53 protein-coding genes and 2 tRNA genes (1 of these 55 running past the window's edge) are annotated in these 57,671 nt (G+C 36.4%); 31 read left to right on the top strand and 24 right to left on the bottom strand.

Annotation, left to right across the window (positions count from 1 at the left end; genetic code table 11):
- Positions 1 to 121: 121 nt before the first annotated feature.
- Complete coding sequence (locus QZU83_RS03490) at positions 122 to 1,258, bottom strand: aldo/keto reductase (RefSeq protein WP_295609698.1); 1,137 nt, start codon at positions 1,256 to 1,258, stop codon at positions 122 to 124.
- A 175-nt stretch (positions 1,259 to 1,433) separates the two neighbouring features.
- Here QZU83_RS03490 and QZU83_RS03495 point away from each other — a divergent pair, with 175 nt between their 5' ends.
- Positions 1,434 to 1,970, top strand: a complete 537-nt coding sequence (locus QZU83_RS03495; protein ID WP_295609700.1) for a DNA-3-methyladenine glycosylase I — start codon at positions 1,434 to 1,436, stop codon at positions 1,968 to 1,970.
- Between the two features lie 172 nt (positions 1,971 to 2,142).
- Here QZU83_RS03495 and QZU83_RS03500 read toward each other — a convergent pair whose 3' ends face one another.
- The 9 genes from QZU83_RS03500 to QZU83_RS03535 form a co-directional block, all read right to left on the bottom strand.
- On the bottom strand, positions 2,143 to 3,177 hold the full coding sequence (locus tag QZU83_RS03500) for a sulfate/molybdate ABC transporter ATP-binding protein (protein WP_295609701.1): 1,035 nt from the start codon (positions 3,175 to 3,177) through the stop codon (positions 2,143 to 2,145).
- Between the two features lie 254 nt (positions 3,178 to 3,431).
- On the bottom strand, positions 3,432 to 4,469 hold the full coding sequence (locus QZU83_RS03505; protein ID WP_295609703.1) for a sulfate/molybdate ABC transporter ATP-binding protein: 1,038 nt from the start codon (positions 4,467 to 4,469) through the stop codon (positions 3,432 to 3,434).
- Between the two features lie 36 nt (positions 4,470 to 4,505).
- The gene (gene modB / locus QZU83_RS03510; protein ID WP_295609705.1) at positions 4,506 to 5,183 is read right to left on the bottom strand and encodes a molybdate ABC transporter permease subunit; all 678 of its coding nucleotides are present in this window, start codon (positions 5,181 to 5,183) and stop codon (positions 4,506 to 4,508) included.
- Between the two features lie 46 nt (positions 5,184 to 5,229).
- On the bottom strand, positions 5,230 to 6,063 hold the full coding sequence (gene modA, locus QZU83_RS03515) for a molybdate ABC transporter substrate-binding protein (protein ID WP_295609707.1): 834 nt from the start codon (positions 6,061 to 6,063) through the stop codon (positions 5,230 to 5,232).
- A 714-nt stretch (positions 6,064 to 6,777) separates the two neighbouring features.
- Positions 6,778 to 8,160: a glutamate synthase-related protein gene (locus QZU83_RS03520; protein ID WP_295609709.1), complete on the bottom strand. Its 1,383-nt coding sequence runs from the start codon at positions 8,158 to 8,160 to the stop codon at positions 6,778 to 6,780.
- Between the two features lie 42 nt (positions 8,161 to 8,202).
- Positions 8,203 to 8,922 (bottom strand): carboxymuconolactone decarboxylase family protein, encoded by a 720-nt coding sequence (locus tag QZU83_RS03525; protein ID WP_295609710.1) that lies wholly within the window; start codon positions 8,920 to 8,922, stop codon positions 8,203 to 8,205.
- A 64-nt stretch (positions 8,923 to 8,986) separates the two neighbouring features.
- The gene (locus tag QZU83_RS10770; RefSeq protein WP_366925377.1) at positions 8,987 to 9,100 is read right to left on the bottom strand and encodes a symporter small accessory protein; all 114 of its coding nucleotides are present in this window, start codon (positions 9,098 to 9,100) and stop codon (positions 8,987 to 8,989) included.
- Positions 9,100 to 10,710 (bottom strand): sodium:solute symporter, encoded by a 1,611-nt coding sequence (locus QZU83_RS03530; protein WP_295609712.1) that lies wholly within the window; start codon positions 10,708 to 10,710, stop codon positions 9,100 to 9,102. Before QZU83_RS03530 ends, QZU83_RS10770 begins: the two co-directional genes overlap by 1 nt.
- Positions 10,711 to 10,818: 108 nt before the next feature.
- Entirely contained in the window at positions 10,819 to 11,613 is a 795-nt protein-coding gene (locus tag QZU83_RS03535; RefSeq protein WP_295609713.1) for a tetratricopeptide repeat protein, read from the bottom strand.
- A gap of 228 nt (positions 11,614 to 11,841) precedes the next feature.
- Here QZU83_RS03535 and QZU83_RS03540 point away from each other — a divergent pair, with 228 nt between their 5' ends.
- Positions 11,842 to 13,143 (top strand): phenylacetate--CoA ligase family protein, encoded by a 1,302-nt coding sequence (locus QZU83_RS03540; protein WP_295609715.1) that lies wholly within the window; start codon positions 11,842 to 11,844, stop codon positions 13,141 to 13,143.
- Between the two features lie 8 nt (positions 13,144 to 13,151).
- Complete coding sequence (locus QZU83_RS03545; RefSeq protein WP_295609717.1) at positions 13,152 to 13,583, top strand: amino acid-binding protein; 432 nt, start codon at positions 13,152 to 13,154, stop codon at positions 13,581 to 13,583.
- A 71-nt stretch (positions 13,584 to 13,654) separates the two neighbouring features.
- Here QZU83_RS03545 and QZU83_RS03550 read toward each other — a convergent pair whose 3' ends face one another.
- The 3 genes from QZU83_RS03550 to iorA are packed head-to-tail and all read right to left on the bottom strand — an operon-like array spanning position 13,655 to position 16,469.
- The gene (locus tag QZU83_RS03550) at positions 13,655 to 13,933 is read right to left on the bottom strand and encodes a hypothetical protein (RefSeq protein ID WP_295609718.1); all 279 of its coding nucleotides are present in this window, start codon (positions 13,931 to 13,933) and stop codon (positions 13,655 to 13,657) included.
- A gap of 54 nt (positions 13,934 to 13,987) precedes the next feature.
- On the bottom strand, positions 13,988 to 14,572 hold the full coding sequence (locus tag QZU83_RS03555; protein WP_295609720.1) for an indolepyruvate oxidoreductase subunit beta: 585 nt from the start codon (positions 14,570 to 14,572) through the stop codon (positions 13,988 to 13,990).
- Positions 14,573 to 14,576: 4 nt separating this feature from the next.
- Positions 14,577 to 16,469, bottom strand: coding sequence for an indolepyruvate ferredoxin oxidoreductase subunit alpha (gene iorA / locus QZU83_RS03560; RefSeq protein ID WP_295609722.1), 1,893 nt, complete (start codon positions 16,467 to 16,469; stop codon positions 14,577 to 14,579).
- Between the two features lie 109 nt (positions 16,470 to 16,578).
- Between iorA and tfrB the strand changes: the two genes are divergently transcribed.
- The 5 genes from tfrB to glyS are packed head-to-tail and all read left to right on the top strand — an operon-like array spanning position 16,579 to position 22,126.
- Complete coding sequence (tfrB, locus tag QZU83_RS03565) at positions 16,579 to 18,054, top strand: fumarate reductase (CoM/CoB) subunit TfrB (RefSeq protein ID WP_295609785.1); 1,476 nt, start codon at positions 16,579 to 16,581, stop codon at positions 18,052 to 18,054.
- 14 nt (positions 18,055 to 18,068) lie between these two features.
- The gene (locus QZU83_RS03570) at positions 18,069 to 18,977 is read left to right on the top strand and encodes a TrmJ/YjtD family RNA methyltransferase (protein WP_295609723.1); all 909 of its coding nucleotides are present in this window, start codon (positions 18,069 to 18,071) and stop codon (positions 18,975 to 18,977) included.
- Positions 18,974 to 19,804, top strand: coding sequence for a DUF362 domain-containing protein (locus QZU83_RS03575; protein WP_295609725.1), 831 nt, complete (start codon positions 18,974 to 18,976; stop codon positions 19,802 to 19,804). The genes QZU83_RS03570 and QZU83_RS03575 overlap by 4 nt, the downstream gene beginning before the upstream one ends.
- A gap of 27 nt (positions 19,805 to 19,831) precedes the next feature.
- Positions 19,832 to 20,416, top strand: a complete 585-nt coding sequence (dcd, locus tag QZU83_RS03580) for a dCTP deaminase (RefSeq protein WP_295609727.1) — start codon at positions 19,832 to 19,834, stop codon at positions 20,414 to 20,416.
- A gap of 15 nt (positions 20,417 to 20,431) precedes the next feature.
- Entirely contained in the window at positions 20,432 to 22,126 is a 1,695-nt protein-coding gene (glyS, locus tag QZU83_RS03585; protein WP_295609729.1) for a glycine--tRNA ligase, read from the top strand.
- A 9-nt stretch (positions 22,127 to 22,135) separates the two neighbouring features.
- Here the strand turns inward: glyS and QZU83_RS03590 are convergent, their stop codons facing one another.
- Entirely contained in the window at positions 22,136 to 22,912 is a 777-nt protein-coding gene (locus QZU83_RS03590) for a winged helix-turn-helix domain-containing protein (RefSeq protein ID WP_295609730.1), read from the bottom strand.
- Between the two features lie 185 nt (positions 22,913 to 23,097).
- Here QZU83_RS03590 and QZU83_RS03595 point away from each other — a divergent pair, with 185 nt between their 5' ends.
- Genes QZU83_RS03595 through QZU83_RS03605 form a run of 3 tightly spaced genes read left to right on the top strand, consistent with a single transcriptional unit; the run spans position 23,098 to position 25,428 of the window.
- Positions 23,098 to 23,856: a TatD family hydrolase gene (locus QZU83_RS03595; protein WP_295609732.1), complete on the top strand. Its 759-nt coding sequence runs from the start codon at positions 23,098 to 23,100 to the stop codon at positions 23,854 to 23,856.
- 9 nt (positions 23,857 to 23,865) lie between these two features.
- Positions 23,866 to 24,504, top strand: coding sequence for a carboxypeptidase-like regulatory domain-containing protein (locus tag QZU83_RS03600; RefSeq protein WP_295609734.1), 639 nt, complete (start codon positions 23,866 to 23,868; stop codon positions 24,502 to 24,504).
- 9 nt (positions 24,505 to 24,513) lie between these two features.
- A complete protein-coding gene (locus tag QZU83_RS03605; protein WP_295609735.1) occupies positions 24,514 to 25,428 on the top strand; it encodes a TDT family transporter in 915 nt (304 codons plus the stop codon).
- Positions 25,429 to 25,433: 5 nt separating this feature from the next.
- Here the strand turns inward: QZU83_RS03605 and QZU83_RS03610 are convergent, their stop codons facing one another.
- Together QZU83_RS03610 and QZU83_RS03615 are read right to left on the bottom strand one after the other, a co-directional pair.
- Positions 25,434 to 25,970, bottom strand: a complete 537-nt coding sequence (locus QZU83_RS03610) for a cell division protein SepF (protein WP_295609737.1) — start codon at positions 25,968 to 25,970, stop codon at positions 25,434 to 25,436.
- Positions 25,971 to 25,975: 5 nt separating this feature from the next.
- The gene (locus tag QZU83_RS03615) at positions 25,976 to 27,028 is read right to left on the bottom strand and encodes a DUF1611 domain-containing protein (RefSeq protein ID WP_295609738.1); all 1,053 of its coding nucleotides are present in this window, start codon (positions 27,026 to 27,028) and stop codon (positions 25,976 to 25,978) included.
- 194 nt (positions 27,029 to 27,222) lie between these two features.
- On the opposite strand from QZU83_RS03615, the gene QZU83_RS03620 reads away from it, so the two are divergent.
- Both QZU83_RS03620 and QZU83_RS03625 read left to right on the top strand, forming a co-directional pair.
- On the top strand, positions 27,223 to 28,167 hold the full coding sequence (locus tag QZU83_RS03620) for a 3H domain-containing protein (RefSeq protein WP_295609739.1): 945 nt from the start codon (positions 27,223 to 27,225) through the stop codon (positions 28,165 to 28,167).
- Entirely contained in the window at positions 28,160 to 28,738 is a 579-nt protein-coding gene (locus tag QZU83_RS03625) for a ZPR1 zinc finger domain-containing protein (RefSeq protein ID WP_295609741.1), read from the top strand. Before QZU83_RS03620 ends, QZU83_RS03625 begins: the two co-directional genes overlap by 8 nt.
- Before the next feature lie 209 nt (positions 28,739 to 28,947).
- Here the strand turns inward: QZU83_RS03625 and QZU83_RS03630 are convergent, their stop codons facing one another.
- Positions 28,948 to 29,388 (bottom strand): hypothetical protein, encoded by a 441-nt coding sequence (locus tag QZU83_RS03630; protein ID WP_295609743.1) that lies wholly within the window; start codon positions 29,386 to 29,388, stop codon positions 28,948 to 28,950.
- 265 nt (positions 29,389 to 29,653) lie between these two features.
- Positions 29,654 to 36,028 carry a hypothetical protein gene (locus QZU83_RS03635; RefSeq protein ID WP_295609744.1) on the bottom strand — a complete coding sequence of 2,125 codons (6,375 nt, stop codon included), beginning with the start codon at positions 36,026 to 36,028 and terminating at the stop codon, positions 29,654 to 29,656.
- A 464-nt stretch (positions 36,029 to 36,492) separates the two neighbouring features.
- Between QZU83_RS03635 and QZU83_RS03640 the strand changes: the two genes are divergently transcribed.
- The 10 genes from QZU83_RS03640 (at position 36,493) to QZU83_RS03685 (ending at position 44,974) form a co-directional block, all read left to right on the top strand.
- Positions 36,493 to 37,632: an adhesin gene (locus QZU83_RS03640; RefSeq protein WP_295609746.1), complete on the top strand. Its 1,140-nt coding sequence runs from the start codon at positions 36,493 to 36,495 to the stop codon at positions 37,630 to 37,632.
- Between the two features lie 17 nt (positions 37,633 to 37,649).
- Entirely contained in the window at positions 37,650 to 38,333 is a 684-nt protein-coding gene (locus tag QZU83_RS03645; RefSeq protein WP_295609747.1) for an MIP family channel protein, read from the top strand.
- A gap of 133 nt (positions 38,334 to 38,466) precedes the next feature.
- The gene (pyrH, locus tag QZU83_RS03650; RefSeq protein ID WP_295609748.1) at positions 38,467 to 39,144 is read left to right on the top strand and encodes a UMP kinase; all 678 of its coding nucleotides are present in this window, start codon (positions 38,467 to 38,469) and stop codon (positions 39,142 to 39,144) included.
- A gap of 9 nt (positions 39,145 to 39,153) precedes the next feature.
- Positions 39,154 to 39,942: a TatD family hydrolase gene (locus QZU83_RS03655; RefSeq protein ID WP_295609750.1), complete on the top strand. Its 789-nt coding sequence runs from the start codon at positions 39,154 to 39,156 to the stop codon at positions 39,940 to 39,942.
- Positions 39,943 to 39,954: 12 nt separating this feature from the next.
- Positions 39,955 to 40,146, top strand: a complete 192-nt coding sequence (locus tag QZU83_RS03660; RefSeq protein WP_295609752.1) for a DUF2116 family Zn-ribbon domain-containing protein — start codon at positions 39,955 to 39,957, stop codon at positions 40,144 to 40,146.
- An 8-nt stretch (positions 40,147 to 40,154) separates the two neighbouring features.
- A complete protein-coding gene (locus QZU83_RS03665; RefSeq protein WP_295609753.1) occupies positions 40,155 to 40,478 on the top strand; it encodes a YbjQ family protein in 324 nt (107 codons plus the stop codon).
- A gap of 1 nt (position 40,479) precedes the next feature.
- The gene (locus QZU83_RS03670; RefSeq protein WP_295609755.1) at positions 40,480 to 41,331 is read left to right on the top strand and encodes a hypothetical protein; all 852 of its coding nucleotides are present in this window, start codon (positions 40,480 to 40,482) and stop codon (positions 41,329 to 41,331) included.
- Between the two features lie 322 nt (positions 41,332 to 41,653).
- Entirely contained in the window at positions 41,654 to 44,446 is a 2,793-nt protein-coding gene (locus tag QZU83_RS03675; RefSeq protein WP_295609757.1) for a transglutaminase domain-containing protein, read from the top strand.
- Positions 44,447 to 44,488: 42 nt separating this feature from the next.
- Entirely contained in the window at positions 44,489 to 44,698 is a 210-nt protein-coding gene (locus QZU83_RS03680) for a hypothetical protein (RefSeq protein WP_295609759.1), read from the top strand.
- A gap of 195 nt (positions 44,699 to 44,893) precedes the next feature.
- A tRNA-Leu gene (locus tag QZU83_RS03685) sits at positions 44,894 to 44,974 on the top strand.
- Between the two features lie 81 nt (positions 44,975 to 45,055).
- On the opposite strand, the gene QZU83_RS03690 is transcribed toward QZU83_RS03685, so the two are convergent.
- Genes QZU83_RS03690 through QZU83_RS03700 form a run of 3 tightly spaced genes read right to left on the bottom strand, consistent with a single transcriptional unit; the run spans position 45,056 to position 47,528 of the window.
- Positions 45,056 to 46,345 carry a TIGR02710 family CRISPR-associated CARF protein gene (locus QZU83_RS03690; protein WP_295609761.1) on the bottom strand — a complete coding sequence of 430 codons (1,290 nt, stop codon included), beginning with the start codon at positions 46,343 to 46,345 and terminating at the stop codon, positions 45,056 to 45,058.
- Between the two features lies 1 nt (position 46,346).
- Positions 46,347 to 46,709 carry a lipopolysaccharide assembly protein LapB gene (locus QZU83_RS03695; protein WP_295609762.1) on the bottom strand — a complete coding sequence of 121 codons (363 nt, stop codon included), beginning with the start codon at positions 46,707 to 46,709 and terminating at the stop codon, positions 46,347 to 46,349.
- A gap of 9 nt (positions 46,710 to 46,718) precedes the next feature.
- Positions 46,719 to 47,528, bottom strand: coding sequence for a sulfite exporter TauE/SafE family protein (locus tag QZU83_RS03700; protein ID WP_295609764.1), 810 nt, complete (start codon positions 47,526 to 47,528; stop codon positions 46,719 to 46,721).
- Between the two features lie 41 nt (positions 47,529 to 47,569).
- Between QZU83_RS03700 and QZU83_RS03705 the strand changes: the two genes are divergently transcribed.
- From QZU83_RS03705 to QZU83_RS03715, 3 genes are read left to right on the top strand one after another with little or no spacing between them, the layout of a single operon-like run.
- A complete protein-coding gene (locus QZU83_RS03705) occupies positions 47,570 to 48,646 on the top strand; it encodes a hypothetical protein (protein WP_295609766.1) in 1,077 nt (358 codons plus the stop codon).
- A 4-nt stretch (positions 48,647 to 48,650) separates the two neighbouring features.
- Positions 48,651 to 49,538, top strand: coding sequence for a DMT family transporter (locus QZU83_RS03710; protein WP_295609767.1), 888 nt, complete (start codon positions 48,651 to 48,653; stop codon positions 49,536 to 49,538).
- Positions 49,539 to 49,574: 36 nt separating this feature from the next.
- Positions 49,575 to 51,470, top strand: coding sequence for an MJ1255/VC2487 family glycosyltransferase (locus QZU83_RS03715; protein ID WP_295609768.1), 1,896 nt, complete (start codon positions 49,575 to 49,577; stop codon positions 51,468 to 51,470).
- Positions 51,471 to 51,540: 70 nt separating this feature from the next.
- On the opposite strand, the gene QZU83_RS03720 is transcribed toward QZU83_RS03715, so the two are convergent.
- From QZU83_RS03720 to QZU83_RS03730, 3 genes are all read right to left on the bottom strand, one after another.
- The gene (locus QZU83_RS03720) at positions 51,541 to 52,512 is read right to left on the bottom strand and encodes a transcription initiation factor IIB (RefSeq protein ID WP_295609770.1); all 972 of its coding nucleotides are present in this window, start codon (positions 52,510 to 52,512) and stop codon (positions 51,541 to 51,543) included.
- Between the two features lie 5 nt (positions 52,513 to 52,517).
- A complete protein-coding gene (locus QZU83_RS03725; protein WP_295609772.1) occupies positions 52,518 to 52,805 on the bottom strand; it encodes a Gar1/Naf1 family protein in 288 nt (95 codons plus the stop codon).
- Positions 52,806 to 52,915: 110 nt separating this feature from the next.
- Complete coding sequence (locus QZU83_RS03730) at positions 52,916 to 53,653, bottom strand: RraA family protein (RefSeq protein WP_295609774.1); 738 nt, start codon at positions 53,651 to 53,653, stop codon at positions 52,916 to 52,918.
- Between the two features lie 464 nt (positions 53,654 to 54,117).
- On the opposite strand from QZU83_RS03730, the gene dnaG reads away from it, so the two are divergent.
- From dnaG to QZU83_RS03755, 5 genes are all read left to right on the top strand, one after another.
- The gene (dnaG, locus tag QZU83_RS03735) at positions 54,118 to 55,350 is read left to right on the top strand and encodes a DNA primase DnaG (protein ID WP_295609775.1); all 1,233 of its coding nucleotides are present in this window, start codon (positions 54,118 to 54,120) and stop codon (positions 55,348 to 55,350) included.
- 110 nt (positions 55,351 to 55,460) lie between these two features.
- Complete coding sequence (locus QZU83_RS03740; protein ID WP_295609786.1) at positions 55,461 to 56,066, top strand: biotin transporter BioY; 606 nt, start codon at positions 55,461 to 55,463, stop codon at positions 56,064 to 56,066.
- A 43-nt stretch (positions 56,067 to 56,109) separates the two neighbouring features.
- A complete protein-coding gene (locus tag QZU83_RS03745) occupies positions 56,110 to 56,508 on the top strand; it encodes a DUF1284 domain-containing protein (protein ID WP_295609777.1) in 399 nt (132 codons plus the stop codon).
- 55 nt (positions 56,509 to 56,563) lie between these two features.
- Positions 56,564 to 56,635, top strand: a tRNA-Gln gene (locus QZU83_RS03750).
- Between the two features lie 30 nt (positions 56,636 to 56,665).
- A protein-coding gene (locus tag QZU83_RS03755) for an ATP-grasp domain-containing protein (RefSeq protein WP_295609779.1) crosses the window boundary here: on the top strand, positions 56,666 to 57,671 show its 5' portion. 176 nt of this gene lie beyond the right edge of the window; 1,006 of the gene's 1,182 nt are visible here — the first part of the coding sequence; its start codon is at positions 56,666 to 56,668; the stop codon falls past the right edge of the window.

Genomic DNA, 57,671 nt, shown 5'->3' on the forward strand with positions numbered 1-57,671 from the left:
ATGCTTAGTAGATTTCATGCCTAATAGTCAAGGAAAATCCACATATTATTATGAATGGAAATGCTTTGACGAAAAAATAGGCATGGCCTAAGAATCTCCTGCTTCTACAAGCCGGAGAGGTTCAAAAACCGTAACCTTCAGTTTCAAAGGTCTCCACAACATCCTTTAGGACTTCAGGAATATTGATCTGCTGAGGGCATTCCTCAATGCACAATTCACATTCAATACAGTCAGAAGCAATTCCAACGTCAGGAAGCTTTGTATAATTCAGATAAGCATTTCCATACTGTGTCCATCCGGTTTTATCGTCAAGCATTTTTTCCTTATTGTACAAATCAAAGATTTTTGCAATGTCAATATCTTCGGAACATGAGTCAACGCAGTATCTGCATTTTGTGCAGTCCACGGTAATGTTACTGTTGATGATTTCTGAAACCTCTTCAAGGATTTTCAGTTCATCATCATTCAACGGATCCGCATTTTTAATTTCATGAATGTTGCTTTCAAGCTGCTCAAGATTGCTTGCACCTGTCAGAACTACACAGGCATCAAGGTTGGCCACGAATCTCATTGCCCAGGAAACAACAGACCTATCAGGATTATAATCTTTCATGAGCTTTTCGGCTTCTTTAGGCACGTCAGCTAAAAATCCGCCTTTATACGGCTCCATAATCATTACCTGCTTATCATATTTCTTTGCAATTTCCAGACATTTTTTTGATTCGATTCCCTCATCTTCCCAGTCAAGATAATTGATTTGAAGAAGGACAAATTCCAGCTCAGGATGCATGAATAATATCTCTTCGAGAAATTCCGCATTTCCGTGGGTGGATATTCCGATATGCTTGATGAACCCTTCCTCTTTTTTCTTTTGGATAAATGAGTATAAATCAACGTTTTTCCATGCAGCTTCAGTAAATCCGCTTACGTTATGAAGCATATAATAGTCAAAGTATTCCACACCGCAATTTTTCAGTTGCTCGGCAAATATCGGTTCCAGCTGTGATTCTTCCGTAATGACAAACAACGGCAGTTTGGTTGCAATCTTAAATGATTCGCGAGGATATCTGTCAACGACACACCTTTTAAATGCATCTTCACCGACACCCTCATGGTAAACAAAAGCTGTGTCAAAGTGATTGAACCCAGCATCCATATACATGTCCACCATCTTATTGACCTGTTCATAGTCAATCTTTGTAAAGTCGTTTTCATCCAAAAGAGGAAGCCTCATCATTCCCATACCTAAATTCTTCATCATAATCCCTCAAAATAGCTTTTCTATTCAAAACATGATTTTTCACATAACGCTTTATGTAAAATGTTTTCAGTTAAATGTTTAGATTCACAACAATGTTATTACTTATGTCTCTTAATGGTTATAAATTATTACCTGAAAACGTATTTAAATAAAGCAAGTAATAATTATTTCCATGAATAAAAAACGATGCAGTTGGGCGACTTCAGATGAAGTCTATATAAAATACCATGACGAAGAATGGGGAGTTCCAACCCATGATGACAGGGAACTTTTTGAATTTCTTGTGCTGGAGTCTTTTCAGGCAGGATTATCATGGATTACTATCTTAAAAAAGCGTGAAAACTTTAAAGAGGCATTTGATGATTTTGATGTTGTTAAAGTGGCCGGTTATGATGATGTTAAAGTTGATGAGCTAAGGGAAAATGAAGGAATCATCCGCCACAAGGGCAAAATAACATCAGCCATCAATAATGCGAAGATATTCATTGAAATTCAAAAGGAGTTCGGAAGCTTTGACAATTATATCTGGGGCTTTACTGACGGCAAGGTCATTAAAGCAGAATATCTGACCGAATCAGAGCTGTCCAAAGCCATTTCAAAAGATTTGAAAAAACGTGGAATGAAATTTGTAGGTCCGACAATAATATATTCATATCTTGAAGCCGTTGGAATTATTGACAACCATCAGGAAAATTGCTTCAAATTTTAACATTACCATCGGGAATAGTGATTTTTTGCCTAAATAAACTACTGGATATATATCCCCATGAAAAAATTAAAACAAAAAACTCAAACGTTAATGTTAATGTAAAATCTGATTAAATAAATCAAAAGAAATTTCTGCAAAATAAGAATAATTAAGGATTGAATCAATAATTCAATCACTCTTCCAGGAGTATAATATCTTTTGGATTGACCTTCAAATACTCGGGAACAGTAAACTCATGGTCACGAATCCTTTTGTCAACCTTCCACCATAAGCCGTTTGCCAAGGTTATTTCCCATTCGAAAGGCATCTCCAGTTTTGTTGAATTCGCAGTATCAATCACATTGACATCATCCTTTTCAGCGACAGTGAAATTATGCGCCCTTATTCCTATGTGAGTAATGTTAGGTGAGATCTTTTCGGATACTTCAAAAACAACACCCCAATCCAATGATTTGAGATGATAATCATCAATAACTTCAATTCTAGAAATGTTCTTACAGCCTGTAAGCCTTGCAACCTGAACCTTTCTTGGATTTTCAAATATGTCGTAGGTATCGCCTTTTGCAATAATTTTTCCTTCATCCAGGACTATGAGCTCGTCACAGAACTGGAATGCCTCGTCACGGTCATGAGTAACCATGATGGAAAATCCGTCAAAATCCTTTAAAGAACGGACAAGTTCAATACGCAACTGCTCTTTCAAGTATGTGTCCATGGCACTGAAAGGCTCATCCAGCAATATGACATCAGGCCCATAAGCCAATATGCGGGCCAGAGCCACCCTTTGCTGCTGGCCACCGGACAATTGTCTGGGATATCTTTTCTCCAAACCATTCAAATGAAAACGTTCAATCATTTCAGATACTGTTTTCTTATCATCTTTAGGAAGACCGCAAGCTACATTTTCCTCAACGGTCATATTGGGAAACAGTGCATAATTCTGAAACAGGTAACCTACATTTCTTTTTTGAGGCCTTAAATTAATTTTTTTATCTGAATCGAAATAAACAGTCTCATCACCAGTGTTTAAACTAACAACGCCCTTATCCGGATCCACAATACCTGCAATAGATTTCAGTGTCATACTTTTACCGCAGCCTGACGGACCGAGAATGCCCAAACTCCTGTTTTTCAATTCAAAACTAACATCAAGGTCAAATTCCTTAAGTTCCTTTTGGATATTTACCTTTAACAATTTATTTTCCATATCTCTCCCCCGCAATATATGAAAAAATAAAAAATATCATTCAAATTAGATACAATCATGAAATATAGCTGGAAATACTTTAAATTTTATTATTTAAATAATTTTCTTTGATTTAAACAATTTTCGAAGTGAATAATAATGAATAAAGAAAAAATAAGATAGCATATTTGAAAAAAAAGAAATTCAATGAAAAGAGAATTTTTGGAAAAATCCAAAAAAAACATGAAAATAAGTATAAAAAAGATGTGGTTGATTTACTCTTCAAGTAATATTACATCTTTAGGATTTATTTTTAAATATTCTGGAATGACAAACTCGTGCTCATCAATCTGTTTATCATATTTCCACCATAAGCCGTTTGGCAGGGTTATTTCCCATTCAAAAGGCATTTCCAACAAGGATGAATTTTTAGTATCGAACGCATTGACATCGTCCTTTTCGGCGGGGGCAAAATCATGTGCCCTTATTCCGATATGAGTGATGTTAGGTGAAATCTTTTCGGATACTTCAAAAACAACACCCCAATCCAATGATTTGAGATGATAATCATCAATAACTTCAATTCTGGAAATGTTCTTGCAGCCTGTAAGCCTTGCAACTTGAACTTTCGTTGGATTTTCAAATACCTCATAAGTATTTCCTTTTGCGATGATTTTACCTTCATCCAAGACTATGAGCTCATCGCAGAACTGGAATGCCTCGTCACGGTCATGAGTAACCATGATGGAAAATCCATCAAAATCCTTAAGGGAACGGACAAGTTCAATACGCAGCTGCTCCTTCAGGAATGTGTCCATGGCACTGAACGGTTCATCGAGCAATATGACATCAGGACCATAAGCCAATATGCGGGCCAGAGCCACCCTTTGCTGCTGACCACCAGACAATTGACGAGGATACCTATCCTCCAAACCGTCCAAATGAAAACGCTTGATCATTTCATGCACAATTTCCTTATTAACATCTTTAGGAAGACCGCTAGCAACATTTTCTTCAACGGTCATATTGGGAAACAGTGCATAATTCTGAAACAGGTAACCTACATTTCTTTTTTGAGGCCTTAAATTGATTTTTTTATCCGAATTAAAATAAACAGTCTCATCACCGGTGTTTAAACTAATAACACCCTTATCCGGATCCACAATACCTGCAATAGATTTCAAGGTCATACTTTTGCCGCAACCGGACGGACCAAGAATACCCAAACGCTTATTCTTCAGTTCAAAATTTACATCCAAGTCAAATTCCTTAAGTTCCTTTTGGATATTTACCTTTAACAACTTATTGCTCATATCCATACTCCATAAAAGATTAAAAAAAATAGTAAATTATTTCCACTGCTTTTCCTTACGTATAGAAATATAATCCATTATGAAAATAGCTATAAATGCTATGATAACAATGACTATAACATAATTAAAAGCCTCTCCCATATTACCTGCAGCCACTTCGGAGTAAACTGCCATTGGGAGTGTTCTGGTTTCTCCGGCAATATTACCTGCAAGCATAGCTGTAGCACCGAATTCGCCTAAACCACGGGCATAGGCAAGAATTCCACCACTGATAATTCCAGGCAATGCGTTTGCAAATAAAATTTTCCAGAAAATTTTCCACTCGGACATGCCCAATGTACGGCCGGCATCCAACAAGTTGGAATCCACCTGTTCAAATGCACCTCGAGCGGAACGATACATTAAAGGAAAAGACATGACCACTGCAGCAATAACTGTTGCAGACCATGAAAAAGCAATTTTCACAGTGAAAAAGTCTATAAAAAACTTACCGATTGGTCCTCTAACACCAAAAATCCACAATAAAAAGAACCCCACTACAGTAGGAGGCAGTACAAGAGGCAATGTGAAAATACCATCAAGTACAATTTTTATTGAATCATTTTTTAATTTAACAAGACCCCAGGCAACAAATAACCCTACAAAAAAGGTTATGAATATTGACAGACTTGCTGTCTTCATTGAAATGAAAACCGGGGACCAATCAGTAGTCATGCCTCATCTCCTTTAAGTGTTTTATTATTCAATATCTTTCAAATATCTATTCGTGAATGGTGAAACCGTATTCAACAAAGACATCTTTAGCTTCTTTGGTTTGTAAGAAGTTCAAGAATGCATCTGCAGCATCTGGGTTTGTTGTGTTACTAAGTTCAGCTACAGGATAGATAACGGAAGTGTTTAAAGATCCTTGAGGAGCTTCACAAATCACTTTTACGCCACTGTTGGATTTAGCATCAGTGGAATATACAACACCACAGTCAGCAGATCCTTGAGCAACTTGGTTTAATACTTCAGTTACGTCTTTACCTAAGGATAATTTGGATTCAGTATCATTCCAAATACCTAAATTGGTAAATACTTCTTTAGCGTATTGACCTGCAGGTACGGATTCAGGATCACCGATAGCAATGTGACCGCTCATATTTTTCAAGTCATTGAATGAAGTGATGTTGGAAGTTGAGTTAGCAGGTACAATCAATACAACTTTGTTTTCTAAAAATTGTTTGTTGGTATCGTTTTTAATATAACCTTCTTCCATTAACTTATTCATTTGTTTGTTTGCAGCGGACATGAAAATATCAGCTTTTAAACCGTTTTCAATTTGGGTTTGTAAATCCCCACTTGAAGCGTAAGTAGGAGTTACTTTTACATTAGGATATTTTTCCTTGAACATTGGAATTAACTTTTCATCATATACATTTTTTAAACTAGCAGCTGCAGCCAAATTAACGTCTCCAGTTACGTTGGCGTCAGCAGCGCTGGTTGAGTTACTGCCACCTAAAAAGTCAAAAAATCCGGCAGAACATGAACCCACACTAACAACAACTACTGCTAATAAAATAGCAACAAGTAATAACTTTTTCATAGATTTCATGATTATTCTCCTTTTTCGAGTAAATTAAACAAAATATCACTATCAGACATTAAATACAATAATCAAGATTAGTAAAAAAAAGCAACTGCAAACATTAGAATCACCAACAGAAGATGGAAATGAAATGAACAACCCCCATTTTCATTATCTGATGAAACTGCAGAAACAAACCCATTAAACCAAAAAAAATATTACAAAACAGAACAATATTAATCTAATTTTATAATATTTTCCTACAATCCATTTACTACTCCCAAATTACATTCAATATCATGATTAGCATTTATAATTCTATGAATTATGACATATAAATATTTTCATATCGACTAACAATTCCTTCAACATGAATGTGATTTTTTAATTTTAAGCCGAAAAACTGAAAATATTTCGTTAGGCACATCAATTCATACAAATATACTTTCTAACAATACATATAAAAGTATTGTTATGAAATGTTCATAATCAATATCATGTCGATGAATAGAACTTTAATTAAATAGCTTAAAATTAGAAATGAAGATAAATTATAGAATATTGCGAATTAAAATAATATTATCATCAAAACCTATCATATCGAATGAAATGGTAAAAATTAGCAAAAGAAAAAAAATCACATATCCGATTAATTCTTAAAATAATTCTTCAAAATAATTCTTTTAAAAAAAAAAATGGGAATTTAAGTATCAATGTCAAGCATCAATACTCAAACTTTTTTTAAACATGCCTAATGACAGTGTAATCGGATATTTCAGAATTGACTGTACACAGGTCATTGACGTTCAGGTGATGTACATCATCATGTCCTGTGATTCTTGCAAATGTTTTAAGCTCCTCATTTGAAACCATCAGATAATTTTCAACCCTTTTAGCAGCAGTCTCTATTTTCAATCGCCTTCTCAACCCGTCATCCTGGGTTGCAACACCAACTGGACAATCTCCTGTATCACATATCTTGTATTGCTGACAGGCCGCCGCAATCATGGCTCCGGTACCAATAGCTACCGCATTTGCACCCATGGCCAGTGCCTTTGCAAAGTCAGATGAAACCCTCAAGCCACCGGTTATTGTCAAATCTATGTCGCTTTCATGACTATCCAAAAATTTTCGGGCTCTTGCAAGTGCGTAAACTGTTGGAACTGAAGTTGAATCCCTGACAAGTTTTGGACTTGCGCCGGTTGATCCTCCACGACCGTCAATGGTTATGAAATCAGGCTCAGCATATATGACATAATTCAAATCATCCTCGATTCTGCCGGCTGCAAATTTCAAGCCGATTGGCCTTCCGCAGGACCTTTGCCTCAGCTCATCAACCAAATCTTTAAGGTCTTCCTTTGAGTTGACTTCAGGTATTGTAGCAGGTGAGTGAATATCCTCGCCCAATGGCTTGCCCCTGATTTTAGCTATTTCATCAGTTACCTTTTCACCCTGAAGTTGACCTCCAAGACCTGGCTTTGTAGACTGGCCTATTTTGATTTCGATTGCATCGGCATTTTTCAAATTCTCGTCAGTTGCAGAATATTTGTTTGGGACATATTCAAAAATGTATCTGTAAGCGTTTTCCATCTCTTCAGGAAGAATTCCTCCTTCACCACTGCACTGAGCGGTTTTGATAGCTGCACTTCCTTTGGCCAGTGCGATTTTTGTCTCACGAGATAATGCCCCGAAAGACATGTGGGTGATGTAGATTGGACTTTCAATAATCAACGGCTTTTTAGCATTTTTGCCGATAATTGTCTGGGTATTTACATCAACATCACTTTCCAACGGCTGCGGGTTTAACTGGTTTCCCAAAATGAGAATGTCATCCCAGTCAGGCATTGGCATCTCGGTATACATTGCGGCAACAATGCTTTCGCCGGTGATTGCCATCTGGTGGATTGCATCCATTGCCCTTATGTCCTTATCGCTTTTTGCATAGTTCTTATCATAAGCCAATTCATCGTTAATGTCAATGTTTTCGCTGGATTTTGAGTTTTCCACTTCAACAAACTTGGATATGTCCTGTTTGCATATTGGACAGGCATCCAGTTTATTTAATGGTATTCCAGTAGCTTCTTCGTTATGTATGTGACCACAAATTGTACATTTGTATATCATAATACCACCTTGCTAATTAGATGGGCAAACTCATTTAAATAGTTATCCACATATCTCATTGACAACGGCCAATGCATTGAGTGTTCTTGGAAAACCTATATAAGGCATCATGACAGTTATTGCAGATATCATCTTTTCCTTGTCATTGCCGACGGAGAGATTTCCCTGAGTGTGGCCCCTCAGCTGATTTTCACAGCCGCCAAGAGTGGCAATGAATGTAAAAGTTATAAGTTCCCTTTGCTGGTCGTCTAAACCATCACGGGTGTAGAAGTCACCGAAGCAGAATCCTTCAAGAAATGTGTTGAAATGCTTTTGACCGTCGGGTGTTGAATCTCTCATCATTTCAATGTTTTCAGCGCCAAAATATCTTTCCTGAATTTCACGGCCTTTGTCATGTCTGTTTTCAGGATTGGTATTTGACCTGTTTTTTAAAGGCATTTCAATTCCTTTTTTCTCGAAAACCTTAATTACAACTCCAAAGAAGTTGTGTGCTCTTCCGAATCCAACATATGGAACAGATTGGTAAAGCAGTTCCTTTACTTCCTCAGGAGTTATGTCCATATCCAATGCAGATGTCAGAATCTTTTTGAATGCTTTTGGAGACTGGCATGCAATCAGACAGGAGAGAATCACTAAAATAGATTCCTTTTGCGTTAATGTGGAATATTCGAATACCTCACCATATGCAAAATTCTTAAAGATTTCATGAAATTCCGGGTCGTTTTTTTCAATTCTTGCAAAATTGTCAAATAATTCATACATGAAAATAAGTTTATAAAATTTATAATAAAAAATTTGTGAAAAAATAGAAAAAATAAAAGAGAGTTTAATCTCCTTTATTCCAGTTTATAATACCATAACCGATACATAAGAGTGTGGATAAGATAATTCCAACATATACTCCCCAAATCCATGGGTCTTCTATTCCCAAAATCATCATTATGCATCACTTCCTTTTGTATCAATTTTTGAAAATGCCCTGTCAATAACCTCTTGAGCAGGAGGTTTGGTAATCAGGCTCACTACAACTGTAAAGACTAAAGAAACAGGAACTGCAATCAACATTACGTCAATGAACGGCCATGGAGCATTTGGTAATAATGTATCCACTCCGCATATGAATTTACAGATTCCAAGTCCTACTGCAGTTTTCTTGAATACGAATATCATCCAGAATAAACTTACCAGGGTTCCTGAAACGATGCCCGCAATGGCTCCGAGCCTTGTAATTCCTTTCCAGTAAAGCGCTCCCAGGAATACAGGCAGGAATGCTGCTGCACAGATTTCAAAGAACAAACTTGTTCCGAGTGCAACCACACTTCCAGGAAGGGAGTATGCCATAATCAATGCCAAAATGATAGCTATGAGAATACCCACTCTTGAAATGCTTACCTGATCGAGTTTCTGTTTGGATTTATCCCTTATTGTACCGTAAATGTCCACCCCGAATGCAGTTCCCTGAGTGTGGAGCTGTGAGGATATTGTTGACATTGCAGCTGCAATCAGGGACAGCAGGAATACATATACGAACCATTCAGGCAGTGCCATTGTAATGAATGTTGGAATAACCTTATCAATGTTTCCTCCAACAACATCCACGGCAATCTTGCCTAATTTGTCATAGAAATATACGTTTGAAAGAGATCCTACGATATAAGCTGTGGTCGGCATGATTGCAATGAAGATACCTCCAATCAAAACGGATCTGTTCAATTCCTTATCTGATTTGACTGTCATGAATCTTACAATCAATGAAGGCTGTGCGAGTACACCGATACCTACACCTATTAATGTGGAGGACACAAGTGACCACCAGAATGGTGTTCCGAACTTCGGAAATGCCGTCCATCCTGTTCCTCCCGTCTTAAGGGCTTCCGCAGGATAAAGATTAACCATATTTGTTAATGCTGTGTTTGCTGTATCGATTCCACCAAGTAACCAGTATACAAATACAAGCAGGAAAACCATAGCTAAAACCATGATGGTTCCCTGTAAAGCGTCTGTATACATTACACCGCGTATTCCACCGAACAGTACATAGAATGTAATAATAATTGATAAAATAAGCAGGGCTATACTGAAATCAATCAATAAGGATGATTCTAAAAATCTTGCAGCACCGATCAATACTACAGCCGCATAAAGTGGCATTGCACAGAAGATTACCAATCCTGAGAAATAATGGATGAATTTTGAGTCGAAACGTTTTCCTAAAAACTCAGGGAAAGTTAAAGATTCCAAAGCATGACCCATTCTACGGGTTCTTTTTCCTAAAAATACGAATGCTATAAACACGCCAATGATAATGTTCAGGAATGCTAACCATAAAACACTCATACCATATTGACTTGCAACTCCTCCAAAACCAACAATAGCTGCTGTCGAAATAAAAGTCGCACCATAACTCATTGCCATGATGAATGGGTGCGTATCCTTACCAGCAATCATAAAGTCTTCAGAGGAATTAGTTTTTTTGTATGCATAATAACCTACAAAAACAAGTGCAAATATGTAGATTATAAAAACAATTGCTAAAATCATTACGTTCATAAATAATTACCTCTAAAAAATATTAACAAAATAATATTTACATTAATATTTATATAGAGAAAATATTTAAATATTACTATTGTATACATTGATGTACATTTTTGTACATTACATTATCTTGAAGGCCACACCATTTATCCTGCCACTGTCGACACCGGTTTCATCATAATCCCTCAACAGCCTAATGGCTTCGTCAACCGATATTTCAGCCTCGCCAACCACATGAAGATTGACGTCCAACGTTTCACTCAACTCCTTAAACACGATTGATTTAAACTTATTAATAGTATCCTCCTTAAAATCGCCCTCCAAATTATCAATAATCAAAAGGCAATCATCAAATCTTGAGACGTAAAGTTTCAGCAGAAATACGAAAACCATGCCCATTCCACGGTTGCCGATAATTTCACAAATCCTGTCTGCACATGAGTCAATCATTTCATAATCATTCAATGCAATGCCAATCAGTGCTTTTTCACGTATCGCCTCCTCAAAATTGCCGTCTATTTTTAAAGCATCACTGCAAAACTTCAGAGCATTGTCACAATCCCCCAAAATCCTATAAAATTTGGACACACAAAGCAGCATCCTCTTATCGTCACAGGATATGATATTTTCAAGTATTTTAAGACCTGCAAAAGCTTCATCCTTTTCATTCAATGCAATATGACACCTGATTTTTTCATAAATCAGCAATTCATCTTCGGGATCTTCTCTCAGCAATGATTCAATCAGAAATAATGCCTTGTCATATCTTTCCAGTTCCATCAGACAGGTAATCTTAAAAATCAGAACATACATGTAGTCCTCATCGTCTTCGGAAACTTCATTAAAATATTTTAAAGCTTCTTCATAATTTTCATCATTGAACTTTACTCTACCTTTTTTAATTTTAGAATTCATAATTATCACCAACTAAAACTATAATTAAAGAGTTATAAATAGTTTATTGAAAAAATAAAGTAAATATTGAAGTTATTTTATAAAAATACAAGTTTAGAACAATATTTACTTAGAAATATGACAATGAAACAAAATTAAAACCTGAAAATTAAACAATACAACAAAGTTTTATATTGATGAAACACCATAATTAAAGATATTAACATTGAATTTTAAAATAGGGATAACATGTTTTGGAATGAAAAAGCTGAATGTATGGAAAAAGAAGAAAAAGAAAAAATACAACTTGAAAGACTGCAGAAAACTGTAAAACTCGCATATGAAAATGTTGAGTTTTATAAAAAACGATTCGACGAAATTGGTTTGAAACCAGAAGACATCAAAACATTGAAAGATATTGAAAAAATCCCATTTACAACCAAAAGTGATTTAAGGGAAGCTTATCCGTTAGGTTTGCTTGCAGTTCCCCGTGAAGAAATTGTGGAAGTACACGCATCTTCAGGAACTACCGGAAAACCAACCGTTACTGCATATACCCAGAATGATTTGGACATTTGGGGAGAATGTATTGCACGTGGTCTTAAAATGGCAGGTGCTGAAAAAGAATACATCATCCAAAATGCATACGGATACGGATTATTCACCGGCGGATTCGGTATTCACCACGGCGGAAATAAAATGGGAGCAATCACAATTCCGATCTCAGCAGGAAATACTCAAAGACAACTTGACACCATGATTGATTTTCAAAGCGACATCCTAACATGTACTCCTTCCTATGCAATGTATCTTGGAGAATCAAGAGAAAAGGCAGGAATTTCCCTTGAAGACATAAATCTCAAAGCCGGAATCCATGGAGCGGAAATGTGGACCGATGAGATGAGAAAAAGAATTGAATCATCCCTCGGAATCAAAACCTTCAACATTTATGGATTGACAGAAGTTATGGGACCTGGCGTTGCACAGGAATGCGAATTCCAAAACGGAATGCACATACAGGATGACCAGTTCTATCCGGAACTGATCAATCCCGAAACCGGTGAAACCTTGGACAATGGGGAAAAAGGTGAACTGGTACTAACCTCCCTTACCAAAACAGGAATGCCCATTTTAAGATTTAGAACAAAAGACTTGACTTCACTTATAGCCGAAAAATGTGAATGCGGAAGAACAACCGTGAGAATGACAAGAATCACCGGTAGAAGTGACGACATGTTAAAAATTAAAGGTGTTATGGTATTCCCATCACAAATTGAAAAGGCATTGCTTAAAATCAAAGGAATCAGCCCTAACTACATGATTCATGTTACAAGGCCTGACATCTTAGATGAAGTTGAAGTTAAAGTGGAAGCATCCAAAGAGCTGTTCTTTGACGAAATGAAAGAAATGGAAAAAGTGGAAAAACAAATTCAGGCATCCATCAGATCCGAAACCGGCCTCAGGGTGGATGTAACTATCTGTGAACCTGAAACACTTCCAAGAAGTGAAGGTAAAGCAGTTCGTGTAATTGATGAGAGGAATTTTGACTAGGTGATAATATGGCAGTAAAACAAATATCAATTTTCGTGGAAAACAAAGAAGGAAGAATAAAAAAAGCTATTGACACATTGGGCAAATCAGACATTAACATCCGTGCACTTTCAATAGCAGACACAACAAAATACGGAATTTTAAGATTAATTGTTTCAGATAACGAAAAAGCAATAGAAGCACTTGAAAAAGACGGTTTTATTGTAAAAGAAAACGAAGTTATCATCCTGGCCGTTCCTGATGAACCTAACGGATTGAACTCCACATTGGCAGTATTCGATGAAAAAGGCATTAATTTAGAATACCTTTATGCATTTGTAAGCAGCAAGACTGATGAAGCCATTGTTGTAATGAGACTGGAAAACATGGAAAAAGCCATTGAAGCTTTAAAAGACAGTGATGTCAAAATACTGAATGAAAACGACATTAAAAACTTATAGAAAAGAGTAACATCTTTTCTACAACTTATTTTTTAAAAAAAATTTATAAAAAAATAGTAAAAAGAAAATAGCTATAAATCTTTTAATAGATTAGCTATATCTTCTTTTGAATAACCTAAACGTACAAAAAGACTTTTAAGTGGTTCTGTTTCAGGAATTACGCCTAATTCTCTCCAACTTTTAAAATCATTTTTCATGATACTATTGATTAAAAGTTGAATAGTAATCAAATCATCACTTTTAACAGCTATGAATGCATCCTCATTTTCAAACACATTTTCCGGATCGATTAATGTTAAATTACCTGCCATATCTTTTTTCACAATTGCATTGTCAATTTTGTAAGCCATAATACCACAACTCTATTATCTGATTTAAAATATATTAAAAATACTATTTAAAATTTAACCTTTGATTGAATTATAACCACTTTCAATAGCTTTTATATTCATTTCATGGAATTTAGGTTTCAAATTATTTTTCATGGCATCGATTACTGATTCTTTGGATAATGGGAAATTATCGTCAGCGGTCACCGCACCTAAAAGAACCATATTCAAGGCCAAAACGCTTCCAGCTTCAATAGCCAATTCAGTGCCGTTTATTGGAAGAACATGTTTGAAATTTTCTTTTAATGTTCTTGTTATACCATCAACACTAGGATAAGGCTTGTCTGTTGAAGACGGAATAATCGGCTGGGTATTGTAAACAATCTTGGTTTCAGCGTTTACCTTATCAAGTCCCCTTATTGTTTCTATAGGTTCAAAGGCAAGCAGCATGTCTGCACCCTGATTTGGAATAATTGATGAATTATATCCTCCGATTTTGAGTTCTGTTGATACAGATCCTCCTCTCTGGGACATACCGTGAATTTCACTCATCACCACATCCAAACCCTGATTCATTGCGGCTTCACCGATGATTGTGGAGGTTTTGATGATTCCTTGACCTCCTACACCACAAATATAAATACTATAATGATTATCCATTTTCTCACCTACCTGCCTCTAAAGCACCGTATTTACAAACCTGTATACATACATTGCATCCGTCACATTGTGCTTTATCAATTGTAATTTTTCCATCTATTTTTGAAATGGCAGGACATGCCAATTCACTTACACATTTATCGCAGTTGTTACAATTTCCTTCAACAAAACTGACTGGTGGCTTTTTGGTTAAACCTTTAATTAATGTACAAGGAGCTTTTGAAACTATTACTGCAGTATCGTCTCTCTGGAAAGCTTCAACATAGGTTTTTACAACCTGTTCCAGGTTGAATGGATTTATGACACGTACGTAATCACATCCGCATGCGGCAGCCACTTTACGAATTGACACTTCAGGCGCTTCATCGCCCATTCCGTCGATTGGAATACCTGGGTTTGGCTGACCTCCTGTCATTGCAGTAATCCTATTGTCCAATACTGTCAATACAAAGTTATGCTTGTTGTGAACGGCATTTATCAATGGTGAAATACCGCTGTGGAAAAATGTGGAATCTCCAATGAAACTTGCTACTTTCTGGTCAGTTGAAACTGAAAAACCGCATCCGTCACCTACGCTTGAACCCATTGACAGGAGGTAATCTGCACAGTTGTAAGGAGGATTGATACCTAATGTGTAACATCCGATATCTGATGCAAATATTACGTCTGAGGTTTTTAATCCCAGTTCCTCGATTGCCTTATTGATTCCGTAATACATTGCCCTGTGAGGACAACCTGCACACAATACCGGTGCCCTTGACGGAATATCCTCTTTGAGCTGTTCCAGACTGGATGAGAATTTCATGGTTTGATCTTCTCTGAAGTTCAAGACCTTATTCAAGCCTTCGCTAACCACATCTGAATTGAATTCATGATAAAGAGGGAATGTTCCATCCAGTTTACCGTGAACATTGACGCCCAACTTTTTAGCGCCGATAGTGGCTAAAGTATCTCTTTCTATAATCGGGTCGACTTCCTCTACGATGAATACTTCATCCAAATCTTTTAAGAAATCCGCTACCTTATCCTGAGGGAACGGATATGAAAATCCTAATTTCAAAATGTTAATGTCCAAATCATTGAATTTTACAACATCGTGAGCATAGTTATATGCGCTGCTTGAAGCAATCAGACCATATTTTTTATCATCAGTGAAGTCAATTTCTGTGTTGTATTCGCTTTTGTTGGTTAACTCTTCAATTTTATGGATTTTGTCCCATAACCTTACATGCATTTCACCGGCAAATGCTGGAACCGGAACATATTTTGAAGGGTCTTTTTTAAAGTGACCTCTCTTCCAGTGGTTTTCACAGTTGGATGAGTTATCATTAACATCACCAAATTCAACAACACCCCTCATATGTGATACACGGGTGGTTGTTCTAACAATGACCGGTAAATTGAATTGCTCAGACAAGTCAAATGCATATTTAACCATGTCTTTTACTTCCTGACAGTTTGATGGCTCCAGAACAGGGACGTTTGATATTCTGGCATAATTACGAGTGTCCTGCTCGTTTTGAGATGAAAACAATGATGGGTCATCTGCAGATAGAATAACCATTCCACCATTAACGCCGGAATATGCGGTTGTCATGAATGAATCTGCCGCCACATTCATACCTACATGTTTCATGAAGGTAAATGACCTGAGACCTGATGCGGCAGCAGTTGCTGCAACCTCCATCGCTACTTTTTCATTGGTTGAAAATTCAAAATAAATATTGGCATCTTTTGCCAATACGGATAATACATTTCCAATTTCTGATGAAGGGGTTCCTGGATATGTTGCGGCAATGGAAACTCCTGCTTCTATAACACCTCTTACAGCAGCTTCATTACCAAGTAAAAATTGTTTGTCACCGGCAACCCCTGTGACTAATTCTTTTAAATTCATTATATTTTCCTCAAAATAATCATTTAATACAATATATTATATAATACTTCCAACTATAAATAATATATTATAATGTTTTATTAGCTTTTAAAAATTATGGAGAGGAATGATGATTAAAGTATACGTTTCAAGATTTAACCCTGAAACTGACACAGAACCTCATTTGGAGTGTTATGAAATAGAACCAACACCTCATATGAAAGTTCTTGATGCATTGCAGGCAATCAATGAAAAATACGATGCGGACATCAGTTTCAGAAGTTCATGTCGAGCCGGACAATGCGGGTCCTGTGGAATTTTATTTAAAGGAAATGGAGCTCTTGCATGTCAGAAAGAGATTAAAGATGGAGCTATTATTGAACCTCTTAATTTCCCAGTCATTAAAGATTTAATTGTTGACAAATCAAGCATTGAAGCTAAAGTTAAGGATTTGCAGTTGTCTCTCCAATGCGACCATGAGTGTGATGAGCTTGATACAAGCATTACCAAGGACGACACCAAAGACACAAAAAAGGTCAGGAGCTGTATCGAGTGCTATTCCTGCCTGTCAACATGTCCTGTCGTAAACATTGCAACCGAAGAGTTTGGCGGACCGTATCTGATGAGATACATGCGCAAATTTGAAACAGACCCTAGGGATAACTTTGACAGACTTAAAGAAGCGCTTGATGAAGGACTGTATAAATGTACCAGCTGCGGCAAATGTTTGGCAGTATGCCCTAAAAACATCAACACATTCGGAGATGCGATTGAAAAGATGAGGGCAATTGCAGTCGCCAACGGTTCAGGACCTCTTCCAGAACATGTTGCATTTAAAGAGAATATTTTGGAAAGCGGAAGGTCCGTTAAAACAGACAAGCCAACATTCATTGAAGAGGCCGAAAATTACACCGGTTCAAAAGTTGCATTCTTTACAGGCTGTATGGTTGATTACAAATTCCCCGAAATAGGCCATAAATTAGTCAAGATTCTAAAGGAAAATGGCATTGACATTGACGTTCCTGAAGGACAGGTCTGCTGCGGTTCTCCGCTCTTGAGGACCGGTCAAACCGATATTGTTCAAGACCTTGTAGACAAGAACAAGGAAGTTTTCAAGGATTATGATACCATTATTACTATCTGTTCCGGTTGTGGAGCCACATTGAAAAACAACCATCCGGAATTCGGTTCAAAACTACATGTAATGGACATCAGCGAGTTTTTAGTTGACAAACTTGATGAAACCAAATTAAAAGAAGTTGACATGACAGTTACATATCACGACCCATGCCATTTGGGCAGAGGTCAGGGCATTAAGGATGCGCCAAGAGACATAATCGAAAAGATTCCTGGCATCGAATTTAAAGAGATGCTGTATCCTTGTCAATGCTGCGGTGCAGGCGGAGGAATAAAGTCCGGAAAACCTGAAATCGCACTGGAATTGTCACAGTCAAAAGCAGAAATGATTAAGGACACAGGAGCCGATGCAGTAATTACAATCTGTCCGTTCTGTCAGTTGAATCTGCAGGATGGTCTTGATTCCATAGGCTGTGAAGACATTAAATGCATGCACCTGTTGGAATTATTAGATAAAGCTTATGAATAAACATTAATTAGGAGTTGATTAAAATAGGAGGAGATGCTGCAGTCAGTGAAGAGAAAGTAGTGGAAACTACAATGAGTTCTCCAAAGGAAAAAGAGAAAAGCACTGACGAGAAGAAATCAACTTCTACAAAAAAAGCCAAATCCACAAAGCAATCCCGAGGAACTGCAAGAACAAAGCTTGTGCGGGAACAGGAAGAAAAAGAGGTTCGCCTTTTTAAGGAAAATATCTACATAGTTTTTGTGGAATGTGAAACTCCCGGCAACATCGGTTTTCTTGCAAGGACCATGGCAAACTTTGGATTGAAGAATTTGGTGTTGATTAACCCTCCGACATTAACAAACGAGGCATATTATCAGGCCACACATGGCAAATACATAGTTGAGAGTGCCAAAATATTTCCTACCCTTGATGACTTTTACCAATCTCAAAGGATTGATTTTAAAGTCGCATCAACAGGAATGGCCGGAGGAAGCTATAATCTATCAAGAATACCTATCAGGCCTGAAGAGCTTGGAAAATCAATGAACGTTTCGAATAAAATTGCCATTTTATTTGGAAGAGAAGGAGATGGCCTTTCAAATAAGGAAATAAGTGACTGCGACATTTGCGTCTCTATTCCGACAGATCCTACTTATCCAATTATGAACATATCCCATGCAGCCGCAATCATATTCTATGAACTATTCAAAAACAGACATGATTACGGTGTTGAAGGAATTAATGAAAGTACTGAATTGGAAAAGGAATATCTAATCAAGGACATGAAAGAACTGATAGATTACCTTGATATTCCAGACCATAAGAAAAGGAATGGCCTTAAAACATTCAATAATATTATTTCAAGGGCATTCATAACCGGACGAGAAGCCCATACATTTAAAGGCATTTTAAGACGATTAAAAAATAAGATTGGTGAACAATGAGACGACCTAGAATAGTAGATTTCAGCAAATTCATTCTCAAATACATATTCAATTGGAGATTTAGAATAGCAGAATTTACAAAAAAATCAAGAATATACAAAAAATTTATCGATACTCTACTGTTTAAAGACGATGAGATTGTTGTCATACCAAATACCGTCCACATAAACAAAAAAATAGAGTCTGAAGGTTCTGAATTTTTACCTACAGATGTCATAAAAGAAGTTATAAAACGCAGCGACGATATTGTCATTATGAACTCCTGCCTTTGCAGAACTTCTAACAACTGCAAGGACTATCCGCAGGATATCGGTTGCATTTTCCTCGGACCGACTGCAAGAAAAATTCCGAAACATGTAGGTAAGTTATCAACCGTTGAAGAGGCTTTGGATCAAGTTGACAAAGCAGATGCCGCCGGTTTAAGCCACATCATCGGAAGAAACAAAATCGATACCGTCTGGATGAATATACATCCTGGAAAAGGTCTTTTAACAATCTGTCATTGCTGTCCATGCTGCTGTTTGTGGAAAGTTTATCCTAATCTGGATGATGAAATAAGCAATAAACTGGAAAAGCTTGAAGGAGTTAGTGTGGAACTTCATGAGGACAACTGTAAGAAATGTAAAAAATGTTTGGATGACATCTGCATGTTTGATGCCATCAGCTTTAAGAATAATAAAATAACTATTGACAGCAGTATCTGTAAAGGATGCGGTCTGTGTGTAAATGCCTGTAAATTCAATGCAATTAGCATCAACTACACTAACGAAACCATTGATAATGTAGTTAACAGAATAGATGATTTGATTGAAATAAAAGAATTATAACGTTTATAAAATTACTTGTGTGAAAAAATGGCGATTTTAAGTGATAAAGATATAAAGAAATATTTGGAAGAGGGAGAAATAGTTATTGAACCTCTTTTGGATGAAAAACAAATACAGCCATCTTCTATTGATATGAGATTGGGAGATGAGTTTAAAGTATTTAAAGTTATTAGAAAACCTTATATTGATCCGAAAGATGAAGAAGACATCGCATCATATATGGAATCAACCACTGTTGAAAAAGGCGAAGCATTCATAATTCATCCGAATGAATTTGCCTTGGCTACTACTTTGGAGTATGTTAAAGTGCCTGAAGACCTTGTTGCAAGAGTGGAAGGTCGTTCAAGTATGGGAAGATTAGGTGTTACCATGCACGTTACAGCAGGATTCATTGACCCTGGATTTGAAGGGAGAATCACATTGGAAATATCCAACATCGGTGCAATGCCTGTAGCACTCTACCCAGGTCAGAGAGTATGCCAGATTGTTTTTGAAACCATGACATCACCGTCTGAGATGCCTTACGGACATCCTGAAAGAAACAGCAAATACATGGGTCAGACCAGCCCTGAAAGCAGTAGAGTCAAATTAGATTATGAATTGAAAAAATAATTGGAGATAATATTTATGAATCATGATAAAATGTCAAACATCAGTGCAAAAAGAGGATTTTTATGGCCGTCTTTTGAGATTTACTCAGGAGTATCAGGTTTTACCGATTACGGACCTCTCGGAGCAAGCCTAAAAAATAACATCATGCAAAAATGGAGAAAACAGTACGTTTCCGGTGAAGGATTTTACGAAATCGAAGGCCCTACCGTAATGCCTAAAGAAGTTTTAAAAGCATCAGGGCATGTCGATAACTTTACCGATCCAATGTGCAAATGTGAAAGCTGCGGAGAAGTCTTCAGAGCAGACCACATCATCGAAGAGGTAATCGGTGAAGATGTGGAAAGTCTTGAAAACGAAGAGCTTGACCAAATCGTCATTGACAATAACATCACCTGTCCGGAATGTGGCGGAAAATTATCAAATATCTGGAACTACAATTTAATGTTTAAAACTGAAATCGGTGCCAAAGGAGACAAAGTAGGGTACATGAGACCTGAAACAGCACAGGGAATATTCATTTTATTCAAAAGACTTGAAAGATTTTTCAGAGGAAAACTCCCGTTCGGAGCAGTTCAACTCGGAAAGGCTTACAGAAATGAGATTTCACCAAGGCAAGGTGTTATCAGACTCAGAGAGTTCACACAAGCGGAAGCTGAAATCTTTTTAAATCCTAAAGACAAAACACATCCTAAATTTTCACAGATAGAGGATGTCGTATTGCGTCTGAATTCACAGGAGGTTCAGGAAAAGAATTTAGAACCTTTAGAAATTACCGCACGTGAAGCACTTGACAAAGGCATTGTAGCAAATGAAATGTTAATCTATCAGTTATATTTGGCCCGTAAATTCCTAACTGAAATCGGTATTCCCGAAGATGTTTTAAGATTCAGACAACACCTCGCCGGGGAAATGGCTCACTATGCCCTGGACTGCTGGGACGTTGAAGTCAAAACCGACAAATACGGTTGGGTTGAAATTATCGGAATTGCCGACAGGGGCGATTATGACTTGACCTCACATTCAAAATACAGTAACGATGAATTGAATGTATTTATGGAATACGATGAACCTAAAAAAGTCGAAAAAACTATCGTTAAACCTAACCTGTCCAAGTTCGGACCTATATTCAAAGGAGATTCTCCTAAAGTAAAACAGGCCATTGAAGATGCTGAAGTTGATGAAATCAGAGCAGCACTTGAAAACGAAGGCAAATTTGTCGTGGAGCTGGACAAAACCTATGAAGTAACCGAAGACCTGCTCATATTTGAAGACATTGAAGAGGAAATAACTGGAGAAAACATTATTCCCCATGTTATTGAACCTTCCTTCGGTATTGACCGTATAACCTACTCAGTTTTATTGCATTCATTTACTGAAACCGATGAAAAAGATTACTTTAAATTTGACAAATCAGTAGCTCCTGTGCAGCTTGGAATCTTCCCTCTTGTCAACAAGGAAGGACCTCGTGAAATTGCTCAGGAATTAACTGAACAGTTAAGGATGGCTGGTTTTACAGTTGAATATGATGCAACAGGCACTATAGGTAAAAGATATGCCAGAGCAGATGAAATTGGTATTCCTCTTGCAATAACCGTTGACTTTGATACCCTTGAGGACAATCAGGTAACCGTAAGGGACAGAGATACCGAAGAGCAAGAAAGAATTGCAATTTCCGAATTACACGACTATTTGGAAAAATATTACAAATGAGTTCAAAACTCATTTATTTCTTTTTTTAAAATTTTTGAACAAATCATTGGCCCAGGCAAGGGACTCCTCATTTTTAGAAATCAACAGCCTGTTCTGGTCATAATTGCCGTTTTCCAAAAAGAATCCCAAAATCATCACATTTTCAGTAATGATTAATAGAAATGAATTGTATTCCTCAAATGGAATGAATGTTTCAATATCTGATTTTTCAAGGAATGAATCCAAATGGTTTTCAGGAACAAGTATCTCAACATCCTTATTCTTGCTGACCAATTCACCGAGAATATCAAAAAAGGGTTCATAGAAAAATGGCATGATGCATTTTACGGATTCAGCCTCGGAAAGTGAATTTTCAATGAAATTGTATGTCCTGTACGCATCGACACCGCTTGACTCCATCAGCCTTGCCTTTCCAAGAAGGTATAATTCAGCGGCGGATTCATTGGGAATCATGTCAACAATGTGGCCGTCCAGAATGTTGAAAAATTCGTTCAACAGCATGATAACCCTTTTGAATTCCAAAACATTTTCAATTCTGACCCTTGTGGAATTGGTCAGGAAATATCTGTTTTGTTCCCTGTAGAGCATGTCTTTAAGCTCCAGGTCGTGCATATTGCTTGAAATTGAACTGTAGCTTAAACCGGTTGTTTTTGTTATTTCCCTCATGTTCTGAGGACTTTCATATAAACTGGCTAAAATTTTAAGCCTTACAAACGAATTTGCGGTGAATTTCACATCTTCAAAGATTGCATCGAAATTTTCTAAATATTCTTCATTTTTATACATAACAAACCACCTAAGTAGTATTACTTATGGAGTTATTTTTATTACTAAAAAATATAAAATCTACCCTAGTGAACAAATGCACCGAACAACACTTGCAAAAGGCTTAAAAATAAAGAATTTTTCAGATATTTTTTTAAAATAAAACAGACAAAAATGATTTCAGATAAATGTTACCAAGTGATACAATGATTGATACACATATGCATGCAGACTCCAGAAGCAGCGAAGATTTTGAAAAAATGTATTTGGCAGGTATCAAAACCGCAATAACCTGCAGCTATTATCCATATAAAATAGATAACGAATCCATACTCCTAAATCATTTGAACAGGATTTTGGAATATGATACAAAAAGAGCGGGGCAATATGGTCTTGATTTGAAGGTGGCTTTAGGAATACACCCTACAAATACGATTGAAAATCCCCAAACAATCTATGACAGCCTTTACGAATGGATTGAAAACAACCAGATTGTAGCCATTGGAGAAATCGGTCTTGAAGATTTAACCGATGCGGAAATCAGCATTTTCAAAAAACAGTTGGACATTGCAGATGAAACAAAATCCAAAGTCATCATCCACACTCCCAGAAAAAACAAAAAGGGAGTTTTAGCTGAGATTCTGGAGATATTGCCTAACCATCTGGATGAAAAACAGGCAGTCATTGACCACATCAATCCAGAAGTTGTGAAGGATGCCATTAAAAGCGATTGCATGCTTGGTTTAACCGTACAGCCTCAAAAAATGGATAAAGAGGATGCAATAGCCATACTTGATGAATACGGATTTGACAGATTCCTTTTAAACAGTGACATCAGCAACAAACCGTCAGATCCACTGTCAGTGCCTAAAACTGTTCGTGAACTGGAAAAGAGAAGCTATGCCAAAGGAGACATTGAAAAGATTTCACACAAAAATGCCCAAAACTTCTTTAACCTGAAATAGGAGGTTGAAATGGAAAGTGATCATAAGACCATAATAATATTATTGATGGCAATAATAGGAATCCTGGTATTTTGTTTAGCCACATTGGCGGTTCAAAATACCGGAAGTGAGGAATGTGAATTAAAGATTACATGCCTTGACAAGATGTTCAATGGAGAGAAAGTGAAAATTGAACTGACTGATTCAAACGGCACCCCCATAGCCGATGCGAAAATACACATCAAGCTGGAAAGGGACAATAACGTCAGCGAATATGACGTGACCACCAACAGCGAGGGAGCAGCCACATTGTCATTGGATGATTTGAAAGACGGAAATTATGCCATGACATGTGCATTTGATGGAAACAGCAAATATGCTCCTGCAAATTCTGCAAAAAGCTTTAAATATGACAGCCATGCAAGCACATCATCAGACATCACTAATGACGCCGATTCGATAGAAGCGAACCGTCCGAAAAATGACCCGAACTACAAAGGATACACCCCCCGCCATGAAAGTGAACCAACAAGCGATGGATGGAACCCGAGGGAACACGAAGTCTCAAGGGTAAATGTGGGCGACGGAAGACAGAGAATCTATTATGATGACGGATACTATACTTTGGTTGATTCAAACGGATATGTAATCAATTATGGATACAGATAAGGTTAAAACATGAGTTTCATTAAAAATATACCGATACCTATCTGCGGACTGATTCTTGCGCTGCTGTCCCTTGGAAACTTAATGCAGGACATTCACCCCCTACTGAAAGTTGCCTTTGGCGGCATCGGATTGATATTTTTAGTTTTGATTGTTTTAAAAGCAGTTCTATATCCTGATACCATAAGAAAAGATTTCAAAAATCCCGTGATTGTCAGCAGTTCAGGTACCTTTTCCATGAGTTTGATGCTTATATCTACATACATCATCAAATTTAGTGCGACTATTGCATATGCCCTATGGATAATAGGAATAGCTTTGCATATTCTGCTGATGATTTACTTTACCTATCATTTTATTGTGCACAATTTCGATATTTCTAATGTCTATCCCAGCTACTGGATAGTGTTTGTGGGAATTACAATGGCAGCAATAACATCCGGCGCTCATGATATGAGTGAAGTAGGATTCTATTTTTTAATTGTGGGATTCATAGCCATGCTAATTACACTGCCGTTGGTAATCTACAGATATATAACCCATCCGAAGGTTCCGGATGCAAACAAACCTCTGATATGCATTTTTACTGCTGTGTTGAGCATACTGATTGTCGGATATCTCAACACATCCCAAAACATATCAGGAGAATTTGCTGTTGCACTTTATGTGATTGCATGCGTTTTCTACGTTTTTGCCCTTTGGAAGTTTATAGAATACAGAAATCTTGATTTCTATCCTAGCTTTGCGGCATTCACATTTCCATTTGTTATAAGCGCACTTGCAACAAAGGGAATTATCGAAAAAATAGGTTTTGCTTCAATATTGTCCTGCGTATTGAAAATTGAAATGGTTATAGCTGTCGTTATTGTGGTGTATGTCCTGATACGATACATCAGGTTTTTAAAAAATAGTGGAAGTAGAAATTAATCTACTTATCCCTTATTGATTACTTTTACTTTTTTAGGGGCGACAATGATTAAATCCTTATCGTCAGTTCTTGCAAGCAATAATGCCTGAGCACCATATCTTGCCCTCATTTGCTTAATCTTATCTCCAGCCAACTTGAAATTGGCCGCACTTTCCCTTTCTAAAAAAGACAAGTCCAAAATAACAGGATTCTTTTCTTCGATGACCTGATCAACAACATAATTTATGTCATCAATGGTTTTTGGCCTAATTAAAATGATTTCATAAAAAGACTGCTCAGGAACAATCACTTCATATTCTTCCTCATAAGCAGGTTCAGGTCTAGGGTTGGGATTGTAATTAGGTTTTTGTCTTTGTTGAGCGACATTCTGTTGAGTTTGACGTTGCTGTTGGGCATTATTTTTAGCATGATCAGGTTTTCCAAGATTATTTATCATTCTGGATAGATTATCAAGGGCACTTTCATGATTATTCTGTTCAAGATTGCCGTTTTCCGGTTCTTCGAAGCCTAAGCTTCTTTTTAGTGTATCTGTAAAACTCATTTCAATTACTCCTCTAAATATTCAAAAATAGCATCCAATAATTTTGAAGCGCCGTTATTGTAAACATCTTCCGCAGGCAGATTATATTTAGACTCGAAGTATTCAGGACATAAGTCCAAACTTGCGTTTTTAAAGTTGACTGACAGGCCAACAACCTTGGTCGGTTCAACAGCCTCAATAGCCCTAATTTCCTCTTCAATACCGCGAGGTTCCCTGTAAGGGTGATTTGGTCTGTGTCCAACAATGACCGCATCAGGAGAAGCGCCAATTAAAATAGCCGCTGACAGACCCCTTGGATGAGGGTTTCCTTTTTCAGTCAAACTGGATTGACCTTCAATAAAAATAATGTCAGGTTTTTTAGTTTCTTCAACATATTTGATTGCAGATAAAACTGCTGCCGGAACATCCATGGCGGATAAACTTCCAGCTCTAAAATTAAAATCAGTAGGTTCTTCTAGACCCATTTCATCAGTGGATATAATTGCAGGGGTCAGACCTCTTTCAGATGCTGCTATACCGAGCATTTTTGTAGTGGTCCTTTTACCGCATTCCTGAGAGGTTCCTCCAACAAAAATCACCGGAGCATTAGGGGTATAGGATATTTTTGGTAAAACTTCACATGATTTTTCAGGAGCGACTCCAGCTATCTTTTCTACAACATCCAATCTAGGTCCTATATCCTTAATAACAACATTTTTTGATTCTGCAAATTTCCTTAAGGACGGATTTTCATCAATAGATAAAGACCTAAAAGAAGTGATTACATTCAAACCAGCATCGATTGCCTGAACTGCATATTTTAGAGCAGCACCTTCGGCACCAATAGGCAACATTATCACAAGGGACTTTGCATCAGGAGCTCCCTTCAAACACTTTTCCAAACTTGGAGCAACAACATGATTGCAAAACTGCTTTCCCTGTTTTCTTTCATCGTCATCGATGAATCCTACTGTCTCGATACCTTCAAGATTGGAGAATTTTTCACCTCCTCCACCACATCCGACTACAATGAATGGATTTAAATCTTGAATTTCTTTTACTGATTTTACTGAATACAAAAATTTCACCCCTATCCTATAATTTATAACTTATAACTAAATCATGTAAATTTATTATCTTAATTTTTAGAAAAAAATTTTCAAAAAATAATATTATAATTATTTATAAATTTTCACATTAATAAATGTATAATGTTTTATGGTATTATGTCCATAAATAGTAATGTAAAAAAATAAATTGTTGGGGAGATTACATGAGAAAGCCCTATGTCATACTTATTGGCAGTGCATCAGGAATTGGAAAATCGACAATTGCTGCTGAATTGGCGAAAGCGTTAAACATTAAACATCTGATTGAAAGTGATTTTATACGAGCGGTCGTAAGGGGAATCATAGGAAAGGAATATGCTCCGGCACTTCACAGCTCCTCCTATGATGCGTATAAACATCTGAGAAACAAGGACCGTTACGACAACTATGATGAACTTGTGTCCGCCGGCTTTGACGAGCACGCCGCATCAGTAATTCCAGGCCTTGAAAAGATTATCCAAAGAGCAATCACAGACTATGACGACATCATAATAGAAGGAGTGCATCTGGTTCCTGGACTGATCAATATTGAACAGTTTAAGGACTATGCCGAAATATACTTTTTTGTGCTGAGCTCAGATGAGGAAGCCCACAAGGAAAGATTTGTAAAAAGAGCAGTACAAATCCACAGGGGCGGAAAGCAGCTTGACTTTTTTAGGGAAAACAGAATTATCCATGACCACCTCACAAATCTGGCAGAGGCAAATGGAGTTCATGTAATCAAAGCCGAAGCAATTGACAAAACCCTTGACAGGATTCTATCCATAATCAACAAATCCTGCACAACTATCAATCTCATAAATAACGTGGACGAACTGGCTGACGTTATCGACATAATCATCAGCAGGAATAATGGAAGCCTTGAGAAAGTCGTCTACAATGTAAAAGGATTTAAAGAGCCTTTGGAGAGAAACATTAAAGTAAGCGACAGTGAAGCCGCCAAAAAATTCATCGATAATATTGAAAAGGATGAAAGTAAAAAAGAGTACTTGAATGAACTGTACCAACTTTCAGAGTACAGGAAAACAACAATATGCGCTTCCAGTCAGGAAAAATTGGATAAAATTATTAAAGAATTAAACGATAAAGGATATGTTTTAAATGAATGAAGATGAATTAACCGAAATGATTATCAAATGTCCGGCCTGCTTCGCAGAAGGCAAAGCCAAATCAATTATGAAAGAGTTGGAAATTCCACACTTCGGAAAGGTTCTTGAAACCTCAATCCAATGTCCGGTATGCGGATTCAAGCACAACGACATAATTGCACTTGAACAGAACGACCCTGCAAAATATGTTCTTGAGATAAACAAGAATACACTGACAGTAAGGGTTGTCCGCTCACAGTCAGCAACAGTTTCAATACCTGAACTGGGCGTTAAGGTGGAGCCTGGTCCAAAGTCCGAAGGATATGTAACCAATGTTGAAGGAATTCTCAACCGTTTTGAAGATGCGGTTAAAAAGGCACTGAACCTTTTTGATGACGAGTCTTCACAGATTAACGCAAAGGACACCCTCAGTCAAATTCAGGAGCTTAAAAATGGAAACGGTACTGCAACCCTCATTATTCTTGATCCGTTCGGACAAAGTAATATAGTCAGCGACAGCGCCGATGTATTTGAAATTCCAGAAGATGAACTGAAAGATTTAAAAACAGGATTTAGCCATATAGAAGGTTAAACTACTTTAATACGGCAGTAGGTGCAACTGGCATCTACAACTTTTTTTTCTTTTTTAATACTCTTCACCAAAATTAAAATCCTCAAAAATGCAAATATTTGAGAAAAACAAATTACTGATTAATTTTTAAAAAAAATGGGATATATTGTTAAAATATCAACTAGTATTTCTTTATTATTAATAAAAAAAGAGAAAATAAAAGAAAGAATTTATTCTTCTTCCTCTTCTTCATCTAAGTTTGCTGTGAAGTTTGTAAATGAGTCTTCTTCAACAACATCTTTTAATTTTAAGGTTTTTTGAACATCCATAGCTAATGCGTTACAATCCGCTTTGATAGCTTCTAAATGTAATAAAATCCTTTCTTTTTCTTGGTTGATTCTTTCGATGTTAGTGTATGGGTATGTGGATTCTTTAAGCATCTCATACTCAATGGTTGTGTACGGGTATTCGTTTAACTGTTTACAAACATTTTTTAAGACTTCTCCTAAAAATTTGTTCATTTCAACTTTTACCCTTTCACGGATCATTTTGTCGTCATCAAGATTTTCTTTCATTAAACGTACTACTTCTGCTTTAGCGAAAGGTAATTTTTCTTCCTCTTCGTCTACATATTCACCAGAAGTTTCTTCAATCATTTCTTCTTCAGACATTTTATACCTCGTTTAATTAATTAAAAATATTGATTCATCAGATAAAATTTTAAAAAAAATATTATTTCATCAATATCTACTTATAACTTTATCAGAAGTTTTATTTAAAGGTTTTGATTTAATTGAAGAAATGGACGAGTATTTGGCCACTTTTATCATCAACTATAAAAATAATAAATCGTGAAATTAATAATTCGAATACTTATGAAATTTTGAAAAATCGATTTTTAAAAATAAAAATTAGTAGCCCGAAGGCTACTTTAAATTATCTTTTCTTCAATATATTGTTACCATAGAATGCACCCAAACTAAACACAAACAATAGCACGATGACCATGATAGGATTACCTGATTTGTATGTTTGCAATATGGATTGAGTATAATCCCTTATTTCGCCATCAGAGTGTTTGTATCCATTGTTTTCAGGAGTTATATTTGGATTTTGTTTTGGATTTTGTTTTTCTGCAATATCCAGTGAAACAGTGTCGTTATTGTTGGACAAATCATAATCGAAATTGTCACTTGATGCAACAACCTTATTTTTGGCGATGCCCACTTCACGGGCAATAGCTTTGACAGTAAGATATGCAGATTGACCTGCATCCAAGAAATCCAAGGACCACACATCATTTACTTTGTCAAAATCACCTGCACTTGCATGGAATGACAATAATTTCAGTGAATCATCCATTATTTCCCTGACCTTAACGTTTTCTGCTGCATCAGGACCTCTGTTGGTGAGCCTGATTGAAAAGCTGACCACATCGCCTACGGCATAATTATACTTGGAAACTGTCTTGGTGACTGACAGGTCGCTTGCAGGATAGACAAAGAGATTGCTTTCATCCCTGTTGTTGTCCAATTCAGGATCCATTTCATCTCCCCAGACAGATGCTGTATTTACAAACTGACCGGTAGAAATGATTTTACATACGATATCCAAAGATTTGGATTCGCCATTTGCCAAGTCTCCAATATGCCATACGGAGTTTTCATATTCGCCATCACCATATACGTCAACAATTTTCAAACCTTTTGGCATGACATCATAGACAAAAACGCCTGATGCATCATTAGGACCATTATTTGAAACCATCAATGTCCATTTTACCAAATCAAGATAATTGGCAGCGGAAACATTCACCATTTTGATTAGAGACAAGTCTGCAAGAGGATTTACACTAACAGATGCATCATCATGGTTGTTTGATTCATCCCAATCATACTGTGAAGGAACAACCTTTGCAATATTTTCAATATCGTCAAGAGTCTTTACAATAGTGCGGATAACAAGAGATTCGCTGGCCCCATTGTCAAGATAGTCAATATGCCACATTCCTTCACCGTAGCTTCCTGAACTGCATCTGTAATCAACCAGTTCCAGACCTTCCGGCAATTCATCAATTACCAGCACATCGTCACTGCCATCAGGACCGTTATTGGTGACAGTGATGGTCCATTGGATTATTTCGCCAAAGTTAGGATTTGAATTGTCGACATCCTTAACAACTTTCAAATCGGATGATTTTGGAACCAATACTGTTGCGTTGTTTTCATTGTTTGACAGGTCATGGTCATATTCGTTTCCTTCGATTTTAACAACGTTTGTCAATTTACCTGTTCTGTTAACAAAGCAGGTTAATTCCATTGTTTGGCTTTCACCATTTTCAAGACAACATAAAGACCATAATCCGTTATCGTAAAATCCTTTACTTACAGTGTAGTTTATAAGCTCCAATCCTTCAGGCAAAATTTCCTCAACAATAACACCTGTTGCCTTATCAGGACCATTGTTTTTAACGATTACGCTCCATTTTACAAGATGGAGATAATCAACCACAGACTGATTTGCCAATTTGATGACTGACAAGTCGGATGCATTTGCGACTTTTATAGGCACACTGTCATTATTGTCAGTTTTATTCCAGTCAAATTCGTTTCCTGTCACTGAAACATTGTTTACGAATGATCCTGTTCCATTGACCTTAGTTGTTATAGTCAGTGTTTTCATTTCACCATTGTTAATGTTTCCAACATTCCAAAGTCCAGTATTATGGTTGTATTTGCCAGATGCATCATCACTAATCCATATCATAGATTTAGGAAGTGATTCCTTTACGACTACTCCAGTAGCTGCATCAGGACCATTATTGGATACAGTTATTGTCCATCTGATTACATCTGCAAAATTCGGTTTAGAATTGCTTACTGATTTTACAACCACCAGATTGGATGCAGGCTTAACTGTTATTGATGCACTGCCTTTGTTGTTTGAAGGATTTTGGTCATACTCATTTCCTTTGACGCTTGCAACATTGACGAAACTGCCTGTAACATTAACCAATGAATAAATTTTAACACTGACACTACTGCCAGAAGCCAAACTTCCAACATCAATGATGCCATTGACAAGAGGTTTAGTGGAATTCAAATAAACAAATCCATTAGGCAAAGTCTCATAAATCTTAACACCAGTTGCAGCATCAGGACCGTGGTTGGTAACAGTCAGAGTCCAGCAGACGACATCTGTGTAATTAACAGTTCCCGGATTAACAACTTTAACAATGCCCAAATCACTGGCTTTAGCCACATTAACTGTTTTGGTATCGTTATTGTTGGATTTATCTTTATCAAACTCATTTCCAGTTACTGAAACAGAATTTTTAATTGAACCTGTGGTATTTACTCTGCATACAATGTTTAATTTCGCAGAGGAGAACTTGTTTAAATTTCCAACATTCCATACTCCTGAATCATGATCGTATTTGCCTAAAGCATCATCACTAATCCATATCATAGATTTCGGAAGTGACTCTTTTACAACTACACCTGTAGCGGCATCAGGACCCTTATTGGATACTGTTATTGTCCATTTTACCAAATCATTAAGATTGACATCAGACGCATTGGACACTTTTGTAACAGTCAAATCACTAGCAGGCTTAACCACTATTGATGCAGTGCCCCTATTGTTTGAAGGGTTATGATCATATTCATTTCCTTTGACTCTTGCAACATTGACGAAACTGCCTGTAACATTAACCAATGAATAAATTTTAACATCAACACTACTTCCAGCAGCCAAACTTCCAACATCAACGACACCATTGACAAGAGGTTTAGTGGAATTCAAATAAACAAATCCATTAGGCAAAGTTTCATAAACTTTAACACCGGTAGCTGCATCTGGACCATGATTAGTAACAGTCAAAGTCCAGCAAACAGTATCACCATAATTGACAACACCTTCACTGACAGATTTGACAATACCCAAGTCACTGGCTTTAGCTACATTAACAGTTTTACTTGCGTTATTGTTGGATTTATTCCAGTCATACTCATTGCAGGTCACTGAAACCATATTTTCAATGCTTCCAGTGGCATTGACAGTGCATGTTATTTTTAATGATGCGCTGCTTGCCTTGTTTAAGGTTCCGACATTCCATTTTCCTGTGTTTTTATCATAATTTCCATTGCTTTTAATGAATTTGAGTGTTTTTGGAAGAACATCACTAACAATTACTTCAGTAGCAGTGTTAGGACCGTTATTTTTTACTGTTATTGTCCATTCTATTGTTTCACCATAATTTGGTGAAGTGTTGTTTACTGATTTTGCAACAATTAAATCTGTTGCAGGTTTAACAGATATTGATGCAGTTGCCTTATTGTTTGAAGGATTCTGATCATATTCATTTCCTTTGACGCTTGCAACATTGACGAAACTGCCTGTAATTTCTGCTCTTGAGTATATTTTAACGCTTGCACTCTTACCGGAAGCCAAACTTCCAATATCAATAGCTCCATTGACAAAAGGCCTGGTTGAATTCAAATAAACAAAGCCGTTAGGCAAAGTCTCATAAATCTTAATGCCTGTAGCTGCATCAGGACCATGATTAGTAACAGTCAAAGTCCAGCAAACGGTATCCCTATAATTGACAACCCCCTGGCTGACAGACTTGATAATGCCCAAATCACAGCTCGGATTAACATTGATAGCTTTTGTGGCATTGTTGTTAGACCTATCCCAGTCATATTCATTGCCTGTCACTGAAACCTTATTTACAATACTGCCTGTAGCGTTTACCCTGCAAACGATATTCAGTCTTGTACTGCCTGCCTTGTTTAATGTTCCTATATCCCATTCTCCAGTATTGCGATTGTACTTGCCTGAAGAATCATCACTTATCCAAATTAATGATTTTGGAAGCAAATCACGGGCAATTACGCCAGTGGCAGTATCCGGACCGTTATTTGATACAGTTATTGTCCATTTTACCAAATCATTAAGATTGGCAGCTGAAACATTGGCTGATTTGATGACTGCCAGGTCTGAAGCCTTCTCAACAGTAATCTTTGACTGGTCATGGTTGTTTGCCAAATTGAAATCGTGCTCATTAGCAGTTATGTTGACCTTGTTTGTAAGTTCGCCTGTCTTTTTCACTTTGGTCATGATTTTTGCAACGTAAACCTCCCCGACTTTCAAGGAAGCTATATTTAAAACACCTGTCTGGTGATTATATTTTCCGTGAGTATTATCCTCAATCCATTCGAGACCGTCAGGCAATACGTCCCTTACAACAACACCTGTTGCATTGCACGGACCGTTGTTAGCAATGTTTAATGTCCAGACCACAACATCATTATAATTGATGTTTTCAGAGGCGACTGACTTTTTCACTTCCCCATCAACCTTAGGTATGACGTTGAAGGTTGTTGTATTTGTGATTGCCTTATAATAGGTATCTTCATGGTGTCTTGCGGTTACATAGTATTTTCCAGGTTTCAAATTGTTTAGGCTGTCTTTCACTTCTCCAAAACAGTCTGAATTCAATGTTTTGTTGTACACTACTGTTCCGTCTTCATGAACAACTGTCAATAATATTTTCATGTTGTATTCCCGGTCATCCTGGTATAGCTGTCCGCTGTCGGTAGCTCCCAAAACAGGAATTTCACCATCGATTTTTATCAGATTATTGTCTGCGGCATTATAAATTGCATTTGATACTGCCAGATTGCCGTATTTTGCAATGTTGTTTCCGCCGTGAATAACAGACCCAATTCTTTCAACATCACCATAATAGATGTCATTTGCAAAAATAGGCAATTTGTAAACCCATGCCTGATTTTGATAGAATGTGTTGTGTGTCAGTTTCAGGTGGTTTCCGCACTTATCATAATAAATGGCACTGCCGTTTCTTGCTGTGTTGAAATAGAATTCATTATATTCGACAAAAGCCTGAGTACTGTTAATGTAAATTGCTCCACCCAATCCGTCATTCAATTTATTGGCATCAGGGATTGCTTCGTTATAGTAAAATGAAGAATCCTTGATTGAAGTGGATTTTCCGTTGATGAATACTGCTCCTCCGTCAATGTTTGCAACATTCCTGTTGAAATTTGAATTTGCCACATTGACTGTTTCGGCATCGATATTAATCGCACCTCCAGTCTGTGAAGCGCAGTTATCATTGAAGTCGCATTTGCTTATTATGATGTTTTCACCCATCAGCTGCACTGCACCGCCGATTGGGGCATTGTTATCCTTAAAAATACTGTTTTCTATTTTTAAATCGCCGTCAACATATTTGTATTCGGTTGACAATGCACCGCCGTAATAATATGCAGTGTTGTTGGTGAATGTACAATTCTTTACAAGACCTGATCCATGATATGTCAATGCACCGCCCTGTCCTGCAGAGTTGTTGACAAAAATGCAGTTTTCATAGGTTGTGCCGTCACGAACGCATCCTGCACCCCCATGTGCAAATTCGTCGACCGCTTTAACATAGTTGTTATAAAACTCGCATCCATATACGTAACATTGTGAAACGAAACCGTCCAAACCTATCTGGATTGCACCTCCATAGCAGAATTTGGTGCCGTTGTGGACCTTGTTTGATTCAAATATGCAGTTGACTATATGAGTATTGTTTGCATATGCGGAAAGCGCACCTGCAGTTTTTTTAGCGTAATTGTTGATGAATCTGCAGCTTTCCACCAGAAGATTTTTGGTTAGCGTACTGCTGTTTGTCGTACTCAATCCGCTGCCCTGATATGCAGTGTTGTTTTCAAAAATACAATTCTTTACATGGACATCCGGAGCGCGAATGAATAATGCACCTCCAGTACCGTCAAAATATGCGTTGATGAAATTTATATTACTGAATGATGTTCCACCGGCCGTCTTTTCAACACGGACAATCTGAGTCAGCCCTTTACCGTCCAGTGTGGCTGAAGAATCCGCCGTGAATGTTAATTTCTTGGTTACTCTAATCTGGTCATATGCCTTTTGGGCAGAATATGTTCCGCTCAGTTTGATCGTATCTCCCTCATTTGCTCTTTCAATTGCATCATTAATGCTTTGGAATGTATTTCCACTTGGAGTGATTCCTAAAATTTCATTTTGACTGACGCTAAGCTGTTCATCACTTTCAACTTTCGTATTCAATATATTTTCTTGAGAATTTTCTAGCTTATCTTCAATATTTAATTCACTTGAAATTCCATCTGCGCTCTGATTCAAATCATGAGCACACACATCATCCATACTCGCACCAAATGAAGCGAATATCAATACGATGAACAATAATGGAATTAGAAAGTGTTTGCCAATGAATATTTTTTGACTACTTTTAAACATTATAAATCACCTTTTTTGAGGACGATTTTCTACCATTAATTAGCAAAAACTATTAACCAGCAATTAAACTTTTTATTTCAGCCCTGTTTTAAAAATAATAATTCTAAAATATCAAATTTAATAATAAAAGAAAATTCATCGGAACAGAAGTTTTCGACCGCCCAACACAAGATATTTTAATCAAATATCATGACCCGAATTTCTTAATTATCATAATTTTATACGCCGAATTAAATTTTTATAAAACTCTATTAAAATTAACTTAAAATAAAAGATAATCTCATTAAATCCTCAAAAAAGAAATTAAACATCAAACTATATAAATCTATGCTTTAAACTAATTTTAAATCTTTAAATAGCGAAAATATTCCATATTAAAGGAAATATTGGAAACTGGCTTTAAAAAAATATTTTACTTATGAAATAAATAATTATATTATTAATCAAAGTTAAGGTAAAGAGATATGAAAAAACAAATTGCAATACTACTATTGGCTATATTAATTGTTGCTCCGTTAGTTCAGGATGTAAGTGCATCCAAAACAGTTTTTATAACTTCAGACAATATTATGGACCATGATACAGATGTAAAAATGTTGAACTCCATTAAGGCTTTTATAGAAGAAATCAGTGGGGGGCAACTCCAAGTAATCGTAGACAATCAGGCCCCTTCCCCAGGTGAAGGATATCGTGGAATACAGGTAACAAGTGATGTCAGCATAAATCTTGCTGCCGCCGATGCCGGCAATTTCCTACAGTTAGGTCAGGCATCAGTGGGAAGCACAAATAAACAGTACATTTATATTAATAGTGGGGATTATGACTTAGACAACAACAGCAATTATCTAAGAAGGGCATGGGACGACAATTACTCAAATGAAAGTTTCATGGGACTTCGTGATCCTGGAACATTCCTGAAAAATTCAGGAATCTATTATATCCAGCCATTAAAGGAATATCCGAATAATGCCAAAGACGGGTCCATTGACAGATTTGACGACGAAATGAATAAACAAATTGCACAGGAATCAGTGGACATCGTAAATAAACATTCAAACGATACAAAAATTTTAAGCGACAACTTGATAGTGACCAATAAGATATCTCCTTCCGTAATGGCATCTGCAAGTAAAGAATTAGTAAACAGCAATGATACCGAAATGAACGGAACATACGGAAATTACACTGCAGCACAATTGCTCTACCAGACAAGTTCCTACCTTAATGGAAACGGCTTGGACATACCAAAATCATATGACGGGCCGGAAAAACCTATGGGAGTTTCATTTTTGGTGAAAGACAAATATTCAGTTTATGACTACTTCAAAATGGGAGGAATAGTCAGAAACTATATGGACGCAAACGGCAGAGCCCCTGATTCAATTGAATACGAAGGCGCCCATATAAGCTATTATGATTTGCTTTATAACTTTGCAAAAATAACACAAACTCATACCGATGCGAAACACATGGGCTTTGATTCAGAATATAAATTTGAAAAGGTCAATGATTCAATATTATTACAAATATTCCCATTTATTTTAATATTATTTGTATTATTCCTTGCAATTTTAGTATACAGAAGACTTAGAAGAAGATTTTAAATAAATAGGGGAAAATTATGAAAAGATATATATCAGAATTAATCGGAACAATGGTACTTGTCCTGTTCGGTTGTGGAACTGCGGCAATAGCTGGAGCTACACTGGGAACCCTTGGAATTGCATTTGCATTCGGTTTATCCATAATAGCTATGGCATATGTTATTGGAGACATTTCAGGATGCCACATAAATCCTGCAGTATCAATCGGTATGTGGATTGACGGCAGAATGGAAACAAAAGACCTTATTCTCTACATAGTATTCCAATGTATCGGAGCTATAATTGGAATTGCAATCCTGGCTGTTATCATTAACTCCTCAGCACATCTTGGGGGATATGCTGCAACAGGATTGGGTCAAAACGGATTCGGTTCAGCATCAAGCGTCGGCCTCAATGTTGTAGGAGCAATTATTGTTGAAATTATCTTAACTTTCGTATTTGTCTTCACAGTACTTGGCGTTACCGACAAAGTCGAAAACGGAGCTGTTGCAGGTATTGTGATTGGTTTAACTCTTGCATTTGTACATATAATGGGCATTCCATTGACAGGTACATCAGTTAACCCTGCAAGAAGTTTAGCACCTGCATTATTCATTGGCGGACAGGCACTGGAGCAAGTTTGGGTATTTATATTGGCCCCTGTTGTCGGCGCAATCATCGCAGGACTGTTTTACAAAGTTTTAGCATCAGAGGATATCTAATCCTCTAACCTTTCTTTTTTCGTTTTTATCATAATCTTTTCAGTTTTACAGACTTGTGTTAATTTAAGATTTAATGATTTAAAATTAAAATTTAAATAATATCTAAAAGATACATTATAATTAAGGTGAATATATGAAAATTGTAGTTGCAATTGGAGGATCAATTTTACTAAAGGAATATGATTGTAAGAAATTCCAGGAATACAGCAATATTTTAAAAGACCTCACAAAAGAGCATGAGATATTTGTTGTTGTAGGAGGCGGAAAGCCTGCAAGGGAATACATTAGTGTAGTTCGTGATTTGGGAGCTGGAGAAGCCCAATGCGATGATATTGGAATTGAAGTGACTAGAATCAATGCAAAACTGATGCTGTCCGCACTTGGAGATGCAGCATATCAAAGAGTCCCACACAATTTCCAGGAAGCACTGGAATTCTCGGCTACCGGAAAAATCATCGTTATGGGAGGAACAGAACCTGCCCACAGTACCGATGCAGTGTCTGCAATTTTGGCAGAATACATCAATGCGGACAAGCTTATTAACCTAACATCCGTTGACGGAATGTATACAAAAGACCCTAACAAATTTGATGATGCGGAACTCGTTCCAGAAATTACCGCTACAGATTTGCTTGAGTTTTTAAGTGGCAAGGATGTAAAAGCGGGCACATACGAATTCTTTGACACAACTGCAGTTCAGATGATTAAGAGGTCCAATCTGGAAACAGTCATCACTAACGGTTTTGAGCCTAAAAATCTTATCAGGGCAGTGAATGGTGAAGAAATAGGAACCAGAATCATTAACGAATAGGTGAAAAAAGTGGATAATCTTATTGATATCGGTTTGAATTTAATGCACTCTTCATTTAAAAAAGACAGGGTGGAAATAATAGAAGAAGCTAAAAAAGCCGGTGTTAAACAATTTATCATTACAGGAACCAATGTCCATTCAAGCCACATGGCTGCAGAATATGCATCAAAATATCCCGGAACATTGTTCTCAACATCAGGAGTCCACCCTCATGATGCAAAGACCTGCAACGGACATACCATGTTTGAACTGGAGAAAATATCCAAGAATGATTCAGTTGTGGCCATAGGCGAATGCGGTCTTGATTACAACAGAAACTTTTCTCCGCAGGACTTGCAGAGAAAATGGTTTGAAGCACAGATTGAAGTTGCAGAAAGAACCGGATTGCCACTGTTTTTACATGAAAGGGAAGCACACAAAGATCTGTATGAAATATTGAAAAGACATGACAGCGTTATTGAAAGGTCCGTTGTTCACTGTTTTACAGGAACAAAACAGGAAGCACAAAATTATGCTGATTTAGGTTGTTATATCGGCGTTACCGGATGGATCTGCGATATGAAAAGAGGAAGAGACTTGCAGGAAGCTGTAAGTGCAATACCTCCGGAAAAATTAATGATTGAAACCGACGCTCCATTTCTGATACCAAAAAACTTCGATAAGAAACCTAAAAAAAATAGAAATGAACCGAAATATTTGCCTCACATCCTCGAAACAATTGCACTTTGCATGGGTCTCGACGCAGAAGAACTTGCAATTCAAGTTACTAAAAATACTAAAGAATTTTTTAAAATATAAGGAGATGAAATAATGTCAGTAGAACCTCATAAACATTGCCCAATATGTGGAACCCCAATTCCATTGAATGAACTTGTATGCTCACCGGATTGTCAGAAAGTCTGGGATGCAAGATTGAACCAAAAGAAAAAATCACAAATAATTCTATACATAGTTATTGCGATATTTTTAATAATTTGGGCTATTATGACCTTTATGAAATAGGGATATCAATGATTTTAACCTCATCAAATACAATACAATCTAAAGAGATATTGGAATATAAGGGATTGGTGACCGGAGAGTCACTAATCGGCTCCAATATTTATAAAGATTTGTTTTCCGGAGTAAGGGATGTTGTTGGCGGAAGAACCAATCAATATGAAGAGGAACTTCAAAAGGCAAGAACAATCGCTCTGGAAAGTATGGAAAAGAAGGCTGAAAGTTTAGGTGCCAATGCTATTGTGGGGCTTAAAATTTCCTATGATAACCTTGGGGGAACCATGGGAAACACCATTCTGGTTACTGCATACGGCACAGCAGTTAGATACGAATAATATGAATTTTAGAGAACATGATGTAAAACTAGCTTATATAAAAGAAGCGATTGTGTGCGTTACATTCGGCACATTAGTTGGTATTGGAGTCTATTATGTCTTCCTATACTTCAATATAGCCATTTTTGGCTGGAATTTAGGTTTGATTTTTGCACCATTGGGAGCGGGATATGCTGAAACAGTGCTTGCAAACAGAATGATTGGACAGGGAATAGGTGCAATAAGTTCATTTATTCTTTTCGTAATTACAACAGTTTACAGCTTTATTATAGTAAACCCTACATTAGGATTAAATTTAATTACAATAGGGTCAATAGCAGTGATTCTTCAGGCCGCATTTCCAACAGCAATAAACTACATCATACTGTCAGTCATATGTGGAATAGGATATTACTTTTCAGGAATCGGTACAAGGATAATAACCTATATCAACAAGAGAAAAGATTATTATTACTACAAACATATTTTAAAAGAACCTAACAAGATAATAATAGAACATGTGACTCCATATGATGAGGAAAGAAGCAATGAAGTAATTAACAATCTAGATTTTATTTTTGTAACAAGCACTGATGTTATAGACGCAAAATTCACCAACCTGGGCCAGTTCCATGCCACAGCAATTTTGGAAAAGGACAAACGGTTAGTTCATTCCACCCAGGACAATGTTGAGCTTGCCACTCTGAACAGTCTTAAGAGAGCCAAAGATAAAAGTCTGATTAAATTAGCCCAAACCATCAAATCCGCAGGAGGAAATGGAGTTATCAATTTAAAAATTGAATATGGACTAATCGGGCTTGGTGGAGACAACTATCAGATAACTGCAATGGGCATGGGAGTTCATTTAGAATAAGCTATGTCCGAAATCTTTTTTTTATGAAACCAACAAACCATCTAAACCAACCCTTTGAATAAAAAACATATGATTTAACACTTGAACATTAAAAAGTAGAAAACATTTTTTATTAATTTTTATGAAAAAATAACCTTTTTTACAAGTTTTTTTTAATATTTAAGTTATACTAACATTTATATAAAGATATAAACATATATTTAACCACTCGAAATGAAATATTATAAATTTTTGTATATTTCATTAATAAAAATTCTCAAATGAGAAACAAGAAGGTGTAAATATTTCGATTAAAAAAACAACATTAATTATTTCCCTTGCCTTGACGTTCTTCATAATATTGGGAGCCGTTAGTGCAGCGGAATTGAACAATGTTACCAATATAGAAGATTCAAATCTAATTGTTGAAAATCAAAAATTGTCCGTATCCGATTTGGACGAATCAGATTTGGCAATTAGTACAGATGATTTTAAAAACGAAAGCTTGACAAAATCATACGACAACACACTTGAAAGCAGCACTCAAGATCTGCAGACATCAACCGGTAATTCAAGCAATACAACAAAGACAAGTACAAAACTGGTAGTTTATCACCCTCATTATTCAAAAGCAGGAACCATCATTAAGGTTTCATTAAAGGATAATGCAAACAATGCCCTATCCAATAAAAAGTTAACCTTAAGCTATAAAGGCAAAACCTACAAATCCACCACTGAAGAAAATGGATTTGCCTACTTTAAACTTGCTTCATTGAAAGTGGGAACCACAATGTCTGTAACCGCAAAATTTAATGGTGATGCACAATACGCAAAAAAGACAATAAACTCCAAAGTCAAAGTCAAAACATCCGTTGTAGCCAAAAACCTTGCTGAAACATATGGGGATAAAAAGGCATTTATGGCGACCTTTTATAAGGACAACGGCAAATTGACAAACACAACTGTAACATTTAACGTGAACGGTCAAAAATATAAGGTTAAAACAAATTCGTTTGGAGTTGCTAAAATAACAAAAAATTTCAAACCTGGAAAATATACCGCTAAAATAACCAATCCTTATTCAAAAGAGACAGTATCCAAAACCATAACTGTCAAAAAAGCAAATACAAAAATTTCCGGTTCAAAAGCATATGCACTGCCAAAAACCAAAATCAAATATTCTGCTGTTGTGAAAAGTAACCAAGATAAACTGATGAAAAATATTGCCGTTTACTTTACCTACAACAACAAGCAATTGAAAGCCACTACCGATTCAAACGGAAAAGCAACAGTGAAATTGCCTGGACTTTCAAATGGGGTTTACAGAATCAGCTATCAGTATAGAGGAAATAAATTATTCAATGGGGCTTCAGGTTCCCAAAAGGTATACGTTAAAGCTTCAACAGTTACTTTAACTGCGGCTCAATTGAAAATGCAATATAATGACGGATCTGTTTATCAACTGACAGTGAAAGATACCGGTACAGGTAAAACATTAGCCAATAAAACCATAAAATTCACTTTTAATGGAAAAACTACTACTGCTATAACAGATAAGAATGGAATAGCAAAACTGAATATAGGCGATGCAAAACCTAATACTTACACAGTTAAAGCTACTCACTCAAAACTTGGTGCAAAGGATTATAATATACACAACGGAAAAGTTATCATTACCAGACAGACCATAACAGTAAATGCAAATGACCTGGTAATGAAATACAATGACGGTTCCAAGTTCAATGTAAATCTTAAAAACAAGACCGGAGCCAATCTCAATAACGTTACTGTACAATTTTCCTTAAACGGAAAAGCAACAAAAGTAAATACAAATGCCAATGGAATCGCTTCAATTCCGGTTAGCGAAAAAATGGGAGAATACACAGTTGATATTAAAATAGTCAGCGACCTTTACACTTCTCCAACAGTGACAAAACACATTTTGGTCAACGGCACTAAATTTGAAGCAAATGATATTACAGTCTCTCCAAATACACAATCAATATTCCAGGTAAAAGTGACTGACGCTCAAAACAAACCTGTAAGAACAACCGTTAAATTCACATTGAACAAAAAGACACAATCCGTTAAGACAGATGAAAATGGTATTGCAAAACTTACAGTTTCAGGATTGACAAAAGGAGTATACACAGTTACATATACAGATGGATCAACTACAGGCTCTTCAACAATAACCGTTGGAGAAAAGGTAACACTAAAAGATATAATTGCAGCATCACAAAGCGTTAAAAAATACATTGAAGGCAATGAAAAATTGCCGAGCACCGTTAAGATAGGCTCCACAACTTTTTCATTAGCCAACTATTTATATTTAGCATCACAAGCTATCATAAATCTAAAAAACAACAATAAAAATGATATTGATGTCATACAAGTTAATGATCCTGCAAAACCTGAGAAAGCTGCTAATTTAGGTGAATTATACAATTATCTTGCAGTTGCCAAGAATGTTGTAGACATAGCCAAAACAAAAGGAGCAATGCCTGATTCCGTCAATTCCGAACGTGGAGTTATTGGATATGAAGGTTTGGTTTATGCGTTTGCACGTACTGTAGCATTTTATGGAGACAATGGCATAATGCCTAACTATGTAACAATCAAAACATTCTCCTCAACTACTCCTACTAGCAGTCCATTAAATTCAAAGAATACAATTAAAGACTTGAAACCATATCTTAGAGCTACTACAAATTGTCAAGTTGGAAACAGCCAAATAAAATCAATAGTTAATTCATTGACTTCCGGTTTGACAACAGATTTGGCAAAAGCAAGAGCTATCTATAATTATGTACGTGATGCAGTATCCTACAGTTTCTATTATGACACCAGATACGGCGCTGTCGGTACATTAAATGCAAAAACAGGTAACTGTGTTGATCAGGCACATTTATTGATTGCAATGTATAGAACCGCAGGTCTTGCAGCAAGATATGCCCATGGTACATGCGTATTCTCAAGTGGAAGCACATACGGTCACGTATGGGCACAGGTGTTGATAGGTGATACTTGGATTGTAAGTGATGCGACAAGTGTAAGAAATTCATTTGGAAATGTTGTTAATTGGAATAACTACAATTATGCCCTGCACGGGTATTATTCAGGTATTGAATTCTAATTAACTCCTTTTTTATTTTTTTAACTTTATAGACGCGGTGATATGATGGAAAATGACGGAAATATGATAATACCTATTTTAGGTTATATTATTGCATTAATAAGTCCGCTAATTGGTTTGATTTATGGGGCCGCATTGGTTTTTCTAAAAAAAGACGTTGCCCTCTATCAAAAGCACGGCAGATTCATAATATACTTAGCAATTGCAGTATTTATAATATCCCTCATTATAAGATATGCAATTTTAAGTTAAATAGCTAAATTCAATGGTTCTTTTAAATAAGTTTTAATATAAAGCGAATCATTTATTAATTTAAATATACATAAAACAGAAGTATAGTATGCAATTAGATTTTTTGGATGATGATGAATAGGATAATGGAGCAAAACCATGCGGGTTCGAATCCCACCTCACTATCTAAAAAATCCATATAATTGCAAATTTTAAGGTATCATGGCAGAGTGGTCAAATGCGGCAGGTTCAGGGCCTGTGGTTAGTCCTTCGCCGGTTCGAATCCGGCTGATACCATATAACCATCCAAAAGAGAAATATTACAGAAAATATAAATAATGAGTTTGAAGGAAAAATCGTTCAAACTGCATTAATTTTTTAGAGATTATTCAACTCCAACTTTAAATCAAACTTGGCGAATTTAGTTTCATTTAAAAACTTGTTCATGCCTTTGTCTAATTTTCTGGCCATGTCAATTACGACTTCGAGAAACTCGTCAAAGTCCTCCTTTGACCTTGATTCAAGTCCATGAGCCAGGATGGAATTATTCCTTTTTATAGTCATGTTTTTAATTTTTTTCTCATTTTCCACATAATATTTTCCCAAATCATCATTTAATTCATTGAGCAATAGGTAATCCTTAGCAAGGCCTATTCTGATTTTTCCATCCTCTTCTGTCATTTTCAATTCCTCAATGAATTCATCTGATACATTATTGTCTGAAAGTATTGAAACATCAACATCAGAACTTTTAATGTTATATGAAGTTAATCTGATTTGGGCAGCCAATTCCAAAGCACGGTATAATCTAGCTATTGCATCATCATATCTGTACTCTTCAGCTTTTCCTATTGAATTGTTAATCAGGCTTGCAAGAATATAGCAGTTTTTCAGATTTACTGATCTTGAGTTGACAATTGTTCCCAGGGCCTTGAGATTTTTCTTAAGGTCATCTTTTATATCCATGAATTCTCGCTGTTTAATATCCACATTTTTCAAATAATCATATGCCTCTTCAAAGTCCATATTATCCCAAGCATAATATGATTTGCAGAGATTTGAAAATGAATCCTTATGGATATTCAAATCAACAATATAATCCAAAACATCAATACATGTCCTATAACGTTTAGCATTGAAATTATATCTTGTTCTCAATAATGCAAACTTATCATAGATTTTATAGAGGTTTTGATAATTTATAACTTCAGTTCCTGCTGAAACTTCACCTGTTGACCTGTCTCCTCCAACCGAAATCAGGTCCTTTGAGTAGAAAAGTCCGCAACAGGCCATGGCTGCAGACATTGTTTTTGTTCCGGAAGTATAATCCATTATAATTTTGCAGTCCTTATCGTTTTGAAAATCAAATTCCCATATTTTAGATTCAAAAATTTCAAAACATGCACTGAAATCATCAATGGCCTCAATTGGAACTATCTGATAATCCTGCCCCTCTACAAATTCATCCCCCTCATCTTCAAACTGTTCTTCTATATAATTAATGGTCTGTTTAGATTTGCTTGATGCAAAAAATACAACATAATTAGGATAGATTTTAGTTATTGTCGAATATAATTTCTTTGCAAGTAATTTGAAACCAAGTTCTTGGGGATTGGAATTTGTACCTGTCCCTACAATCATGAATAATATAAGTTCTTTCCTTTTCATTTTAATTAATCTCATCTAATCTTTTTTTGAATTCATCGTTTTTATTGCAGCTTGCAATAGCTTTTTTGAGGATATCCCTTTCACCTTCAGTATCTCCCTGTTTTCTATAGATGTCGGCTATTGCCTCATATGCCTTAACGGAGTCAGGCAATGTAAATATGACCTGCTTATACAGGTCAATAGCTTCATCAAATTTACCTTTGCCCTCAAGGTATTTTGCCTCATTCATCAAGTTGGCAATGTTTTTTAGTTTGCTGTCTTCCTTTTTGGTTTTTGTTTTACCTTCAACGTTTTTCAATTTGTCAAAAATGTCTGATGCTTCACCAGCATCAAAGTTTTCTCCAACCTTTCTATCTCCACTCATTCTATCACCTCATGGTAGAATTCCAAGCATTTTCAATGCCATGTAAAATACCAGTATTGAAAATATGACCTTCAATTTCTTTTGAGGTACCCTATGAGCATATTTGGCGCCCAAAGATGCCATAGGCACTGAAAATGCAGCAATCAATGCAAAATTAATAATACTTACATAACCTATAGAGTATGGGAATGTGGACACGCCCCATCCTGAAATCATGTATGATAAAAATCCTCCAACTGCAGTTAGGCTAATGAAAATAGATGAGGTTCCTATTGCCTCGATCATTGAAAAGCCCAGAAGTGCAGTGAGGATAGCTATTAGGAATATTCCTCCGCCAACACCCAAAAGTCCTGATGAAAATCCAACCAGCAAACCAATGATTGCTGAGGTTATCAAATTGAATGGTATTTTTGCTTCTTCCCGTTCCTTGTTGATGTTAATGATATTGTTGACAGTAACGAATAAAAGCAGACATCCAAAAATGATTTCCAAGACCCTTGAAGGGAGTGCGGATGCAACAAAACCTCCCAATGCTCCACCAATTATTCCGAAAATACCCAACCTTATTCCTGGCTTTAGGATATTGTCCATTGTTCTGGTGTGCCTGTAGGCTCCGCTAAGTGATGTTGGAATGATGATTGCCAAACTGGTTCCAAATGATATTAATATGGCCAAATCAGGCTCAACACCAATGTATTTAAGCAAAAAATACTGCAGGGGAACAATCAGAAATCCTCCACCTACACCCAAAAGCCCTGATGCAAAACCTGCACATATGCCAATTAAGATTAAACCTATAAAATATTCAATTGGAAACATAGCATCACTTATTTAAAGTATTAATAATTAAAATATTGTTGATGAAGATTAATAAAACTATCATAATTGGATTAATATGTATTCTGTTCGGAGGGATAATCTTCATTACAGATATTTTCAATCCGATTGTAAGACCGATTACCTATCAATTTCTGATGGGGTCCTCCAAAGGAAAGGACATCATGTTTTTTGGCCTTTTTGGACTGTTCTTAATACTGCCCCAATTAATTGAAAAAGATTTCGATTCTGAAAAATATTTAAAGATATCCATGGTTATCGGTTGGGTTTTGTTAATCCTGGGAATATTGCTTGAAATCATATTCAGACTGCAGATGGGAATAAAGCTCAACACTGTTTTCTGTTGCATGGCTAACGGCATGAGCTCTACAAGCATTTTACATACCCACCTGTTAAAGTCAATTTTAGGGGCAGCCATAACTCAAATAATCGGACCGTTTGTCCAAAACATGAACACCGGCGTTGGCCTGTATTCCTATGTACCAAGTTTCGGTTTTCTTGTAATATTGCTTATACCTATACTGTTTGTAACATTGGTTTTAGCCATCAGAAATCGTCCATGGTTTACAAGCTTATTGATATCCTTCTTTTCAAGCTGCCTGATTATAGGTGCAATTGATGGAGGGCTGTTTGCAACCCCTGCCCTTGTCGGAATTTTTGGACTTTATCTTGTCTACAGAAACGGATTTTACTTGAACTACATACTTTATACTATTTTAGGCGATGAAAAGTCACTTGAAAAAAATGAGGAAATTCAGCCTGTTTACAGGAATCGCGGATTTAAGGAATGGAGATACATATTAAATCGTTTTTTAATTTGGTTTGTGGTAATCGCAATAATACTCTTAAGAATTAGTGTAGGAATTGCGGGTGCAGAGACCGACTGTTACACTGTGGATGTTGTAAATCCGACAGACGACATTGACTTGGGCAACATCAGCGCAATGGTAATCGACAATAGCACCGGTCCAAATAAAATCACATATCACATTGACCACAGATATAATGAAATGGAGCTCATCAACGACTTGAAAGTTCCTCTGATAGATTCGTGCGAGTATTATACCGTTTCATGGAACATCTATTCATATCTCAGCTGATATCATGAGAAAAATCTATTTGTTTTTGCCTATACTGGCCGGAATCATGTTCGGATCAAGCGGAATCTTTGTCCGGACGCTGACACAAAACGGAATCGACCAGACTACACTATTGTTTTTAAGGTTTTCAATAGCGATAATCCCTATTCTAGCGGCAATATTTTTAACAGACAGAAAACTTTTGAAAATAAGCTTATCGGACCTGCCGTTATTTTTGGTTTGTGCAATATGCATCATCGGACTTAACCTGTGCTATAACGAATCCATGAATACTGTTCCCCTTTCTCTGGCTGCAGTATTATTGTCCCTGGCACCTATTTATGTTTTAATCATTGCATATTTCCTGTTTGGAGAAAAAATCACCTCCAAAAAGTTAATCTGCATGGCTTTGGCAATCTTCGGATGCGTGCTGATGACCGGAGTTTTGGAAACTTCATTGAAAAACATTCCAATTTTCGGCATTCTTTCAGGCATCGGTGCGGGATTGTTCTGGGCAGTTTATCTTATGGCCTCCAAAAAATCCATCGAAATGGGAAACCACACATATACAATTCTGCTCTACTCAATAATTTTTATTACAATAGCTTTAATTCCATTTACCGATTTTGGCCAGATTTCAAGTTTTGTTTCAATTAATCCTATGCTGACAATCTTGTTTTTAGTTCTGCATTCAACATTCTCATTTGCATTGCCATATATCCTGTCCACATTGAGCTTAAGCTATATGGACTCCGGAACATCTTCAATACTGCTTTCAGGAGCCGAACCATTTGCGGCACTGATATTCGGACTGATACTTTATGGTGAAATTCCAACAGTACTGATGTTTTTAGGTTTTATCCTGACAGTAACTGCAATGATGCTTTTAACCCGAAAGGAAAGTGTCGATTAAAAAAACTTATTACTTTTTAAAAATATATCATAAAATATGATTTTCAGCATTATCATACCTACATACAACGAGGAGGAATACCTTCCCGTTTTACTGGACAGCATCAAAGAGCAGGATTTTAATGATTATGAAATCATTGTAGCCGATGCCGACTCTGCTGACAGAACCCGTGAAATTGCCGAGGAATACGGGTGCACAGTTGTTGATGGAGGTCTTCCTGCAGTAGGTAGGAATAATGGTGCTAAAGTGGCAACCGGAGAAATTCTGCTGTTTTTGGACTCCGATTTGCAGCTTACAGAAGATTATCTTGCTAATGTATTGTACGAGTTTAGAATGTACAAGCTGGGAATAGCAATCACCCAAATGCTTCCCATGTCAAATAAAATCGAAGATAAACTTTTCCATGACTTTGCAAACTATTTCATGATTGGCGTTGAAAACATAAAGCCCCATGGCGCAGGATGCTATGGAATCATCGCCAAAAGGGAATTGCATGAAAAATGTGGAGGCTTTGATGAGTCATTGACATTCGGAGAGGACACCGACTATATAGAAAGGCTGGCCAAGGAAGAGCCTTTCAGGGTTTTGAGAAATGCAAAAATCGGCGTTTCCACAAGGAGGCTTGAAGAAGAGGGAATAACCACATTAATCCAGCAGTACGGGAAAAGTACAGTGAATGACTTTTTAGGAAAAAGAACCGATGCAGAGGAGTTGAACTATAATTTTGACCATGGCCATGAGAAACTTACAACTTCAAGGTTTTCACAGCTTGAAAAAAGAACCGCACAGCTAAATACCATTAGAGAAACTTATGAAGACTCAGTTGGTAAAATCAGCAATGTGAGACATAAGATAAAGACAAGACACCGTCAAAGACCAAAAAAAGTTGTGTTCTATTGCGTTTGCGGCGAAGGAATGGGCCATGCAATAAGAACCGGAGTTATTGTTGACAGAATCAAGGACAGGTATGATGTCCATATATTCTCCAGCGACAGGGCTTACGAATATTTAAGTTCAAAATTTGATAATGTATATGAAATTGGCGGATTCAATACGGTTTACATTAACAATAAGGTAAACGATTTGAAAACCCTGTCCGATGCATTGAAAAGAAATCCGACCAACATAAAAGTGGGATATGAGAATCTCTATAAAAAAGCAGCCCACCTAAGGCCTAACATCATTATAACTGATTTTGAATTATATGCAACAATGCTTTCAAAGCTAAGGGGAATACCTTTAATCAGCCTAGACAATATGCACATTATTACACAGGCCCAAATCGATTATCCGAAATCTCATATTGGGGAAATGCTTAAGGCAAAGGGAGTCATTAAAACTTACGTTGTAAAACCAAAAATCCATATCATAACCAGCTTTTTCTATCCTAAACTAAGACCTAGAAAACATGCTGTGATTTATCCGCCAATCATACGTGAAGACATTTTAAAATTAGAGCCTAAAAAAGGAGAGCATGTCATCGTTTATCAGACCAGCCGTGAAAGTGGAAGACTAGTGAAAAGACTTAAAGCGCTTAAAAATGAACAGTTTATCGTTTATGGATTCAATAAAAACAAAATAGATGGAAATTTAACCTATAAAAAGTTCAATGAAGATGAATTTTATGATGATCTGGCCTCATCTAAGGCAGTAATCACCAATGGAGGATTCACTTTCATCTCAGAGGCAATTCATCTTAAAAAACCTATTTATTCCGTACCTGCCGTCGGCAACTTCGAACAGACATTGAACGGATTTTACGTGCAAAAGTTAGGCTATGGAGAATACCATGAAAACATGAATGCCAAAAGAGTAGCAAATTTCCTTAAAAGACTTCCAAAATACCAAAAAAGACTTGCAAAAGTTAAAAAGACAAACAATGATGGTATAGTGCGTGAGCTAATCTATAGAATCGAGAAATATTCCCTATGAATTTTGATATTTGAAATCAAAAAAACTATTTTTATAAAATATTTAAAAAAAAGAAATGAAAAACGAGTGTCTATAAAGTTACACCCATTTCCAATTGTTCTGTTAATTCTTTGTACCTGTTACGGATAGTAACTTCAGTTACTCCTGCAATATCTGCAACATCCCTTTGTGTTTTTCTCTCACCGAGCAAAACGGATGCAATGTATAATGCAGCTGCAGCCACACCAGTAGGACCTCTTCCTGAGGTTAAACCTTTTTCCATAGCTTTTTCAATAATTTCAATAGCTTTGGATTGTGCTTCACCAGATAATCCCAGTTCTGAAGCAAATCTTGGAACATAGTCTACAGGAGATGTTGGCGGCAATTTAATATTTAATTCACGGGTCAGGAACCTGTAGGTACGACCCACTTCTTTTTTGGTAACTCTTGATACTTCAGCTATTTCATCTAATGTACGTGGCACGTTACAACGTCTGCATGCTGCATATAATGAAGCTGCAACTACCCCTTCAATACTTCTTCCACGGATGAGCTTGTTTTCCACTGCACTTCTGTATACAACAGATGCAGCTTCCCTTACGCTTCTTGGAAGACCCAATCTTGAGGAGTCACGGTCAAGTTCACTTAACGCAAATGCAAGATTTCTTTCTGTTGCACCGGAAATTCTGATTTTCCTTTGCCATTTTCTTAGTCTGTACCATTGAGCCCTGTTTCTTGCAGGAATATCACGACCGTAAATATCCTTGTTTCTCCAATCAATCATGGTACTTAAACCTTTATCGTGAATGGTGTAAGTAATTGGAGCTCCTACTCTAGTACGTTTGTCTCTTTGTTCGTGGTCGAATGCTCTCCATTCAGGACCCATATCAACAAGATTTTCATCAATGACTAAACCACAGCGTGCACATACAACTTCTGCCCTTTCATAGTCCCCAATCAATTCAGTAGAACCACAATCAGGACATACAGTTTGTTTGTCTTGAGCATATGCTCCTTCCTGTGCTTTTGGTTGTCTTTGTCTTTTACGTACTCTTCTTGGCATTTCTTCTACTTTTTGTGTCGTGGTTTCATCCTCCTTCTTCTAGACTTTTTGGATTTCGGTTTCGATACAAATAGTTTTTCACCACTGTTTTTCGCAATTTCATCTCTATTGGCTGACCTGAACAGCCTAATAGAAATATAGGGCTTTTTTGTTGGCCCGAATACATAGCCGACCTTACCTATTTTATTCTTTTTGCTGTCATAAACAATTGCACCTGGTGAGGGTGTCTTATCAGATCGCGCTATTAATTTTCCAGAGTTTGCCACATGCAAACTTTTTCCTAAAAATTTCATAAAATCAAACTTAAAATCAAATCTGTATCATTTATATAATTAGAAATAGGTTATATATAAACCTATCGATATATTTATATATAAATATTGATTTCTATTTAAATGTTTTTCTATTTGAGCCCGACAATTTCAGCCAGGGTTTTACCATGTGATATGTCTTCGATAATACCTGACTCTTTAATCTTGACAAGCAGTGTCTGGTTCATGACCTGACCAAACACTTCCTTGGGAATCACAACAATACCTGATTCATCGCCAAAGAAAAAGTCGCCCGGATTGATTTTCATATCTTCAACTTCAATAGGTTCATCCAAAGTTCCAAGACCTAAAGGAGATCCTGCATTCGGACAGAAATTGCTTGCAAAAACAGGATAATCCATATAAAGCAGTGCATCCAAATCACGGGCTGAACCGTAAATGACAGTTGCCTTGATTCCATTGTCCCTGGCACAGCTTGATGCAAGTTCACCCCAAATTGCCTTTTCATCACCGTTCACTTTGAAAAATAGAATGTCCCCCTCTTCAGCATTGTCGATAGCCAATGCAGAGGTTCCCCAATCATCGCAATCAGTTTCGGCAGTGAAAATACTTCCCCAAACCTTCTGATTGTTTATAGGTTTAATGGATTGGACGGTTCCTGATCTTTTGAATGCCGCATTGTAGGCATCTGAAATCTGACATGCTGAAACATTTTCGAGCAGAGACTGTAAATTTATAAATTCTGAATAGTTTTTGCCATTGAATCTTAAATCATCAACAGTTACATTTTCCAGATTAATTTTGTCCACATCAATACGCTTATTTAAATTTTTATTCTTATTTAAAACATCTTTTGGACTTAATGACATAACCTCATCACCAATTCTAATTGTATAATACTTTATACCCCATTATTAAAATACTTTCAAATCATATGGCACATTTTATATATTAGTTTATCCAAAATATTAAGTATAGTATTAGAAAAATACTTTACATTATTATATACTCATTGAGAGTTTATTACATATCATTATTATTAATTATTATTAATTTAATCAAAAGACAGGAGAAAAGCTATTATTAAGGAAAAAATAACAGTTAAGAAGTTTTTAAATCATATAAATATCATTAATTAGTTAGAAAATATTAGCATGCCTTAATAGAAACACTCTCTTACAAATGTATTAACTCTTTTTTAGTGTATAAAAGGTCTTTGACCAAAACAAATATAAGTTTATCGTATAATTTATGCACATTTATTTACCTAAAAATATCATTGATTTTTAGATATACATAAATTATCCCGATTAATAAGCTAGGAGGCTTAAAAATGGGAAAAGGTGAAGAATTAACAACAACAAAATATTTAATCCATGCTCAAATTACAGCAAATGGAATTGTTGAAAAACCTGATGTTGTCGGTGCAGTATTTGGACAAACCGAAGGTTTGCTCAGTAACGATTTAGATTTAAGAGAACTTCAACGCACTGGAAGAATTGGAAGAATACAAGTTAATATCCAATCCAACGGCGGAAGGGCTAAAGGTGAAATCGTTATTCCATCCAGTTTAGACAGAGTTGAAACCGCTATACTTGCAGCATCTCTTGAAACCATCAATCGTGTCGGACCATGTGAAGCCGAAATTCAAACTTTAAAAGTTGAAGACGTAAGAGCTGTCAAAAGGGAACAGGTAGTAAACCGTGCTAAAGAGATTTATAAAAACATGGTTGAAAGCGTCGGTCCTGAAAGCATGAAGATGATTGAAGAGGTCAGAGAAGCAATGCGCGTTCATGAAATCTCAGAATATGGTGATGACCGCTTGCCAGCGGGCCCTAGCATTCACACATCAGATGCAATCATTGTTGTAGAAGGACGCAGTGATGTTTTAAACTTACTCAAATATGGAATTAAAAATACCGTAGCTGTAGAAGGAGTTAGCGTTCCCCAATCCATTGGAGAATTAAGTAAAAAAAGAACCACCACAGCATTCGTTGATGGAGACAGAGGTGGAGAACTTATATTAAAAGAACTCCTGCAAATAGGTGACGTTGACTATATTACACGTGCTCCAAAAGGAAAAGAAGTGGAAGACTTGGAAAAAGATGAAGCTTTAATAGCACTCAGAAACAAAGTTCCTACAGCACAGTTCCTTGCAACCAACAATATCTTCAATGAAAATAACGGTAAAAAGGACAACAGAAGATCCGACAGACGTAACAAAAAACAAAAATACTCACAACGTGAGCAACCACGCGTCGAAGAACCTGTAATTGAAGATGATGAAGTAGTCCTAATGAAAGACATGCTAAAAGAATTCGAAGGAACCGGTTGCGGAGCCATTTTGGATGAAGCATTGAATATGACTAAAGAAGTTGAAGTGGAAGACATCTATGAAGAAATTAAAAACATAGAAGGAACCGCAGATACTGTTATCTTTGACGGTGTAATCAGCCAAAGACTTGTTGATGTAGCATCACAAAAAGGAATTAAAAGATTAGTCGCATTTAATTCAGTAAACATAGTTAAAAAACCAAACAATCTTCAATTGATTACTATTGACTAAAATGAGAATCACAAATTCTCATTCATATTTTTTTTAATAAATACATAAAACTAAATAATATAGATTACATATATTATATAGAATTCCAAAATCGGAGGTAAAAAATGAATATCAATTTAGAAAATTATTACAGTACTAGAAAAAGTGTGTTTGAACGATTCCAAGAAGCTAGTACTGCAACTAAGGTACTCATGTCCTTGTTGATGGCATGTTTAACTGGTATAATGGCTCAAATTATTATTCCACTCCCATGGACTCCGGTTCCTATAACTGCACAGACTTTTGCAGTATTATGTTCTGGTTTATTCTTAGGTAAAAAATATGGATGTTTAAGTCAAATCCTATATATTGTCTTAGGTGTTGCATTTATTCCTTGGTTTGGAGGAATGACCGGAGGACTTGAAGTATTCCTCGGATCAACCGGAGGATTCTTAATTGGATTTGTAATTGCATCATACTTTATTGGATTAATTACTGAAAAATATGCTGATGCACGTAACTTTACAAAAATGGCAGCAGTCATCGGAATTGCAAATTTTGCATTGATTTACATTCCTGGACTTGCAGGTCTTGCATTATGGTTCTACCTAACCCAAGGCACAGCACTTGGTATCGTTGACTTGTTGATGATGGGTCTTGTACCGTTTATTGCAGGAGATATTGTAAAAATCTTAGGTGCAGCTTCAGTATCTAAAGCATTTTTACCAAAAGACTAAAAAGGTTTAAAAAACCTTTCTTTTTTTACTTTTTTTGATTTTAATGAAACTTACTTTAAGAGGGCATCACTTATTATGTCTTAAAGGTTTTCAGGGTTACGGCTACAGCGAAGACTTTACCGAAAACATGATAAAAGTCAATGCCCAAAGAAAATCTGAAAACACCACTGTCCATCTTACAAACTCGCCGGACGACATCTGCAGGGCATGTCCAAACCTAAAAGACAATGTCTGTGAAGATGAATTGCACAACAGAAGAATCGTTGAAATGGACAATGAGGTACTGAAAAAAATTGATCCCTCAAAAGAGTATAATTCGGTTGAACTGTTTGAAAAAATCGATGACATTTTCAATTCCAGGGAAAGTGTATCTGAAATCTGTTTTAATTGTATGTGGCATGAAAAATGCCTATTTTATCAAAAGTTATCAAATAACCGATAGCTTTAAATACTAAATAAATTATACATTATATTGTTGTATATGTACAACAAAACATAGTCCCGTGGGGTAGTGGTAATCCTTCTAGGCTTTGGACCCGGAGACGGCGGTTCGACTCCGCTCGGGACTATTATTAACTAACTATTTTTATTGATATTTTATGGAAAAGCTATTACTTATTGGAATTGATACAAGAAGTATGCTTAATAGCGCATTGAAACTTGATTATGAAATTTATTCAACCAGCTACTTTTCAACATCAGACACTCCACAGATTAAAAACCAGAAAATTATCCTGAATGAAAGCGACGGCGAAAGCTGCGGAATTTTTGAAGATCAGTTTAACAGCCAGACCATTTTGGAAATATCAAAGGACTACATTGATGAAGTCGACCATATCATCCCAATATCCGGAGTTTCACCTACTGACTTTTCAAAAAAAGATCAAAAAAAGATTTTGGGCACCGTCAATGTAGGAAATATTGAGGACAAATACAAATTCTACAAAGAAATTAAAGATGATTTTTTAACCCCTCTGACTTTTAGTGTAAGTGATATAGATGAAGCGTTTGAAATAAATAAAAATTATGATGATACTCAATTTATTTTAAAACCCCTTAAAGGAAGTGGAGGGTATGATATTAATCTTTTAGAAAATAATAGCAATATTCAATTAAATGATGGGGAATTTATTTTGCAGGAATATGTTGATGGGATAAACTTAAGCTCATCAGTACTTGCAACAGAAAATGATGCAAGAACCGTCATTAACACCAGACTCCTGACAGAACATGACTTTGGAAAAGACAGTTTCATATATATCGGCAACATCTTGCCTTTAACTTCCGATTCCATAATGGCGGATGTCAATGATATCGGCAAGATAAATGAAACCATGGCCGACACCAGTGAAAATTTAGCCCGCAGATTCAATCTGATGGGTTCAAACGGCATTGACTATATCCTGAATGAAAAGGGACTATATGTAATTGAAATCAATCCACGTCTTCAGGGCACATTCGAATGTGTGGAAATGTCACTTGGAATAAACATGCTGGATGCACACATCAGGGCATGCGCTGGAGAGATGATTGAAATACCTCAGCCGAAATACTATGCCTATAAAAAGATTATATATTCACCTGCAAGGATGAAATATCAAAAAA

Origin of the sequence: uncultured Methanobrevibacter sp. (assembly GCF_902771435.1) — an archaeon.
Taxonomy (GTDB): Archaea; Methanobacteriota; Methanobacteria; order Methanobacteriales; family Methanobacteriaceae; genus Methanocatella.

Excerpts from the sequence above, each read along its gene's own strand:
- QZU83_RS03530 (WP_295609712.1), bottom strand. The coding sequence starts at position 10,710 with ATGAACGTAATGATTTTAGCAATTGTTTTTATAATCTACATATTTGCA.
- QZU83_RS03705 (WP_295609766.1), top strand. The coding sequence starts at position 47,570 with ATGAAGATTAATAAAACTATCATAATTGGATTAATATGTATTCTGTTC.
- QZU83_RS03490 (WP_295609698.1), bottom strand. The coding sequence starts at position 1,258 with ATGAAGAATTTAGGTATGGGAATGATGAGGCTTCCTCTTTTGGATGAA.
- QZU83_RS03700 (WP_295609764.1), bottom strand. The coding sequence starts at position 47,528 with ATGTTTCCAATTGAATATTTTATAGGTTTAATCTTAATTGGCATATGT.
- QZU83_RS03660 (WP_295609752.1), top strand. The coding sequence starts at position 39,955 with ATGTCAGTAGAACCTCATAAACATTGCCCAATATGTGGAACCCCAATT.
- QZU83_RS03730 (WP_295609774.1), bottom strand. The coding sequence starts at position 53,653 with ATGTCATTAAGTCCAAAAGATGTTTTAAATAAGAATAAAAATTTAAAT.
- QZU83_RS03710 (WP_295609767.1), top strand. The coding sequence starts at position 48,651 with ATGAGAAAAATCTATTTGTTTTTGCCTATACTGGCCGGAATCATGTTC.
- QZU83_RS03540 (WP_295609715.1), top strand. The coding sequence starts at position 11,842 with ATGTTTTGGAATGAAAAAGCTGAATGTATGGAAAAAGAAGAAAAAGAA.
- QZU83_RS10770 (WP_366925377.1), bottom strand. The coding sequence starts at position 9,100 with ATGATGATTTTGGGAATAGAAGACCCATGGATTTGGGGAGTATATGTT.
- QZU83_RS03595 (WP_295609732.1), top strand. The coding sequence starts at position 23,098 with ATGATTGATACACATATGCATGCAGACTCCAGAAGCAGCGAAGATTTT.
- QZU83_RS03715 (WP_295609768.1), top strand. The coding sequence starts at position 49,575 with ATGATTTTCAGCATTATCATACCTACATACAACGAGGAGGAATACCTT.
- QZU83_RS03670 (WP_295609755.1), top strand. The coding sequence starts at position 40,480 with ATGAATTTTAGAGAACATGATGTAAAACTAGCTTATATAAAAGAAGCG.
- tfrB (WP_295609785.1), top strand. The coding sequence starts at position 16,579 with ATGATTAAAGTATACGTTTCAAGATTTAACCCTGAAACTGACACAGAA.
- pyrH (WP_295609748.1), top strand. The coding sequence starts at position 38,467 with ATGAAAATTGTAGTTGCAATTGGAGGATCAATTTTACTAAAGGAATAT.
- QZU83_RS03590 (WP_295609730.1), bottom strand. The coding sequence starts at position 22,912 with ATGTATAAAAATGAAGAATATTTAGAAAATTTCGATGCAATCTTTGAA.
- QZU83_RS03625 (WP_295609741.1), top strand. The coding sequence starts at position 28,160 with ATGAATGAAGATGAATTAACCGAAATGATTATCAAATGTCCGGCCTGC.
- QZU83_RS03610 (WP_295609737.1), bottom strand. The coding sequence starts at position 25,970 with ATGAGTTTTACAGATACACTAAAAAGAAGCTTAGGCTTCGAAGAACCG.
- QZU83_RS03545 (WP_295609717.1), top strand. The coding sequence starts at position 13,152 with ATGGCAGTAAAACAAATATCAATTTTCGTGGAAAACAAAGAAGGAAGA.
- iorA (WP_295609722.1), bottom strand. The coding sequence starts at position 16,469 with ATGAATTTAAAAGAATTAGTCACAGGGGTTGCCGGTGACAAACAATTT.
- QZU83_RS03525 (WP_295609710.1), bottom strand. The coding sequence starts at position 8,922 with ATGTATGAATTATTTGACAATTTTGCAAGAATTGAAAAAAACGACCCG.
- QZU83_RS03620 (WP_295609739.1), top strand. The coding sequence starts at position 27,223 with ATGAGAAAGCCCTATGTCATACTTATTGGCAGTGCATCAGGAATTGGA.
- QZU83_RS03635 (WP_295609744.1), bottom strand. The coding sequence starts at position 36,028 with ATGTTTAAAAGTAGTCAAAAAATATTCATTGGCAAACACTTTCTAATT.
- QZU83_RS03640 (WP_295609746.1), top strand. The coding sequence starts at position 36,493 with ATGAAAAAACAAATTGCAATACTACTATTGGCTATATTAATTGTTGCT.
- QZU83_RS03645 (WP_295609747.1), top strand. The coding sequence starts at position 37,650 with ATGAAAAGATATATATCAGAATTAATCGGAACAATGGTACTTGTCCTG.
- QZU83_RS03535 (WP_295609713.1), bottom strand. The coding sequence starts at position 11,613 with ATGAATTCTAAAATTAAAAAAGGTAGAGTAAAGTTCAATGATGAAAAT.
- QZU83_RS03720 (WP_295609770.1), bottom strand. The coding sequence starts at position 52,512 with ATGCCAAGAAGAGTACGTAAAAGACAAAGACAACCAAAAGCACAGGAA.
- dnaG (WP_295609775.1), top strand. The coding sequence starts at position 54,118 with ATGGGAAAAGGTGAAGAATTAACAACAACAAAATATTTAATCCATGCT.
- QZU83_RS03745 (WP_295609777.1), top strand. The coding sequence starts at position 56,110 with ATGAAACTTACTTTAAGAGGGCATCACTTATTATGTCTTAAAGGTTTT.
- QZU83_RS03575 (WP_295609725.1), top strand. The coding sequence starts at position 18,974 with ATGAGACGACCTAGAATAGTAGATTTCAGCAAATTCATTCTCAAATAC.
- QZU83_RS03495 (WP_295609700.1), top strand. The coding sequence starts at position 1,434 with ATGAATAAAAAACGATGCAGTTGGGCGACTTCAGATGAAGTCTATATA.
- QZU83_RS03555 (WP_295609720.1), bottom strand. The coding sequence starts at position 14,572 with ATGGATAATCATTATAGTATTTATATTTGTGGTGTAGGAGGTCAAGGA.
- QZU83_RS03680 (WP_295609759.1), top strand. The coding sequence starts at position 44,489 with ATGATGGAAAATGACGGAAATATGATAATACCTATTTTAGGTTATATT.
- QZU83_RS03695 (WP_295609762.1), bottom strand. The coding sequence starts at position 46,709 with ATGAGTGGAGATAGAAAGGTTGGAGAAAACTTTGATGCTGGTGAAGCA.
- QZU83_RS03505 (WP_295609703.1), bottom strand. The coding sequence starts at position 4,469 with ATGAGCAATAAGTTGTTAAAGGTAAATATCCAAAAGGAACTTAAGGAA.
- QZU83_RS03605 (WP_295609735.1), top strand. The coding sequence starts at position 24,514 with ATGAGTTTCATTAAAAATATACCGATACCTATCTGCGGACTGATTCTT.
- QZU83_RS03550 (WP_295609718.1), bottom strand. The coding sequence starts at position 13,933 with ATGGCTTACAAAATTGACAATGCAATTGTGAAAAAAGATATGGCAGGT.
- modA (WP_295609707.1), bottom strand. The coding sequence starts at position 6,063 with ATGAAATCTATGAAAAAGTTATTACTTGTTGCTATTTTATTAGCAGTA.
- QZU83_RS03630 (WP_295609743.1), bottom strand. The coding sequence starts at position 29,388 with ATGTCTGAAGAAGAAATGATTGAAGAAACTTCTGGTGAATATGTAGAC.
- modB (WP_295609705.1), bottom strand. The coding sequence starts at position 5,183 with ATGACTACTGATTGGTCCCCGGTTTTCATTTCAATGAAGACAGCAAGT.
- glyS (WP_295609729.1), top strand. The coding sequence starts at position 20,432 with ATGAATCATGATAAAATGTCAAACATCAGTGCAAAAAGAGGATTTTTA.
- QZU83_RS03725 (WP_295609772.1), bottom strand. The coding sequence starts at position 52,805 with ATGAAATTTTTAGGAAAAAGTTTGCATGTGGCAAACTCTGGAAAATTA.
- dcd (WP_295609727.1), top strand. The coding sequence starts at position 19,832 with ATGGCGATTTTAAGTGATAAAGATATAAAGAAATATTTGGAAGAGGGA.
- QZU83_RS03520 (WP_295609709.1), bottom strand. The coding sequence starts at position 8,160 with ATGATATACAAATGTACAATTTGTGGTCACATACATAACGAAGAAGCT.
- QZU83_RS03665 (WP_295609753.1), top strand. The coding sequence starts at position 40,155 with ATGATTTTAACCTCATCAAATACAATACAATCTAAAGAGATATTGGAA.
- QZU83_RS03600 (WP_295609734.1), top strand. The coding sequence starts at position 23,866 with ATGGAAAGTGATCATAAGACCATAATAATATTATTGATGGCAATAATA.
- QZU83_RS03690 (WP_295609761.1), bottom strand. The coding sequence starts at position 46,345 with ATGAAAAGGAAAGAACTTATATTATTCATGATTGTAGGGACAGGTACA.
- QZU83_RS03500 (WP_295609701.1), bottom strand. The coding sequence starts at position 3,177 with ATGGAAAATAAATTGTTAAAGGTAAATATCCAAAAGGAACTTAAGGAA.